Raw genomic sequence first — 57,106 nt, 5'->3', positions numbered from 1 at the left:
CTCGATGGACGGTGTGGCGGATGCCGTCGCGCAGGCGCGCACCGCGTGCGAGGAGCTGCGCTGGCACCGCGCGCTGCGCCGGCAGTGGCTCGTGGCGAGGACGGAGGCGGGCGTGCGGTGCGCGCACGCCGGCGCTGTCGTCGACGGCGTCCGGCTGCCGCTCGACGTGGTGCGTGACCTGGCCCGCGGGGCCGTCGGGACACCATCGGGGCCCGACGTCGTCGCGGTGCTCGCAGCACTCCGGGTGCAGGCCGAGGTCGAGCGGCTGATGGCGGCCCCCGGTGCGGTCCGGGCCACCGGCCCCGTCCCGTTCAACCAGCTGCTGGCTCGCCTGCACGTCGCCGCGACGGCGATCGGGGCGGCAGGCTCTCGCGCGGCAGCCCGCTCCGGCGGGACCGCCGGCTCCGGCGGGGCACCCGCATCGGATGACACGGCCGGGCGGCCGCGAGCCGACGGTGCGCCCCAGGACCTGCGCGGGCTGGGCGGCGCGCCGTCCGGCGCCGAGCTCGCTGCGCGGCTGACCCTGCTCGCCGACCTGATCGCCGAGCCGCTCCCGCCGCAGGTCCCTGCCCTGGTCCTGGCGGCCGTGGCGCACGGCGAGCTGCTCGCGCTCCGGCCGTTCGATCGCGGGAACGGTCCGGTCGCCAGGGCGGTGTTCCGACACCTGCTGACCGCGGGCGGCGTCGACCCGGTCGGCGTCGTCGTGCCGGAGGCGCGGTGGGCGGGGGAGCCGAACGTGTACCTCGCCGCCGCGGCCGGCTTCGCGACGGGCACCGCCGAGGGGCTGGCGCACTGGCTCCGGTACTGCGCCCAGTCGGTGGTCAGCGGAGCTGCCACGGGCCGGGCGGTGGCTGATGCGGTGCTCGCGGGCCGGCTGTCGGACGAGCCCCTGACGCACGACGGGCCCCTGACACACGACGAGCCCCTGACGCACGACGACGGCGCCCCGTGAGGGACGCCGTCATCGACAGGGCGGGTAGCGAGGTATCAGGCGCTTCACGAAATCTGCCGCAACGGGGCTAGCCCGGTCGGCAGGTCCTCTCGCGGACTGGTCGCGCGTGGGTTCTCGCTGCCCGCTGTGCTGTTGTTCTTCCTTTGTACGCCTCTGGGATCGGCAGGGGAAGAGACCCGCCGCACGTTGCCCTCTTTGTCCCGGCTCTGAGCGGGAATTCCACCCGGTGCATCCGGGACGTGGATCCTGCCGGCTCAGCCGGCGGACGCCCGGCCGCATCCGGCGGCGGTTCACGGCACGCGCGGCTCAGCTGCTGCGCGGCCGTCCGCGCCGGCGGACCAGGATGACGACGAGCGCTGCCGCGACGACGACGAGCGCCAGCACCGGCACCGTCCGCTGGGGTGGTGGGAACGCGGGGCGCAGAGCCACCGGTCGCACGAACCTCCGGGCGTCCCACCCGTGCTCCACCGCCAGGCGTCGCAGCGCACGGTCCGGGTTGACGACGGTGGCGTGGCCGACGGTCTCGAGCATCGGCAGGTCGGTGCCGGAGTCGGAGTACGCGTAGCTCTCCGCCAGGTCGTAGCCCTGCTGCTCGGCGAGCTCGCGGACAGCCGTCGCCTTGTTCTCGCCGTAGGCGTAGAAGGCGATCTCGCCGGTGTAGCGGCCGTCCACGATCTCCATCCTCGTCGCGATCACGTGGTCGGCGCCGAGCAGTGCGGCGATCGGCTCGACGACCTCGGCACCCGAGGCGGAGACGATCACGACGTCGCGCCCCGCTGCGTGGTGCTCGTCGATCAGGGCCACCGCCTCGGCATAGACCGAGGGCTCGATGTGCAGGTGCAGCGTCTCGGAGACGATGGAGGAGACCTGGGCGACGTCCCAGCCGGCGACCAGCGACGACAGGTGCGCGCGCAGACGCTCGGTCTGGTCGGCGTCCGCACCGCCCACCAGGAAGAGGAACTGCGCGTAGGCGGTCCGGAGCACGTCCCGGCGGGTGATCAGTCCGCCGGCGAAGAACGGCCGCGAGAACGCGGTGGCCGACGACGTCGCGATGATCGTCTTGTCCAGGTCGAAGAAGGCGGCAGCACGTGTCACCCCTGGCCCTCCTTCGTGGTCACCGCTGTGGCTCGTGCTGGGCGTGCTGGTCGTGCAGGACATGGCGCCGGCACGACGCACGTGTCCGAGGCTATCGAGCCGGGGTGCCCGATGGCGGTCGCGCGTCGTTCGCGTTCGTCGACGGGCTGCTGTGTCCTCGTCCACAGGCTCGGCCCGCGCGTCGTCCTCCACCTCTGGCGAGGCCCCCGGCCGGGCCGCCCAGGAGCACGGCGGAGAGTGGCGGGCAACCGCGAAGCCGTGGGTGAACCGGGAGGTTCGATGTCCGTAGTGACCCGTCGTGAGGCAGGTGCAGACGTGTGCGCCCAGGTGCGGGACGGGGCGTGGGACGGGGCGCGTGCCGGGGTGCGGGCCGTGGTGCACGTGGTGGTCGGCGCAGTCGGCGGCGCGGGTGCCTCGACCCTCGCGGCCCTGCTCGCCCGCGAGCTCGCGCTGGCGGGCGGGCGGGTGGCTCTCGTCGACCTCGACCACGGCGCCGGCGGGATCGAGGTCCTGCTCGGCATCGAGGACGTCCCCGGCGCACGGTGGTCCGATCTGCTTCAGGTGCGTGGCACGGTCGCGGTCGAGGACCTGGCCGGGCTGCTGCCGCGCTGGCGCGGCGTCGAGGTGCTCAGCGGGGACCGGTCGGGGGCGCCTCCGGGTACCCAGGCCCTGGACGCCGTCTGGGATGCTCTCGTCCGGGGTTGCGCGGCCGTCGTCGTCGACCTGCCGGGCCACTGCCCCGTGCTCCCCACCGTGGTCCAGCGGCTGTGCGGCCCGCGGTCGGAGGTGGTGCTCCTCACCGGCCAGGACGTGCTCGGCGTCGCCGGGGCGCTCACGGTGCGACCCGCCCTCGGTGACGGCGCGGTTCGGCTCGTGCTGCGGCGTCGGTCCCGGGCCCGGGTGTCTCCGTCGGAGGCAGCGGACCTGCTCGACCTCCCGCTCGGCACCCTGCTGCCGACCGACCGGCAGCTCGCCGACGGCGTGGACCGCGGGTTCGGCCCCGTGCCGGGCCGGTGGTCGCGGCTGGGTCGGGCGGTGCGCCGACTCGCCGAGGGGCCGGGCCCGGGGCCGGGCAGGGCGCACCGTGCCCGTGGCTGATCGACCGGTCGACCCGGTGCTCCTGGCGAAGGTGCGCCGACGCGCGGTCGCCGGCGGCGACCCGCTCGACGCCGCGGCCCTCGCCGTGATGGTCCGCGACCTCGGTGCGGTGCTCGGTCAGGAGGACCTGTCGGCACTGACCGCCGCGGTGCGGGCCGAGGTGCACGGTGCCGGGGTGCTGCAGGCCCTGCTGGACACGCCCGAGGTCAGCGACGTCCTGGTCAACGGACCTCGCTCGGTGTGGGTCGACCGGGGCGCCGGGCTGCAGCGGGTCGACGTCGACCTGGGCGGGGCCACGCAGGTCCGTGCGCTCGCGGTGCGGCTCGCCGCGGCCGGCGGCCAGCGTCTGGACGATGCGGCACCGGTCGCCGATGCCCGGCTGCCGGACGGAACCCGGCTGCACGCCGTCCTGCCGCCGGTCGCGGCGCGCGGCGCACTGATCAGCCTGCGGGTCCTGCGCCGGCGTGCCTTCAGCCTCGAGGAGCTGGTCGAGGCGGGCAGTGTCGCACCCGGCCTTGCTCCGGTGCTCCGCGCCCTGATCGCCCGGCGCGCGAACATCCTGGTCTCCGGTGCGACCGGCACGGGCAAGACGACGCTGCTCGCGTCCCTCCTCTCGCTCGTCCCGGCGACGGAGCGGATCGTGTGCATCGAGGAGGCCGGTGAGCTCGAGCCCGACCACCCGCACGTGGTGCGGCTCGTCACGCGCCACCGCAACGTCGAAGGCGCCGGTGAGGTGGATCTCGCCGACCTCGTGCGGCACGCGCTACGGATGCGGCCGGACCGGATCGTGCTCGGCGAGTGCCGGGGGGCTGAGGTCCGGGAGGTCCTGACCGCGTTGAACACCGGTCACGAGGGTGGTTGCGCGACGGTGCACGCCAACACCGTCGAGGACGTGCCCGCGCGACTCGAGGCGCTCGCTGCCCTGGCAGGGATGTCGCGCGACGCCGTCGCGGCGCAGGCGTCCAGCGCGTTGCACGCCGTGATCCACCTCCGTCGGGACGCGGGCCTGCGGTACGTGGCCCAGGTGGGCGTCGTCCTGCGCGACGCCCACGGCGGGCTCGCCGTCGAGGCCGCCGTCGAGCAAGGGCGCGACGGCGGGCTGCGGGTCGGACCGGGGTGGGAGCGGCTGGCGTCCCGGTGGGACCTCGCCCCGCCGTGGGGATCGTGACGCGCGCGGGCCGCATCGCCCAGGCCCGCGGTCCCGGGGGTCGCCCCGGAGGTGGTGGGTCTGCCGGAGCCCAGGTGCGGGCCCACCGGGGTGGCGCCGAGCGGGACCGCATCGCGGCAGGCCGTGTCGCGCTGCGTCGTGCGGCAGCGGCGCCGCCGACGAGCTTCGCGGCTGCGGTGACCACTGTCTCCGGGGCCTTGCGCAGCGGCGCGAGCCCGGCGGCGGCCTGGGAGCGTGGCCTCGGTGTGCGGACCGTGGCCGGCGTCCCGGTCTGGCCGGATCTCGTCGCGCACTGCCCGGACGACCCTGCCTCCGCCCGCGCCGTGCTCGCAGCCGCGCGCCTCGCCGTCGAGGTCGGCGCGGCTCCTGCCGAGGTGTTGGACCGGGTCGTCGGTTCCCTCGCGCGGGAGGCCGAGGCGGCTGCCCAGCGTCGGGCCGCCCTCGCCGGGCCACAGGCCACAGCGCGCGTCCTGGCCTGGTTGCCGGCGCTGGGTCTGGCCCTCGGCTTCCTGCTCGGCGCCAACCCGGCGCAGGTGCTCCTGGACGGAGGGCGAGGGACCGCGCTGCTGCTGCTCGGCACCGGTCTGACCGTGCTGGGCCGACGATGGACCGCGCGCCACGTCCGGGCAGCCGCAGCGGCCGGTCGAGAACGATGAGCGTGGTCGGCCGACGCCTGCCGCGGCTGCGGCAGGCGTGCGGCGCTCCGGTCCCGGTGCCCTCGGTCGAGGTCGAGCTCGAGGTCGACGTCGCGGTGGCTCTCGACCTGCTCGACGCCGCGTGCGCTGCCGGAGTGAGCGTGCCGCGCGCCCTGACGGCTGTCGGGCACGCCATCGGAGGCGAGCGTGGGGCGTCGCTCGTCGACGTGGCGGTGGCGCTCGGGCTCGGTGCTCCGTGGCCGGAGGCGTGGGAGGCCGGTCACCCTGCGCTCCGGGCCCTCGGGGAAGCGCTCCGGCCGAGCTGGGAGGACGGGGTGGCACCCGCGAGCGGGCTGCGCGCTGCCGCGGAGGCCGTCCGCCGTGACCGGCACGCCAGAGCGCTCGAGGCGGCCGGTCGGCTGGGGGTGCGCCTCGTCCTGCCGCTCGGCCTGTGCTACCTGCCGGCGTTCGTGCTCGTGGGGCTGGTGCCGGTCCTGCTGTCGATGGCAGCGGGAGCGCTCGGCGGATGACTGCCCGTCGGCACCGTCGGTCGTCGGTCGCTGGTCGTCCACAGCCTCAGTCGGTCGACTGACGTCCACCGGGTCGAGGGGCTCGAGCGGCGCCGGCGACGCGTCGCAGAGAGCGTTGCTCCACGACGGCACACCGGGTCGTCGTCCGCGGCCCGCGGCATGCAGGGCGATGACGAAGGGTGATCACGATGACGACCACGAACCAGCCGAGCGCTGCCGCCGCATGCCGGGCGACGGCGTTCCAGCGGGCCGAGCCGGCCATGCCCGAGCCGGCCATGCCCGAGCCGGTCATGCCCGAGCCGGTCATGCCCGAGCCGGTCATGCCCGAGCCGGTCATGCCCGAGCCGGCCATGCCCGAGCCGGTCGCCACCGAGCTGGCCTCGACCGGGTTGGCCACGGCCCAGCCCGCCACCACCCAGCCGCGGTCGGCCACCGCGTCCCGACCGGGCCACCGCGTCGCGGCCCCGGCGCCGGAAGTCCCCGGTACGGCTCCGAGGCGACCGGCTCCCGGCACGGTGACCCCGATCCGATCGGCGGGCAGGCGCCCACGTCTGCTCCACCTGGTCCGCGCAGAGCCCGACGCGGGGATGGCCACGGCGGAGTACGCCATAGCGACGGTGGCGGCGGCGGGGTTCGCAGGCCTGCTCCTGGTCATCCTGCGCAGTGACGAGGTGCGGGGCCTGCTGCTGGGCATCGTCCGAGGGGCGCTGTCCGTGTGAGGGCCGCTGTCCGTCCGAGGGGCGCTGTCCGTGTGAGGGCTGCTGTCCGTCCGAGGGGTGCTGACCGCGCGAGGGAAGCATCTCGCGTGCGGGGCACACCTCCTGCGGCCTGTGCGGCCCGGCCCCGCGACCACGGTGCTGTGACGGTCGAGCTCGCGCTGGCGCTGCCTGCGGTCGTGCTCGTCGTCGCCGTCCTGCTGGTGACGGCAACGGCGACAGCGGTCCAGCTGCGGTGCGCGGACGGGGCGCGGACCGGTGCCCGGGTCGCTGCACTCGGTCAGTCCGACGCGGAGGTGGCCGACGTCGTGCGTCGGATCGCCGGCGGTGCCTCGCGCGTCGAGGTCGTCCGCGATCCGCCCTGGGTCGAGGTCAGGGTCTCGGCAGCGGTCCCGGCGTCCTGGCTGACGACAGCCGATCTGGGTCTGACGGCGCACTCCACAGCCTGGCTGGAGCCGTGACGGTGCTGCGGGTCGCGAGTGTCGGGCGTCGTCGGTCGTCCCGGTGCGCGGCGGACGATCAGGGCTCCGGCTCCGTCCTCGCCATCGGGCTCCTGGCGGTCGTCCTCGTCCTGGCGGCCGCGCTGGGCGTCCTCGGTCGCGCCCAGTCGGCGCGGTCGGCTGCCCAGGCCGCTGCCGATCTGGCGGCCATCGCCGCGGCAAGCTCGATCGCTCTTCCGCCGGGGGTCGTCCTTGCGCCGGGAGCCGCGGATCGAGGCAGTCCGTGCGACCTCGCCGGGCAGGTGATCGAGCGCAACGGGGCGGTGGTGGTCCGGTGCGTGCTCCTGCCGGACGGTGTCGTCCAGGTCATCGCGTCCCGGTCGGCCGGCTTCGGCACGGCCACCGCGATCGCCCGGGCCGGGCCGGCCAGTGCCCGGGGCGCGGGTCGGTGATGGTGGGGGGCCGGTGGGCGTCGGTGACCGACCGGCGCGTCGGTGACCGACCGGCGCGTCGCGGCCCGCTCGGTGCCCGGCCAGGTCGGCAGGCGGTGGCGGGTGTGCTCGTCAGCCCTCGTGCGCCAGCACGGCGTCGAGCAGCCGGATCGCGCCGGCCTTGTCCAGCGGGTTGTTGCCGTTGCCGCACTTGGGCGACTGCACGCAGGCCGGGCAGCCCGCCGAGCAGCCGCAGCCCACGATGGCGTCCCGAGTCGCGCGCAGCCAGGTCGCACCGAGGTGGAAGCCGCGTTCCGCGAACCCTGCCCCACCCGGGTAGCCGTCGTAGACGAAGACCGTCGCGCACTCGGTGTCGACGTGCAGGGCGGTCGACACCCCACCCAGGTCCCAGCGGTCGCAGGTCGCCAGGAGCGGCAGGAGACCGATGGCGGCGTGCTCGGCCGCGTGCAGGGAGCCCGGGACGTCGCCGTCCTCGAGCCCCGCCTCGGCGAGCAGCGACATCGGCGCCGTCCACCACACGGCTGTGGTCGCCAGGGTCCTGGCGGGCAGGTCGAGGATCTCGCCACCGATGGCCGTCATCTCCGGGAGCCGGCGCTTCTGATAGCTGATCACCTGGGTCGTCACGTCCACCGACCCGAAGCCCCAGGTCACCGGCCCTGCCGTGCGTTCCTGGCGGACGCCGTCGATCTCGATCGAGGTGAGCCACCGGGACCAGGTGCCGTAGTCGACCGTCCGTGCCCGGACGATCGCCACCGAGCCCTCGAGGTCGAGGTCCTGGACGACGAACGTCGCGCCCTGGTGCACGTAGACGGCTCCGGGGTGGACCGTCGCGTCGGCGGCTGCGGCGTCGACGGTCCCCAGCATGCGGCCGGTACCTTCCTCGACCACCCGCACGGGCTGGCCGCCGGAGCCGCGCAGGTCCGTCATGCCCGCGGCCGACTCGGCGTGCGTCCAGTACCACCCGGAGCTCCGCCGGCGCAGGGCGCCCCGCTCGACGAGCACGTCCAGCAGCTGTGCCGTGCCCGGACCGAACAGGGCGACGTCGTCGGCCCGCAGGGGTACCTCGGAGGCGGCTGCGCACAGGTGGGGCCCGAGCACGTAGGGGTTCGTCGGGTCGAAGACGGTCGCCTCGACGGGGGCGTCGAAGATCGCCTCGGGGTGGTTGACCAGGTACGTGTCGAGCGGGTCTTCGCGCGCGATGAGCGCCACCAGCCCTTCGGTGCCCGCGCGGCCCGCGCGGCCCGCCTGCTGCCACAGCGACACCCGGGTGCCGGGCCAGCCCGCGATGAGGACCGCGTCGAGCCCGGAGATGTCGACACCGAGCTCCAGGGCGTTGGTCGTGGCGAGCGCCCGGAGGGCACCCTCGCGGATCCCTCGCTCGAGGGCCCGGCGCTCCTCGGGCAGGTAGCCACCGCGATAGGCGGCGACCGAGGCGCCGAGGCCGCGCCGCACCTCGTCGAGGTGGCCGCGGGTGGTCGCGGCAACCGACTCGGCAGCGCGACGCGAACGCGTGAAAGCCAGGGTCCGCGCCCCGGCGAGGGTCAGGTCGGTGAGCAGGTCGGCCATCTCGGCGGTGGCGGTCCGGTGCACGGGTGCGGTCGGCGCCACGTCGCGCGGGGGACCGTCCGGGCCGAGGTCGTCGTCCGGCGGCAGCCCGAGCAGTGGGTCGAGGCCGGGGATCACCGGTGGCTGCCACAGGGCGAAGGTCTTGCGCCCGCGCGGGGAGGTGTCCTCGGTGACAGCCACGACGTCGTCGGGCGTGATGCCCAGCAGACGGGCTGCGCTCTGGGCCGGGTCGGACGTCGTCGCGGACGCCAGGATGAAGGTCGGGTCGGCACCATGGTGGGCCGCGAGCCGACGCAGCCGACGCAGCACGGCGGCCACGTGCGCACCGAAGACCCCGCGGAAGGCGTGGCTCTCGTCGACGACGACGTAGCGTAGCGAGCGCAGCAGCCGGGCCCAGCGGCGGTGACCCGGCAGCAGGGCGAAGTGCAGGAAGTCGGGGTTCGTCAGGACGACGTCGGCGTACTCCTGCGCCCACCGGCGTTCGACGGCGTCGGAGTCCCCGTCGCAGGTCGCGGGCCGCAGGTCGGTCGCACCGGCCGCTGCCAGGAGGCGCGCGAGCCCGGCGAGCTGGTCGGCCGCGAGTGCCTTGGTCGGGCACAGGTAGAGGACCGAACCGCGCCGCTGCGTCGACTCGATGCGGCCCGGGTCGAGCAGCCCGGCGGCGGAGTCGGCGCGGACCGCGCTCAGGGCGGGCAGCCAGAAGGCCAGCGACTTGCCCGACCCGGTCGACGTGGCCAGCACGGTGTGCCGGCCGGACCATGCGGCATCGGCTGCCTCGACCTGGTGCGCCCAGGGCCGGTCGACGCCGAGCGCGCGGTAGCCCCGCACGAGCGCCGGGTCGGCCCACGACGGCCAGTCCGCGGTCCGCCCCGCCCGCGCAGGGATGTGCCGGACGTGGGTGAGCCGGTCCGCACGGCGTCCGCCGGCGAGCAGAACCTCGAGCAGCGCATCGGAGCCGGGCACCCGTCGATCCTCCCACCCGGCGATCCGCAGGGACTCGCGGGCGATCCGCAGACGATCGGCCCACGATCCGCGCGCCCCACGGTTGCGAGGACGAAGGTCCCTCGCCCAGTCCAGCGTCCGCGCCAAGATTGGCACATCTAGTAGCCGGATTGACCGGCAGATACTAGATGTAGTCCGCGCCCCACGCAGTAGCCGGCAGAGCAGCAACAGGCAGAGCAGCAACAGGCAGAGCAGCAACAGGCAGACCAGTAACCGACAGACCAGTAACCGACAGACCAGTAACCGACAGAGGAGAGCCATGCCCGACGACGTGCTGCCCGATCAGACGCTGCCACAGGCCGCACCGACCGGCGTCATCAAGCGGTCCGGCGCCACCGCAGCCTTCGACGTCGACCGGATCGTGGCCGCTGTCGCCCGGGCCGGTGCCGCGACCGGTGAGGTCGATGCCGCAGCGGCCGCGGCGCTCGGAGCGCGCGTGACGGCGCGGCTCGTCCAGGAGGAGGCCGACTACCCGCAGGTCGAGCACGTCCAGGACGCGGTCGAAGAGGCCCTGCTCGCGGGTGGCTGGACGACCACGGCCCGCGCCTACATCGCCTATCGCGAGCAGCACGCCCGGCTGCGCAGCGACGCCCGCACCGTCGTCGAGGTGGGCAGCTCGATCAACGAGTACCTGGACCGCAGTGACTGGCGGGTCAACGCCAACGCGAACCAGGGCTACTCGCTCGGCGGCCTGATCCTGAACACGTCGGGCAAGGTCACCGCCAACTACTGGCTCTCGCACGTCTACGACCCCGAGGTGGGGCGCGCGCACCGGGAGGGCGACCTGCACATCCACGACCTGGACATGCTCGCCGGCTACTGCGCCGGATGGTCGCTGCGCATGCTGCTGACCGAGGGTCTCAACGGCGTCCCGGGCAAGGTCGAGGCCGGGCCGCCCCGGCACCTCAGCTCGGCCGTCGGACAGATCGTCAACTTCCTCGGCACCATGCAGAACGAGTGGGCCGGAGCGCAGGCCTTCAGCTCGTTCGACACCTACATGGCACCCTTCGTCCGGGTCGACGGGCTCGGCTACGACCAGGTGCGGCAGGCCGTCCAGGAGCTCGTGTACAACCTCAACGTGCCGTCCCGATGGGGCACCCAGACACCCTTCACGAATCTGACGTTCGACTGGACCTGCCCGGCGGACCTGCGGGACCAGGTCCCGGTGATCGGCGGGGTCGAGCAGGCGTTCACCTACGGCGACCTGCAGACCGAGATGGACCTGGTCAACCGTGCCTACATCGACGTGATGACCGCCGGGGACGCCAGCGGACGCGTCTTCACCTTCCCGATCCCGACGTACAACATCACGAAGGACTTCGACTGGGAGAGCGCGAACAGCGAGCGGCTCTTCGAGATGACGGCCCGCTACGGGCTGCCGTACTTCCAGAACTTCATCAGCTCCGAGCTCGAGCCGAACCAGATCCGCTCGATGTGCTGCCGGCTGCAGCTGGACCTGCGGGAGCTGCTCAAGCGCGGCAACGGCCTGTTCGGCTCGGCCGAGCAGACCGGTTCGCTCGGCGTCGTCACCATCAACTGCGCCCGGCTGGGCTACCTGCACCCCCGCGCCGAGGCAGCCGGCGACACTGCCGGCGAGGCTGCTCTGCTGCGGGCGCTCGACCGGCTCCTCGAGCTGGCGAGGGACTCCCTCGAGGTCAAGCGGAAGGTCATCCAGCGGTACATCGACGAGGGGCTCTTCCCGTACACGAAGCGGTACCTCGGCACCCTGCGCAACCACTTCTCGACGATCGGCGTCAACGGCCTCAACGAGATGATCCGCAACCACACCGGCGACGAGCACGACATCAGCACCGCGTCGGGCCATGCCCTGGCCGTCCGGGTGCTCGACCACGTCCGCGCCCGGATGGTGGAGTTCCAGGAGGCGACGGGCCACCTGTACAACCTCGAGGCGACGCCGGCCGAGGGCACGACCTACCGGTTCGCCAAGGAGGACCGCAAGAGGTTCAGCGACATCCTGCAGGCGGGCACCGACACCAACCCGTACTACACCAACTCCTCCCAGCTGCCGGTCGGCTTCACGGACGATCCGTTCGAGGCCCTTGAGCGGCAGGACGAGCTGCAGACCAAGTACACCGGGGGCACCGTGCTGCACCTGTACATGTCGGAGCAGATGTCCAGCGCGCGCGCCTGCCGTGAGCTGGTCAGGCGGGCGCTGACGGCGTTCCGGCTGCCGTACATCACGATCACGCCGACCTTCTCGATCTGCCCGACGCACGGCTACCTCGCCGGCGAGCAGCCCACCTGCCCCGAGTGCGCGGCGGCCGATCCTTCGTCTGCGCCGGTCGCCTGCGAGGTGTGGACCCGCGTGATGGGCTACCACCGGCCGGTGACCTCCTTCAACGTCGGGAAGCTGGGTGAGCATGCCGAGCGGCGGCCCTTCCGTGAGGACGCGGTCCGCCCGGCCCTCGTGCCGGTGCCGAGCGCGGTCCAGGGACGGGGCCTGAGGATGGAGGGCTGACCATGGCCAGGCCTGCGGACACCCTGCAGATCGCCGGACTCACGCCGTTGTCGACCTGCGACTGGCCGGGTCGGCTGGTGGCGACGGTCTTCCTGCAGGGTTGCCCGTGGCGGTGCACCTACTGCCACAACCCGGACCTGATCGACCCGCGCACCGCGGGCGTCGTGGCCTGGTCGGCGATCCGAGGGCTGCTCGCCCGGCGCAGCGGTCTGCTCGACGGCGTCGTGTTCTCCGGTGGCGAGCCGACCCGCCAGGCCGGGCTCGCCGACGCGATGACGGAGGTCCGGACGGCGGGCTTCGCCGTCGGCCTGCACACCGGCGGCGCGTACCCCGGGCGGCTGGCCGCGATCCTGCCCCTGGTGGACTGGATCGGGTTCGACGTCAAGGCGCCCGCCGACCTGTACCGGGCGGTGACCGGCGTCGGCTCGAGCGCGCAGCGTGCGTCCGCCTCGCTGCGCCTCGTGCTGGACTCCGGCGTCGACGTCCAGGTGCGCACGACGGTGGACCCGACAGTCCTGGACGATGACGACGTCGCACGTCTGGGTGCGACGCTGCGTGACCTCGGGGTCCGCGACCACGTGCTCCAGGAGGTCCGGCCCGAGGGCACCCGATCGGACTACGCGGCTGCACTCACCGCACACCGGTCCGGTCCGGGCCCGGCGGCCCCGACGACCGCAGCGGGCCCAGCGGCCCCGACGGCCGCAGCCGGCCCAGCGACCCCGCCAGTTCCGCATGCTGGGATTGCCTGGCACGTCGATGAGACACCACGTCGATGAGACACCGCGTGGATGAGACACCGCGTGGATGAGACACCTGGGAGGGCCTCCGCAGGGACGTTGGTCCGCGGCGCGCGGCCTGACCCTCGTGACACTGGAGGAGCAGCCCGCGCTGCGCGCTGCCCGGCTCACGAGGGGACCCCCGGACCATGACCACGCCTCCGCTCCGTTCGATCTCGCCCGAGGTGCTCTGGTCGGCCGACCGTCTGCAGATCGCCGGCTGGACCGCGTCGTCGGTGGTCGACTGGCCCGGACGCACCGTCCTGACGGTGCTGCTCCAGGGCTGCCCCTGGGAGTGCACCTACTGCGAGACCCCGGAGCTGCGCAGCCCGATGCAGCCCGGCGTCATCCCGTGGCGGGACGTGCGCGCGGTCGTGATGCGCTCGCGCAGCGGGCTCGACGGCGTCGTGTTCTCCGGTGGCGAGCCGACCAGGCAGGACGGTCTCGCCGACGCGATGGAGCAGATGCGCGAGATCGGGCTCCCGGTCGCGCTGCACACCTCGGGCTCCTACCCGCAGCGACTCGCGGCGGTGCTCTCCCTCGCGGACCGGGTCGTGCTCGAGATCAAGGCCCCTGCGACTCTCTACAAGGCGATCACCGGCGTCGCATCCAGCGCGCACAAGGCCTTCGCCAGCCTGCGCCTCGCGCTGGACTCGGGCGTCGAGCTGCAGGTCCGCACGACCGTCGACCGCTCCGTGCTGACCGACGACGACATCACCCGCCTGCGGGAGAACCTGGCCATCATGGGCGTCCGTGACCACGTGGTGGTCGACGCCGTCGAGCCCACGGTGCCCGGATCCGCCTGACGCCACGCGGGTTGGTGTCCCGCAGGGCCTGCCCAGGTGCGATCATTCGTACGGGCGGGGCCGGGTGACGCACCGGGCACCGCGTGGTGGGGTTCAGGCGTGGTTGGTTTCAATGAGCGGGCTCTCGGAGCCCGAGACGACGAGGAGGCCGGTGTGGACGTGTCTGTCACGAGCCGCGCGAGCGGCGACCGGACCGTGGTCGACGTCACGGGTGAGATCGATGTGTACACGGCGCCGGCACTGCGCGAGGAGCTCGCGTCGCTGATCGACGGCGATCACACGGACCTCGTCGTGGACCTGACCCAGGTCAAGTTCATGGACTCGACCGGTCTCGGCGTCCTCGTCGGTGCGCTGAAGAAGGTGCGCACGCTCGGCGGTGACCTCCAGCTCGTGATCGACCAGGAGAAGATCCTCAAGGTCTTCCGGATCACCGCCCTGACCCAGGTCTTCTCCATCCACTCGACAGTGGACGAGGCGCTCGCGACCTGAGTCGCACGGGCCTCGCTCAGGGGCCGGTGACCAGGGGCGTCGGACCGACCTCAGGGGTCGGTGCCGCGGTCGGCGTCGCCTCGGGACCCGTGACGACGGGATCGGGCGCCCCGGGGATGACGAGCAGGGGGCTCCCGCCGTAGATGGCCCCGGTCCAGTCCAGGTTCGGCAGGTAGTACAGGTCCTGGAACACGGTGATCCCGTACGTCCCGGGGGGCAGCGGCGATCCGGCCGGCAGGTCCCCGATCGCGGTGCAGGTCACCGCAGGCACCGACACGGTCCGGGTGACGGAGTCGCCCTCGGTCCAGTCGGCGAGGGCGAAGGCGCCCGGCCGCGTGGTCGTCTTCGCGACGATGACCCCGTCCTTCATCACGACGAGGATCGGCTCGCCCACAGCGGCCTCGCGTGCGTAGCCGGCCGTGTTGTAGCCGGTCACGTCGGCGATCACCGACGAGCCGTCGTAGCGGGCGTGGGCCGAGATCCGGAAGAGGTCGAACGACGAGCTCTGCCCCCAGTACTCCGCACCGCATGCGGGGAGGGTGTCCAGCGTGGACCAGCCGAAGTCCGTCGGCCACGGGTCGCCGGTGGTCAGGGTCGGTGCGACGTACGGGTCGCCCACCACCAGCGGGAGCCGCCCGTAGGTCGTGACGACGGTCCCCTCGGCGGTGGTGATCTCCGTCTCGAGGTAGATGTCGTAGAAGCCGTCGTCGAGCGACGTCCGCTCCGGCTGCCCTGCGCACGACGCCAGGCGGACCTTCACGTCGACCGGCAAGCCGTCGACGTCGGTCTCGCCGCTGGCCTGACCCTGCGGTGCCGCGGAGACGACGCCGACGACGGGTCGTGCCCCGGTGGCCTTGTCGGTCTGCACGACGAAGCCGTTGACGACGCGCGCGTCGACGTGCTCGGACCAGCCGGACTTCAGGAGCGCGATCGTCCCGGTGGCCGGCCCACCGACAGCGGCCTCGGCTCCCTCGGCCGCCGGCCGCCAGTAGTAGTCGGACCGGTCCCACAGCAGCGGGGCGTCCTTCATGTCGACGCCGCACCGGTCCCATTCCAGCTGCCACGAGCCCGCTGCGGTGGAGGGTGTGGTGGAGGGCGTCGGGCTCGGGCCGGGCGTCGGCGTGGTCGTCGGCGTCGGTGTCACGGTGACCGTCGGCGTGGGCACGACGACCGGCTCGACCGGAGTCTGACGGTCGTGCTGCGCGAGAGCGAGGCCCCCGAAGGCCATGGCCGTCACGGCACCCGTCCCGACGACGCCGTAGGTGGTTCCGCGCACGACGCGCTGCCGGTGCACCCGGTGGAGCACGGTGTCGACAGCGACAGTCGCCGAGCGCACGTCCGGTGCGTCGCCGAGGTCGTGCAGACCCTGCTCGAGGTTGAAGCTCATGGTCGGCTCCTGGTCGTCGTGGTCGTGCCGGGGGTCGTGCGCTCGGGCGGCGCGGACGTCGGGGGCAGTGCAGGGGCCCGGGCGAGCACGGCAACCTCCACGTCGTCGGCCGGCGCCTCGACCGGGCCCAGGACCACCTCGAGCTTGTGCACGGCGTTGCTGAGATACCGCTTGATCGATCCGGCCGAGACCTGCATCTGCTCGGCGATCTCCGGGACGGTCAGGTCCTCGTAGAAGCGCAGCACGACGCTCGCCCTCTCCTGCGGGGCGAGCGTCGCCAGGGCGGCCCGCAGGTCGATGCGGTCCGCGACGGACGCCTCCGGGTCGGCGCCCAGATCCTCGGTGGCCACGAGGTGGCGGACCGAGGCCCAGCGCCGACGACGCCGGTAGCCGTCGACGAACAGGGTCAGGATGGTCCGCCGGACATACGCCTCCGCCACGCCCTGGCCGAGACCCGACCGGGATCGGACGAAGACCTTGACGAAGGCGTCCTGGACGAGGTCCTGTGCTGCGGCCACGTCCCCGGTGAGCAGGTAGGCGTAGCTCGTCAGAGCGGGCCCCCGATCACGTGCCAGGTCGGCCACTGTGCGATCGCGCTGGTGCTCCGGCATCGTCCGGCCCTTCGCGGCTCAGGCGCGGGGTCAGCTGTGGCTCCGCACCGACATCTCACTGACCTAACGCTCACCGACCCCGGATCGTTGTAGCGGTGCGGAGGCGCACGGGACTCATGGCACGTACTGCCCGACGATCTGCATGACGACGCCGTCCCGGACGTCGAACCAGTACAGGTCGTTGCCCTGCCAGACGGTCGGGTCGGGGTCGTCGCAGGTCTGCATGTCGACGCGGGTCGCCGTCGCCCACTGCGCGAAGTCGCGGCTGATGACGTCGAGCCCGTCGCTGAAGCACCAGTTGGCCACCGTCACGTCGGGGGACACCGGGATCTCGCGGACGCGCTCGACGTCGTTGACGATGAAGTAGCCGTTCGGGACGGTGCCACCCTCCGCCGCCCAGAACTCGGGCTCGTTCACCCGGACGTACTCGTCGGCCGCCTCGCCGCCGTAGAAGATCCCGATGTCGACCGAGACGGTCCGGGCAGCGGCGTCGGCCCCGTGCAGGAACCCGAAGTAGTCGCCGTCCGCCAGGGAGTCCTCGGAGTCCGGGATGGCGGAGACGATCGAGACGGCGCCGTCGAACCGCGTCGACGGGTCCTTGAGCGGCATGGTCGACGTCGTCGGGTCGGTGGCGGGTTCGGCATCCGGGCTCGGTGTCTCGGGTGTCTCGGGTGTGCCGGGTGTCGGATCGGGCGTCGTGCTGGGCTCGGGGGAGGGCGACGGGCTCTCGGTGACGACCGGCGGCAGCACCTCGACCGGGCCGAGGAGGGACGGGGCGACGAGCACGACGGCACCGATCACCGCCGCGCCGACGAGAGTCCCGCCGATCGCCCTGGCGGCCCGGCGACGTCGCCGGCGCGCGAGGATCGCCTCGGTCGGGGCGGGCCCGCCGGCGTCGCCTGCTGCGTCCTGGATGCCCGACAGGGCGTCGCGCAGATCGATCATCGGGTCACCGTCCTCTCGACAGTCGTCGTGCTCGTGCCCGCCGAAGCGTTCGGGTGCGGGTCGGCGATCGGGCCGAGCACTCCCTCGAGCCGCGTCATGCCGTCGCTCGTGTACCGCTTGACCGCCCCGACGCTCACGCCGAGCCGCTCGGCCGTCTCGGCGACCGAGAGGTCGTCCATGTGCCGCAGCACGACGCAGGCCCGTTCGCGGGGCGACAGCCCGGCCAGCGCGGCTCGCACATCGACCTGGTTCGCGGTGGCCAGGGCGGGGTCACGGCCGGTCCGGTCGCGGCCCTCGGCGGCGACGAGCGTCCGGACCCGCGCCCAGCGGACGCGTCTGCGGTACCCGTCGAGGAAGGTCGACATCACCGCCTGCCGCACGTAGGCCTCGACGGCCTGCACGTCCGTGCCGTCGCGGCCGCGGACGACGACCTTGACCAGTGCGTCCTGGACAAGGTCCTCCGCATCGCCGACGCTCCCGGTCAGCAGGTAGGCGTACCCCACCAGCGCCCCCCAGCGCTCGCGCGCGAGGGTTGCCACGACCTCGTCCCGCCTGTTCATGCTGCGCCTGCCCTGCTCACGGTGTCCCACCCTCGACCGTCGCCCCTGTGCACCATCCTCGCGGTGCACCTACTGCCTTGACGCTCGAACGGTGCGGGAGGTTGTGGGGCGTCGGCCTACGGGTCTGTGACGACCCACTGGCCCGTGACGGCCTACCGGCCCGTGACGGCTTCCTGGTCTGCGACGCCGTCGGGCGCTGTGAGCCTGATCAGCCGCACACGTCGCCTTCGTAGGCCGGGGAGTAGCCGAGCGGGTAGTCGGTCGGCAGGCCGTAGGGGTGGTCCGCCGCAAGGATCGCGACCGAGACGATCGTGCCGGGTGCCACGTCGGACTCGAACGCGTCGGTCAGCACCTCGAAGACCACAGTGCCGGAGGTGTCGGAGAAGCCCCACAGCTCCAGGGGCTCGCCCTCGGGGCCGGCCAGGAGCCGCGCCTCCGGGTCTGCCGCGAGCGGCTCGTCGAGCGTCGAGCCCACCCCGACACCGCCGCTGGTGCGCGGCCCGGGTGTGAGGAAGTCGACCCGCTCCACCCGGCCGGCGTCCTCCCAGACGGTCGGGAAGGGTCCGCCGACGGCGAGGTGGTTCGTCGTCGTCGGCCCGTTGCCGCCACCGGTCCGCCATCGCGCGTGCCCCCTTGCCGGCGGATCCGGTGCCCGCCTCCTGCAGTCAAGGACGACCGGTCACGGCCGAACGTTGTGCGCCTGCGCTCGGTGGGTCCTGCGTCACTCGATGGTGAAGGTGAAGACGTCGTTGGAGATGCCGTACATCGGCGGGTAGCCGTCGCTCCGCGGACTGGTGGGCAGCACGAAGGTCGCTGCCGAGTGGACCTCATACGTCCCGGCCGGCCACACCTCCCCGCCCATGAAGGTGCATGTCCAGGGCCCGACCGACATGTCGAGCTCCACCGTCGCGCCGGTGGGCCACTCCGCGACCGGGGTGGCCAGTAGCCCGGGTTCCGCCCAGGCGACGATGCGGCCGTCGCGGAGCACGTGGGCGATCGCGTACGTGAGGGTGCCGCCGGACTCCGCGAGCCCGTTGTTCGTCACCGCCGTCCGGAGGATCAGCTCGCCGTTCTCGATGAACGCGGTGCTCGTCGACGACAGCGGCATGCCGACGACCTCCCCAGGGTTCTCCTGGATGATGCCCGTCTCGGCGGCGCTCTTGCCGCACCAGGTGGCCTGCTCTGCCGCGGACAAGGACCGGCTGTTCCTGGTCATGTCCCAGCCGAAGCGCGTGGGCGTACCCACGGCGATGACCTCCGGGCCCGGCACCAGGGTCACCGGACCTGAGGGCTCTGGCTCCTCGACGGCGTCAGGCTCCCCGATCTCCCCGGCGGGGTACCTGACCATGACGACCTCGCCGTCGGCCTTGGTCACCTCGACGGTGACCAGCAGGGTGTACGCGTCGTCCGGCAGGGGCACGTCGAGCCAGCCGTCGCCACCCGCGAGCGGCGACGCCTCGCACGAGGTGATCCGCTCCTCGAACGGCTCGAGGGGCAGCCATGCGTCGTCGCCTCGGCTCGATGGGACCAGTCCCTGCGTCCTGCTGCTCAGAGCGTGCGCCGCGATGCCGACGACCTCGTAGCTGTAGGTGGCCTCGTCGAACCTGGCCGCCGCGACGTCGACGACCCGCGCCTCGACAGTCTCGTCCTGCGTGTTGCTCGACCCCAGGAGCAGCTCGGCTGGGAACGGCTCGCCGACCGCGGACGTGATCGGGTACGTGTCCGACCAGACGTACCAGGAGGTGTCGTCGTCGTCGACGACGTCGAACGAGTCATAGGTGAGGATCTCGCCGCACGCCTCCCACCCTGGCTGCCAGGCCGCCTCGGTCGGTGTGAGGGTGGGCGTGGGCGTGAGGGTCGGCGCCGCGGTCGGACCGGGCAGGCTGGTCTCGGTCGGGGTCGGCTGCGGCGCGACCGGGGGCTCCGGCCGGGCGTCGCGGTCGCGCAGGGCTGCGGCGCCGGCGATCCCACCGAAGACGACGGCGGCCGCTGCGCCTGCACCGACGGCCGAGTACGTCGCCGTGCGCCGCACGCGGGACCGGTGCGCCCGCTTCTGCAGCAGCACGATCGGCAGGTCGTCGAGGAACGGGCGCTCGCTCTGGCTGAGGTCGTGCAGGTCCCGCCGCAGGTCGTGGTTCACAGTCGCCCTCCTTCGGGGTCAGCGATGACGGAGACGCGCCGCGGCACGTCGACGACGATCGTGTCGTCGAGCTGCAGGTCCGGCATGGGGCCGAGCTGCGCCTCGAGCCTGTGGAGCGCGTTGCTCAGGTAGCGCTTGACCGAGCCGGGGGCGAGGCCCATCCGCTCGGCGATCTCAGGGACGGTCAGGTCCTCGTAGAACCGCAGCACGACGGTGGCGCGCTCCTGCGGGGCCAGGGTTCGCAGGGCCGCGCGCAGGTCGACCCGGTCGACGACCGATGCCTCGGGCGAGCCGTAGACGTGGTGCTCGGCGACGAGGTGCCGCACCCCGGCCCAGGTGCGCCGACGGCGGTACCCGTCGATGTAGAGGGTCAGCATCGTGCGCCGCACGTACGCCTCGGCGACATCGGGCACGAAGCCCGCGCGGGTGCGCCCGAACACCTTGACGATCGCATCCTGGACGAGGTCCTGGGCCGCGGCGCGGTCGCCGCAGAGCAGGTAGGCGTAGGCCGTCAGGTCCCGGCCCCGCGCGCTGACCAGCTCCGCGAGACCGTGGTCCCCGCTCTGTGCCATCCCGCCCCCAGTCTCCGACCTGCCCTGATCAGCTACCGCACTGATCATCTACCGCACTGACGGGCGACGGTGCCAGAACGTTGTAGCGGCGCGCGATGCCGTGCGGCCCGGGGAAGAGTCCCCGGAGCACGGGCCCAGGAGCACGGGCCCAGGAGCACGGGCCCAGGAGCACGGGCCCAGGAGCACAGGCCCGGGAGCACAGGCCCGGGACATGGACGTCACCGGGTCGTGATCAGGTAGTCCCCCAGGAAGCCGCCACCGGTCTCGTTGGAGACGTCGAGGGTCACCGTGTACCGCGGGCTGCTGAACGTTCCGAACGACCAGAAGGGCCGGTCGGCCGAGGTCTCCTCGCCGTCCACCGCGAACCCCGCATCGACGAGCGCCGCGCGGGCCCGGGCGTACCCGTCGCGGTCGTCGAACTCCACAGTGACCTGCCACGTCGCGTCGTCGACCGCCTCGATCCGGAGCAGGCGCTCGACCACGAGCGGGACCTCGACCGGGAGGTCGGCGAGGGTCGGGCCCGGCCCGGCGGTGACCTCGACAGTTGGTGCCGCGATGGGTGGTGCCGCGACGCTCGGCCCCTCGGACGGCGTCGCCGAGGGCACGTCAAGCCGCTGCTGCGACTGGGCGAGGTACGTGCGCTCCGTCCCGTCCGGGTCCTCGAACACGGCCTGCTGCGACCCGGCCAGCACGTAGTCACCGGCCTCGAGCGCCGTGCGGCCGTCGGCGGCTGCGCACGAGTACATCGGCGCCGCGGTGACGTGCGGGGTCGTGGCCGGCGGGACGAGCCCCTCGGCAGGCTCCTGCCCTGCCGGCGCGCCCAGGACACCGACGACGACGCCTCCGCCGGCCGACTGGATGACGAAGTCCGGCCGGGGAGCGACGAGTGTGAGCCGGGCGTCGGTCGCCGAGGACACCAGGACGGTTGTCACGGTGAGGTTCCCGGCGGCGTCCGACCGGGCGCCCCAGTCGGTGCCGTCGCCGGACGAGGTCGCCGCGAGGACGGCCGGTCCCTGCGCCTGCGAGCGCCAGCCGAGCTCGTCGAGCGACAGCCCGCAGGCCGAGTAGTCGACGTCCCACTGGTCGGCGACCCACGGGTCGGCGACCAGGCTGTCGTCGTGGCGCAGACCGGCGACGGCGACGCCAGCCAGCACCACACCGGTGGTGGTCAGCGTCGCCGCGACCGCGGTGGCCGTGCCGCGCACACGGCGGTTGCGTCGCGCGCGCCGGGCCATCGCCGCCGTCGGGAAGCCGCCGCCGGCCGCGTGGGCTGTGCCGGCATCTGCGGCGAGCTCGCGGAGCCCGTCGGCGACGTCGTCGCTCATCGCTTCGCCTCTCGTGTCGTGACGACGTCCTCGAGGGCCGCGTCGTCGGTCGCCAGCAGCGGCGCGAGCCGTGTGCGTGCGTCGGAGAGGTAGCGCTTGACGGCGCCCTCGCTGACGCTCAGCCGCGCGGCTATCTCCGGCACGGTCAGGTCCTCGACGTGCCGCAGGACGATGCAGGCGCGCTCGCGGGGTGACAGCCGGCTGAGCGCTGCCAGGACGTCGACCCGGTCCGTCGCGACGGTCTCGGGCGCCTCGGGGCGCCGCGAGTCGACGGCCAGGTGCCTGACGAGGGCCCAGCGACCGCGGGACCGGTGGGTGTTGAGGTACGCGTTGAGGATCGCGCGCCGCACGTACGCCTCGAGCGACACGACGTCCTGGCCCCGGTGGGTCCGCGAGAACGTGCGGACCATCGACTCCTGGACGAGGTCCTGCGCGGAGTGCAGGTCACGAGTCAGCAGGTAGGCGTACCCGACGAGGGCAGGGCCGCGCTCGCGAGCGAGCGTCTCGAGCCTGTCGTCGCCCGCCACCGGCGCCCCCGTCCGTCCGACCGGTCACATCCTTCACCCTCGAGACACCGCAGGACCCCGGAACGTTGGGGCGGTGACGTCAGCGAGCGAGCCTGAGCGACCGAGCGAGGCCCAGGCGCGCGCCGACCGGCAGGAGGGTCACGGTGCGGTCGGTGCGGTCACCGTGACGTCGAACGGCTCGCTCACGGCCCGCACCAGGTCGCTGCGCGACGTCGCCTCGCCGTCGGCGGTGGTGACCTCCTTGAGCATCACGTCCAGAACCGCGTGGGCCTGGTACGTCCCCGGCGGCAGAGCCGGGCCGGCGGTGTTGTCGGTCGGCTGGGTCAGGTGCCGGCTGCAGACGTCGAGGTGGCCGACCAGGGGCAGGGTCATCGGCGAGTCCGGGCCGACGTCGACCGGGGTGGAGTCCGCCGGGTCCCAGTAGGTCGCTCCGACGACGACGCCGTTGCGGGCCAGCACGAGACGCGCCACCCGACTGCCTGCGTTGCCGATCACGTGGGCGCCGTCGATCGTCGTCAGGTCGGCCTCGAGCTGGAGGAAGGCGCCGCCGACGGACGTGGTGGCGTCGCTGACGATCGTCAGGGCCAGCGGCGAGGCCGGGTCGGCTTCGACCGCCCAGCCGCAGCCGGGGGACTCGACGCCCCAGGTGGCTGCTTCGGCCAGGATCGCGTCGACCGCCTGCTGCGCCCGGAGCTGGTCCTGGGCGAGCATCGCCTCGACCGCCCGCTGCGCGGCGGCGGCCTCGGCCTCGGCGACGGCGTCCGGGTCCGCCTCGGTGATCGTGAACGGCCACGGGCCCCCGGTCACCTCGACGGGTGTCGTGCCGTCGGCGAGCAGGAGCGCCTGCTCGGCGACGAGCGTGTACTCACCGGCCGGCAGCGCGTCGCCTGCGGAGCCCGAACCGCACGCGATGAAGTCGTGGACGTCCCTCGAGATCACGTAGTCCTGAGGGTCGGATCCGGGCCGCTCGGCCGGGTCGTCCGGGTAGGCGGTCGTCGTCTGGGCGACGACGACCCCGTCCGCGACCACCATGAGCGTGAGCGAGACGGTCGTCGCCTCGCCCTGGGTCACGAGCCGGGACTCGCCGTCGACGAGCGTCGTCGAGACCTCGACCGCCGCGCCGGCGGGCACCGGCGACGAGAGCTCGCCGGTGAGGTGCCAGGTGGCGGAGGCCTCGGCGGTGACCGCCGGTGTGGTGGGTGCCGGCTCACCACAGAGCGACCGCACCGTGTCCACGTCGTCCACGTCGAACGGATCGGTGGTGGCTGCCGGGTCGGGCGTCCCGGTCCGTCCGGCGAGCTGGATCCCGCCGAAGGCCACTGCCGCTGCCGCGCCGATGCCCACGGCGCCCTGCGCCGCGTACCGCGTCGCCCGTCGCCGCCGGACCTGGCTCACCATGCGGTGCACCTGACCGGTCATCCGCGCGGTGGCGCCGTCGCCGACAGACCGGGCCAGCTCGGCCAGCGAGTCCTCCAGGTCGATGTTCATCGGGTCCTCCCTCCGGTCACGATCTCGACGACGTCGATACCGTCCGCGCCCTGTTCGGTTGCGGCGGCGTGGGCCTTCGGCATGGGTCCGAGCAGCCCTTCCATGCGGTGCACCCCGTCGGAGAGGTACCGCTTGACCGACCCCTGGCTCAGCGCGAGGGCCTCGGCGATCGCCGGGACGGTCAGGTCCTCGTAGAAGCGCAGCACGATGCAGGCCCGTTCCCGCGGGCTGAGCGCCGCGAGCGCGGACCGGACGTCGATCCGGTCGGCGGTGGACGCCTCCGGCCCGGGCCCGACGTCGTCCGGTGCCACGAGATGGCGCACGGCAGCCCAGCGCCGCCGTCGACGGAAGCCGTCGACGTAGGTGGTCAGCACGGCCCGCCGGACGTATCCCTCGACGCTGGCCGGCTCGAAGCCGCTCCGTCCGCGCGAGAAGGTCTTGACAAGGGCGTCCTGGACGAGGTCCTCGGCCTCACGCCGGTCACCGCAGAGCAGGTACGCGTACCCGACGAGGGCCGACCCGCGGGACCGGACCAGCTCGTCGAGGGAGCTCTCCCACGCCGCCATCGGTGTCCTCTCGACCGGCGGTCACGCGTCGACGCGTCACCGCTCCCCGCCCTCGATCATCATGACGTCCGGGGCCGCGGGAACGTTGGGGCACGACACCCGTAGACTGCGCCCGTCTGCGGCTCAGGGGGGTCGCATGCGGACGGCAGAGTCGCCGTCCGCACCTAGGTCAAGGAGGACGGATGCCCTCGCTCGGAACCTCGAGCCTCACCATCGTGAGCGTGATCGCCGCCATCGCGGTCGTCTCGCTCGTCTTCGCCCTGGTCCTGCGCCGACAGGTGCTCGCGGCAGGCGAGGGCACGCCACGCATGCAGGAGATCGCCCAGGCCGTCCAGGAGGGCGCGCACGCCTACCTGAACCGGATGTTCAAGACCCTCGTCCTGTTCGCCGTCCTGGTCTTCGCGCTCCTGTTCCTGCTGCCCGGTGATGCCGGCATCAAGGTGGGACGCTCGGTCTTCTTCCTGCTCGGTGCGGGCTTCTCCGCGGCGATCGGGTACCTCGGGATGTGGCTCGCGACCCGCGCGAACGTGCGGGTCGCCGCGGCTGCCTCGCTGCCGGGCGGGCGGGCCGAGGGCTCGCGCATCGCGTTCCGTACCGGTGGGGTCGTCGGCATGTCCGTCGTCGGGCTCGGCCTGCTCGGTGCCTCGTCCGTCGTCCTGATCTACAAGGGCGACGCACCCGTCGTGCTCGAGGGCTTCGGCTTCGGCGCGGCGCTCCTGGCGATGTTCATGCGCGTCGGTGGCGGCATCTTCACCAAGGCGGCGGACGTCGGTGCCGACCTGGTGGGCAAGGTCGAGCACAACATCCCGGAGGACGACCCCCGCAACGCCGCGACGATCGCCGACAACGTCGGTGACAACGTCGGTGACTGCGCCGGCATGGCTGCCGACCTCTTCGAGTCCTACGCGGTGACGCTCGTGGCAGCGCTCATCCTCGGCAAGGCCGCCTTCGGGGAGCGCGGGCTCGTCTTCCCGCTCATCGTCACGGCCGTCGGTGCCTTCGTCGCCGTGATGGGCGTGCTGATCACCCGGGTGCGCGGCTCGGAGAGCGGGCTGGCGGCGATCAACCGCGGCTTCTACACCTCTGCCCTGGTCGGAGCGGTGCTCGCCGCCACCGCTGCCTACGTCTACCTGCCGGCCACCTTCGCCGAGCTCGCCGGCGGCACCGCCGGGCTGGAGAGCCACCCCGGCGACCCGCGCCTGGTCGCGGCCGGGGCGGTCGCGATCGGTGTGGTCCTGGCCGGCATCATCCTGTGGGTCACCGGCTACTTCACGGGCACCACGTCCAAGCCGACCCTGCACGTCGCGCGGACCTCGCTGACCGGGGCGGCGACGGTCGTCCTCTCCGGGATCGGCGTCGGCCTCGAGTCGGCGGTCTACACCGCCGGCATCATCGCGGCGGCGATCTGCGGCGCGTTCCTGCTGGCCGGTGGCTCCGTGTGGCTGGCCCTGTTCCTCATCGCGCTCGCCGGCTGCGGACTGCTGACGACCGTCGGCGTGATCGTCGCCATGGACACCTTCGGCCCGGTCAGCGACAACGCGCAGGGGATCGCCGAGATGTCGGGCGACGTGACGGCGGAGGGTGCGCAGATCCTGACGGACCTGGACGCGGTCGGGAACACCACGAAGGCGATCACCAAGGGGATCGCGATCGCGACCGCCGTGCTCGCGGCGACGGCGCTGTTCGGCTCCTACGCGGACGCGGTCGGCAAGGCGCTCGCCGAGGTCGGGGACACGGCCGCGAACAGCGCGCTGGTCACGGCCATGCTCAACTACTCGATCATCTCCCCGATCACGCTCGTCGGCGTGATCCTCGGCGGGGCGACTGTCTTCCTGTTCTCCGGCCTGGCGATCGACGCGGTGACCCGGGCGGCCGGCGCGATCGTCTTCGAGGTGCGTCGCCAGTTCCGCGAGCACCCCGGGATCATGACCGGCGAGGTGCGGCCCGAGTACGGCAAGGTCGTCGACATCTGCACGCGCGACTCGTTGCGCGAGCTCGCGACACCCGGTCTGCTCGCGGCGTTCGCACCGATCGCCGTCGGCTTCGGCCTGGGCGTGGGCCCGCTCGCCGGGTTCCTCGCAGGTGCGATCGGCACCGGGGTCCTGATGGCGGTGTTCCTGGCCAATGCCGGTGGTGCCTGGGACAACGCGAAGAAGATCGTCGAGGACGGCAGGTACGGCGGCAAGAACTCCGAGGCGCATGCCGCAGTCGTCATCGGCGACACCGTGGGGGACCCGTTCAAGGACACCGCAGGTCCGGCGATCAACCCGCTGATCAAGGTGATGAACCTGGTCGCGCTGCTCATCGCCCCGGCGGTCGTGCAGATCAGCGTCGGCGACGGCGCCAACCACGGGCTGCGGGTCGCCATCGCGACCGGAGCAGCGCTGGTCGCGTTCGGAGCTGTCCTGGTCTCCCGGCTGCGGGCTGCGAAGGTCGACCGTGAGGGCCGGTTCGAGCACGAGGCGCACCTGGTGTGAGCGGTGCTCGCCGGGCTCTGAGGTTCAGTGGGTCAGCGGGTCAGCGGATCGGGCGGGTCAGCGGCGGTGCAGCACCTGGACGAACGACGAGACGTCCATGCCCTCGACCTGCGGGGTGATGCGCAGCTCGTCACCGTTGCAGGTGTACGTCGAGACCCCGCCCAGCTCGATCCCCAGGGACTCCGCGTCGCCCAGGCCGGGGACCTCCATCTCCTCGCCGTTGACGATCGAGGTGCTCGAGATCTCCAGGGCGGAGATGTCGACGTCGCTCACGGTGAGCGCGGTGTCGGTGGCGGTGTAGGAGGACGTCGAGACTCCGTTGTACGTCGTCCGGCTGAGGATCGTCTGCTCCTCGATGGTCATCGAGACCTCGGTCAGCTGGTCGCGGTACTCGGTGTTCATGGTCGAGGCGTCGATCTCGACCCAGGACTCCCCGCTGACGGTGATCTCCGCGCCGAGGCCGGCCATCTCGGGGCCGCCGAGGGTGTTCTCGCGCAGGGCGTCGATGTCGACCTCCCACGACCCGACCAGGCACGCGGGACCCTCCGAGGTGACGTCGGCGGCGTCGGTGTCCTCGTCCGCAGCCGCCTCCTTCGTCGGGTCGGCGGTCGCCGAGTCCTTGGTCTCCTCGACGGCCGAGGTGCGGTCGTCCTTCTCGCCCTCGTCGGTGGTCGTGCCGGAGGAGCAGGCGGTCAGCAGCAGCAGGCTGCCCAGCGCGAGCGGGGTGACCAGGGTTCGGTTCAGACGCATGGAGGTGCTCCGAGATGTCATCGGGTGTGGCCGGTGGGCACATCGTCCCACGTCACAGCCGTCACGACGAGGGCTCCGATCGTGGATCTCGCCGGGTGTTCCGGCGTCCGGGGTCGGCCGTGCGTGCGCACAATGGTCAGGTGCGGAGCTCTCTGCGGGTCATGACGTACAACGTCCGACAGCTCAAGGACGATCGAGCCGCTGTGCTCGCGGTCCTACGCGCCGCTGTGCCCGACGTCGTCGCGGTCCAGGAGCCCCCACGCGGACCGTTCGCCCGCACGCGTCTGCGAAGGCTCGCCGCCGACGCCGGTCTCGACGCGGTCGTGGTCGGCTCGGGCGCCAGGACGACGGCGCTGCTCGTGCGACAGGGTCTTCGGGTCACGGGCACCCGCGCCGTGCGACTCAGCTGGCGTCCTGGGCGGACCCGGCGCGGCCTGGCCGTCGCCGACGTGGCGGGTGTGCGGGTCGTCAGCGTCCACCTGAGCCTCGACCCGGCCGAGCGAGCACGGCACCTCGACCGGCTTCTGCTCGTCGTCCGATCGGGTGATGCGTGCGTCGTGGCCGGCGACCTGAACGAGAAGCCGGGGGGCCCGGCTCGTCGTCGGCTCGGCCTGCACCTGCACGACCTCACGGGTGGCGCAGGACCGACCTACCCGGCGAAGGCTCCGGTCCACCGGATCGATGCCGTCCTGGCCACGAGCGGGCTGACCGGCGACGGCGCGCACGTCGTCGTCGGCGAGACGGCCGCACGGGCGAGCGACCACTGTGCCGTCGTGGTCGAGCTCGGCCTGACGTGAGCCCCGCAGCCACGAACGGTCCAGTACCTGCGAGCATGGCGCCTGCGGGACCGGTACCTGCGGGACCGGTACCTGCGAGCCCAGCACCTGCGGGCCCAGCACCTGCGAGCCCAGCACCTGCGAGCCCAGCACCTGCGGGCCCAGCACCTGCGAGCATGGCGCCATGGGGGTCTACCGCACTCGTGGCCGCGTGATCCTGCGTCCGCTCATGGCAGACGACGAGGAGCAGGCGCTGGCTGCGCACGAGGAGCTCGAACGGGACCGGTACACGTTCCTGTCGGGCGTCCGTCGGGGCGAGGACTGGCGCACCTACCTCGAACGTCTCGCACAGGAGCAGGCGGGTGTCGGCCTGCACGAGGGTCGGGTCCCGTCCACCTACCTGGTCGGCGACGTCGACGGCGTCATCGTCGGGTGCGTGTCCGTCCGGCACCGGCTGAACGACTCCCTCGCGCAGGTCGGTGGCCACATCGGCTATGCGGTGCGACCGGCGTTCCGGAACCGGGGACATGCCACAGCCATGCTGCGCCAGGCCCTGGCGGTGGCCCGCACGTTGGGCCTTGCCGAGGCGTTGGTGACCTGCGACGACGACAACGTCGCGTCCGCCGCAGTCATCGAACGGTGTGGTGGCGTCCTGCAGGACGTCGTGCCGGCGCCTGGTTCGTGCGGGACCAAGCGGCGGTACTGGCTGAGCACGGCTGTCTGAGCGGCGCGACGCGGGCTGAGTGCCGCGACGCGGGCTGAGTGCCGCGACGCCATCGGCAGGGAAGGATGGGCGACGTGACGACGCCAGGTACCAGCCCTGCGGGTTCCGGCACTGCGGGTGTCGGCTCTTCGGGTGTCGGCTCTGCACGCGTCGGCGTCGGCGACGTCGGCCGGGGCCGCTGGGCTCCCGACCGCCAGGCCGTCGACGTCCTTCGCGCGGACCTCGTGCGGGCGGACCTCACGGTTGCGGCGATCGACGACCTGCTGGGACCGGTCGCGTCCGCCGCGCTGCACCGCGAGCAGTCCGTGCCTGCCGTCCGGGTTCTCGACCGAGCTCCCGCGACCTCGCTCTCGACGCTGTTCCGACTCCTCGTGCTCGGCCTGCCCGTGACCCGCTCCGCGCTCGACCGGGCGCTCCCCGGCACCCGGACCGACGGCGCCGTCCGGCTCGGGCTGGTCGCCGCGGCCGGGCACGGGCCCGACGGCGCCGTCCGGCCGCTCGTCGATCTGCGGCCGTACCGAGCCGTCGATGCAGCGGGCCCGGTCGACTGGTGGATCGCCTCGGACCTCGGTGAGACGGCGACCGGCGCCGCGCTGCGGACCGACCACGTGCTCGGCGTCGGCGGGGCGTCCATGACCCTGGTCCAGGTGACGGTCCGGACGCCGCGTGAGCGCACGCTCGACCTCGGGACCGGATGCGGGATCCAGGCGCTGCACGCTGCTCGGCACAGCCGGTCGGTCGTGGCCACCGACGTCTCCGAGCGGGCGCTGGGCTTCGCAGCGTTCAACGCCGCACTGGCGGGTGTCGAGCTCGACCTGCGCCGCGGGTCGATGCTCGAGCCGGTCAGGACAGTCAGGACAGTCAGGCCGGACAGGACAGTCAGGCCGGACAGCCCGGTCGAGCTGTTCGACCTGGTGGTGTCAAACCCGCCGTTCGTGATCACGCCACGGACGATGCCGCGGTACGAGTACCGGGACGGCGGGCGCGCGGGGGACGACCTCGTCCGCGACCTGATCGTGGAGGTCGGTGACGTCCTCGCACCGGGCGGCGTCGCGCAGATGCTCGGCAACTGGGAGCACCGCTCGGGACAGAGCTGGCGTGAGCGCGTCGGGGAGTGGGTCGAGCGCTCGGGTCTCGATGCCTGGATCGTGCAGCGCGAGGTCCAGGACCCGGCACAGTACGCCGAGACGTGGCTCCGGGACGGCGGGACGACGGCGGACCGCGATCCGGACGGCTGGCGCTCCGGCTACGTGGCCTGGCTCGACGACCTCGCGTCGCGGGACGTCGAGGCGGTGGGCTTCGGTCTCGTGGTCCTGCGCAAGCCGCTCGACGGTCGGCCGACGCTGCGGCGGATCGAGGAGCGGACCGGGCCGGTCCGGCAGCCGCTCGGTGCCCACCTCGCCGGCGCGCTCGCGGCCCACGACTGGCTCGCCGTGCGCGACGACGACGCGCTCGCCGCCGAACGCCTGGTCGTCGCCCCGGACGTGACCGAGGAACGCCACCTGACACCCGGCGCGATCGATCCGACCCTCGTGCTGCTGCGGCAGGGCGACGGCTTCGGACGCACCGTGCAGGCCGGGACGGCGCTCGCGGGCCTGGTCGGGGCGTGTGACGGGGAGCTGCGGATCGGGCAGATCGTGGGTGCGTTGGCCGACCTGCTCGAGGCTCCGGCCGATCGCCTGGGCGCCGAGCTGCTGCCGCAGGTCCGCGACCTCGTGGCGGACGGGTTCCTGCAGCTCGGCTGAGCGTCCGGTCCGAGCCGCGCGGGTCCTGGGCCCTCCTGGGCCCGCGCTCACAGTGCCCCCACAGCGTGCGCCTGCCTGCGGTCCAGGTCGTCGTCCTACGTTCGGCAACGGTCGAGCTCGCCCGTGACGTGAGGACGATGATGGTGCAGAGGGTCAGGCGGACGACGATCCGTGCCCGGGTGATCGCCGGGGCCGTGGTGGTTCTCGTCGCCGTCGCGGGCGGCACGTACTGGTTCGTCGTGCGGGACGCCGCGGTGGCCGACACCGGTCCGGCCGTGACCGGTCAGGTGGTGGCGGCGAGCCTCGCGACGCTCGAGCAGAGCGTGTCCGCGACCGGCACGCTGACGCCGACGGTCCAGGAGGAGATCAGCTTCGCGGCGAGCGGGACGGTGACGTCGGTCGACGTCGCCGTCGGTCAGACCGTCGTCGCGGGCCAGCAGCTCGCGACCATCGACACCCTCACCCTCAACGCCGAGCTGCTCGGCGCGAAGGCGACGCTGGCGAGTGCGGAGGCGCGGCTCGCCGACGACGAGGACGCCGACGACGGCTCGGATGCCGCCGAAGCGCAGATCGCGGCCGACGAGGCCCAGGTCGAGGTGGCGCAGGCTGGCGTGGACACCGCCACCGAGGCGATGTCCGGGGCGACGCTCATCTCGCCGGTGGGCGGACTGCTCACCGCGGTGGCTCTGACGGTCGGTCAGGTGGTCACCGGGTCGTCCGGGTCGTCTGTGACCGGCGGCGTGACCGACCAGGGCGGCTCCTCGGTGACCGGCGCCGCCACGACCACCGCGTCGGCGACGTCGTCCGCGCAGCTCGTCGTCGTCGGCACGGACAGCTGGGAGCTGGACGTCGCGGTCGACGACGGCGACGTCGCACTGATCGCCGTGGGAGACCAGGCAGAGATCACCGTCGAGGACGCGACGAGCACGATCTTCGGGGTCGTCACGGAGATCGGGCTGATCTCGACGAGCACGTCCGGCGTGGCGGCCTACCCGGTCGTCATCGCGGTGACCGGTCGGCCGGAGGGCGTCCACGACGGCGTCTCGGCGGATGTGGAGATCATCTACGAGCGGCGTTCCGACGCGCTGACCGTCCCGTCGGCCGCGGTGCGGACCGTCGACGGCGAGTCGGTGGTCACGCAGTCCGGGTCGGACGGCGAGGCCGTCTCGACCGTCGTCACCGTCGGCCAGACGATGGGTGACCTGACCGAGATCACCTCGGGCCTCGTCGAGGGGGACGAGGTCGTGGTGTCCGTCGTCGCGCAGACCGACCAGCAGGGGACGGGCACGGACGGCGAGACCACCGAGGAGGGCGGCACCGGACTCCCCGGCGGCGAGTTCGACCCGGGCCAGCTGCCCGAGGGTTTCGACCCGGAGCAGATGCCGACCGACGGGCAGATGCCGGGTGGGCCGACCGGTGGCTGAGCCGGTCATCGAGCTCCGCGGCGCAGGCAAGACGTACCGGACCGGGAGCATCGAGTACGAGGCGCTGCGCGGCATCGACCTGCGCATCGACGAGGGGGAGTACGTGGCCGTGATGGGTCCGTCCGGCTCCGGCAAGTCGACCTTGATGAACGTCATCGGCTGCCTCGACACGCTGACGGCCGGCAGCTACCACCTGGCCGGCGACGACGTCAGCGAGCTGGACGAGGTGGACCTCGCCGCGATCCGCAACCGCCGGATCGGGTTCGTCTTCCAGCAGTTCAACCTGTTGTCCTCGCTGTCTGCCTGGCGCAACGTCGAGCTGCCGCTGGTGTACGGACGGGTACCCGGCCACCGGCGCAAGGAGCGGGCGGAGGCGGCGCTGGCCCGGGTGGGTCTGGGCGACAAGCTCGCCAACCGGCCGGGGGAGCTGTCCGGTGGCCAGCAGCAGCGCGTGGCCGTGGCTCGGGCGCTGGTCGGCGAACCGGCGTTGATCCTGGCGGACGAGCCGACCGGCAACCTCGACTCCGGCTCGACCAGGGACGTGCTCTCGCTGCTCGACGAGCTGCACGGGCACGGGCGCACGATCGTGCTGATCACGCACGAGCACGACGTCGCGCAGCATGCCCGCCGGATCGTCCGGGTGCGCGACGGTCAGATCCACGCGGACGAGGTGAATGCTTCGTGAGCTGGACCGAGACCCTGCGCACCGGACTTGCCGCGGTGCGGTCGCACAGCCTGCGGTCGACCCTGACCGTCCTGGGGATCCTGATCGGCATCGCCGCGGTGATCCTGACCGTCGGGCTGGGCCTGGGGACCCAGAAGGACGTCAGCGAACAGATCAGCGCGCTCGGCAGCAACTTGCTCATCGTCACCCCCGGCAGCAGCACCGACGCCGAGGGGATGCGCGGCGGCTTCGGCTCGAGCGCGACCCTGACGAGGTCCGACGCCCAGGCGCTGGCCTCGGAGGTCAACGCACCCGACGTGGCCGGCGTGGCACCGGAGAAGTCGAGCTCCCTGTCGATCGCGAACAGCTCGACGAACTGGACGACGACAGTCGTCGGGACGACGCAGGACTGGCTCGACGTGCGGTCCCGGGAGATCGCCGCCGGGTCCTTCTTCACCGCCGAGGACGAGGTGGCTGGTGCGACAGTCGTCGTGCTCGGCGCCGAGACCGCGACCGAGCTGTTCGGGTCGACCGACGTCGTCGGTCAGATCGTCACGATCGCCGACACACCCTTCACGGTGGTCGGGGTGCTCACCACCGAGGGTGCCTCCTCGTCGACGAACCTCGACGACCTGGCGGTGATCCCGTTGTCGACCGCGGCGGACCAGGTGATCGGTGGGCGCGACCGCAATGCGGTCTCGACCGTCTACGTCCAGGCCGCATCGGCCGACCAGCTCTCGGCGGCCCACCAGGAGACCGAGACGCTCCTGCTCAACCTGCACGCGATCGGCAGTGTCGAGGACGCCGACTTCACGATCAACAGCCAGGACTCCCTGGTCAGCACGGCCACGGCGGTCTACCGGACGCTGACCGTGCTGCTCACCGGCATCGCGGGCCTCTCCCTGCTGGTCGGCGGGATCGGGGTGATGAACATCATGCTCGTCTCGGTCACCGAACGGACCCGCGAGATCGGCCTGCGCAAGGCCCTCGGCGCGCCGCCGTGGGCGATCCGTCGCCAGTTCCTCGTCGAGGCCACCGTGCTCGGTCTCGCCGGGGGCGTGCTCGGCGCGGGGTCGGGGATCGCCTCGGCCACGGTGCTGCCCGACCTGCTCGGCTCGTCCATCGTCGTCTCCGGCGCCGCGGTGGCCGGCTCGATCGTCGTCGCGATCGGCATCGGCCTCGTCTTCGGCGTCTACCCCGCGACCAGGGCTGCGCGACTGGCGCCCATCGATGCGCTGCGCAGCGAGTAGCGCCGTGCTGCCCCTGTGCCGTGCTGCCCGCTGTGCCGTGCTGTCCCCGTGCCGTGCTGCCCCCTGTGCCGTGCTGCCCGCTGTGCCGTGTCCCATGAGGAGGAACGATGCTCGCCAGCCTGACCCCGGGTCCGCACCTGGACCGCTGTCCGTACCTGGACCGCCGACACGTCCACAAGGTCGGACCGGCGGCTGCACTCGCGGCGGCCGTCTGCCTGCTGGTCGTCGGGTGTGCCGCCGACCCGGAGGCGGCCGGCGACGTCGCACAGACAGACGTCGCACAGACAGACGTTGCACAGGCAGACGTCGCACAGGCAGAGGAGAGCATCACCGGCGGCGCGGGACGCGGTGGTGTCTCCGGGCTGATCGCGTCGGTGGCCGACGGCGTCATGCAGGTGCAGTCGACCGACTCGCAGACCGCAGTGAGCTGGACGGACGAGACGGTGATCACCCGCATCGCCGGCGCGGGCCTCGACCAGGTCACGGTGGGCGCGTGTGTCGTCGCGGTCGCGATGGGGGACGTGGTCGGTTCGGACGGCGTGGACGAGGCTTCCGGGACTGACGGCTCCGTCGACGCATCCTCCGGTGCGGTGACGACCGTGGCGATCAGCGCGGCTGTGGATGGTGAGTGCTCGGCGAGCGGTCTCGGTGCCGGCGGGACGCGACCGGAGATGCCGGACGGCGGCACCGTGCCGTCGGACGCGGCGGGATCCTCCGACGATCTGCCATCCGGCGGGGCGCTGTCGTCCGTCGAGGAGCTGGAACCCACGGCGGACACGCCCGCCCAGCCCGACGTGACCGAGCTCGACGTGACCGAGCCCGACGTGACCGAGCTCGACGTGACCGAGCCCGGCGTGACCGAGCCTGGTGACGGCACGGCACCGGCCGGTCGCCAGGAGCGCGGCGGCTTCGGGCAGGTCACGTCCGGTCTGGTCACCGCCGTGTCGGCGACGGGCATCACCGTTCAGGTGACCGGCGCCGACGATGCCGTGACGACGACGACGGTCGAGGTCGACCCGGATACGACCTACACCGCGAGCGTTGCGACGGACGCCTCAGCGATCGTCGTCGGCCTGTGCGCCTCCGCGCGGGGCGAGACCGACGACCGCGGAGGGATGGCCTCGACGACGCTGACGCTCACCGAACCGGTCGCGGACGGCTGCACCGACGGCTTCGGCAGCGGGATGCCTGCACCGGGAGGTAGTGATGAGTGACAGGGCGACCGACCGGCACCGTGAGGCGGTCGACCCGCCTCGCGGTGGGTCCGGGCACTCGCGGCGCAGGCACAGCAGGTGGCCCGCCGTGGGCGCAGGTGCGCTGGTGGTCTGCCTGGTGGGCGGCGGCGTGGCGATCGCCTCGGGACGGGAGGCCGGGCCGCGCTACCGGACAGCGATCGCGAGCACCGGTCAGGTCGAGCAGACCATCGATGCGGTGGGCACGATCGCCTCGGCGACGTTGCGCGACGCCGCGTTCCCGGTGGCGGGCACGGTCGCGACCGTCGACGTCGCCGTCGGCGATGTCGTCGGGCCGGGTGACGTGCTGGCAACGCTCGACACGACCGCGCTCGAGGATGCCCTCGAGGAGGCCGAGGCCGCCCTGGCCGACGCGGAGCAGGAGCTCGAGGACGACCTGGAGTCGCAGACTGCGGTGAGCGAGACCTCGTCGGCGAGCGTGTCGGCTACGAGCGTGTCGGCTACGAGTGTGTCGGCCACGGCGCCCGGCACGCAGGCGACCGGCACGCAGGCGAGCGATCCAGCCGACCCTGCGGGCGTCGACGCGTCGTCGGACCCGATGCAGGATCCGGGTGTCGTGGCAGCGCTCGCGGCGGTGCGCCGGGCCCAGGACGACCTGATCGCTCAGTACGAGGTCGTCTCCGCCGCGCTCGAGCAGAGCGCGTCGAGCCTCGCGACCTCGGAGTCGGTGTGCAACGCATTCGTCACCGCGAGCGCGGCGACAGTCGAGACGAGCGATCCGGTGGACCCGGTGGACCCCGCGGACCCGGTGGACCCGGCGGACCCGGTGGACCCGGCGGACCCCGCAGACCCGGCCGATCCGGTGGACCCGGCGGACCCCGTGGACCCGGCCGACCCCGACCCGACCGTGCCTGTGGCCGATGCGTTGCTCGCTTGCCAGGCGGCGATCGGACAGGTCGCGACCGACCAGGAGGCCGTCGCCGCGGGCCAGACGGCGCTCCTCGACCTGGCCGTGGCGCTCGACCACGCCGTCACCGCGGCCCAGGAGGCCGTCCGGGTGGCGGTCGCCGCAGCGGCCACGTCGTCGGGCGGCTCGACCGAACCAGCCTCGACCGGACCAGCGGGGACGGGACCGGCCCCGTCCACCGTCATGACGCCGTCGACCTCAGCGACCGCACCGGTCGTCCCGGTCGCGAGCCAGGCCGGGGGCTCGGAGACGACACAGGTCGCGTCCGCGGCGGACATCCTGGCCGATCGGGCTGCGATCGACGTGGCCGAGGCGGAGGTCGCGATCGCGACGGCGGCGCTCGGCAGGGTCAGCCTGACCAGTCCCGTCGTCGGCACGGTCGCCGCGGTGTCGATGGCCGCCGGCGACACCGTGCCCGCGTCATCCACCAGCGCGGTGATCACCGTCATCGGCGTGGACGGCTACGTCGTGGAGACGACGATCGCGGTCTCCGACATCGACACGGTCGAGGTCGGGCAGTCGACGACCCTCACCGTGGCCAGCGCCGCAGGCGTGCTCACCGGAGTGGTCAGCAGCATCGGCATCCTCAACGCCTCGACCACGAGCTCGGACCCGTCGTACACCGTGGTCGTCGCGGTGGACAGCACGGATCAGCCGTTGTTCGACGGGGCCGCGGCGCAGCTGACCATCACGGTGGGAGCGAACGAGAGCGCCGTCACGGTGCCGACGTCCGCGGTGCACGTCGACGGCTCCGTCGCGACGGTCCAGGTCCTGGCTGACGACGTCGTCAGTGACGTGCAGGTGACGACCGGGGTGGTGGGTACGGAGCTCACCGAGATCGCTTCCGGGCTCACGGTCGGCGACGAGATCGTGCTCGCCGACCTGCTGGAGCCGCTGGCGGTCGACGACGACTCAGCCGAGAGCGGGCTGAGCGGCCTGAGCGGATCGACGTCGGGGCAGGTGCCGACCGGCGGCGTGCCTGCACGCGGCGGCGCGCCCGGGGCTGGGGTGCCGCGGCAGTCGGACGGCTGATGGTGCTCACCCCACAGCGGACGCACAGCCTGCACAGGGCAACCGTCCAGCCGGACCGGAGAGGGTGGCTCTGTTGGTGAGCAGCTGACCTTGGTCAGCAGATGAGCTCCTGAGCGCCGAGACCCCCTGATCGGCCCAGGATCCCGCCCCCGATCGCTTCGCGCTGGCGGTCGGGGGCCGGGTGCGTCTGAGCAGATCACGTGCGTCCGGGCGCAGCCACTGCCTCCGAGCACATCATCGCGCCCGAGCAGATCAGTCCGAGCAGATCATCCAGCCGGCGCGACCGGCAGGGTCACCGTGAACGTCGTGGCGCCTGCCTGCCCGTCGACCTCGATGCGTCCCCCGTGGGCCGCGACGACGGCGTCGACGATGGCGAGGCCGAGACCGGTCGACCCCGCGCCCCGCGAGCGACCCTCCTCACCCCGCGTGAACCGCTGGAACAGTCGTCCGCGCAGGGTGTCGGGGATGCCTGGGCCGTCGTCCTGCACCTGGACGGTGACGGTCTCGCCGTCGCACCGCACCGAGGTCACGACTGTCGTCCCCGGTGGCGTGTGCGCACGGGCGTTGGAGAGCAGGTTCGCCAGGACCTGACGGAGGCGGTGCTCGTCGCCGGCGACGACACAGGGCGCCGCGCCGGTCTCGTCGAGGTCCGCGTCCTCGCCGTCGGCTCCGTCCGTGGGGTGGGGTCCGTCCGTGGGGTCGCCGTCGGGCGGCAGGTCGAGCCGCCACACGTGGTCGGGGCCGGCGACGTGCGCATCGGCGACCGCGTCGATCGCCAGGGCCGTGAGGTCGACCTCGACGCGGTCCAGGGTGCGCCCGGCATCGAGCCGGGCGAGCAGCAGCAGGTCCTCGACCAGGGATGTCATCCGCTCGGCCTCGGACTCGACGCGTTCCATCGCGCGCAGCGCGTCATCCGGGAGCCCGGCCGGCAGGCGCCGGACGAGCTCGGCGTAGCCGCGGATCGAGGCGAGCGGGGTCCGCAGCTCGTGGCTCGCATCCGCGACGAACTGGCGCACCTGGGTCTCGCTCTCGTGCCGCGCGGTCAGGGCGGCCTCGATGTGGCCGAGCATCCGGTTGAGGGCCGCGCCGACCTGACCGACCTCCGTGCCGGGGTCGGTGTCGGCCTCCGGCACGCGCGTGAGGCTGACCTCGCCGCGGTCGAGGGGGAGCTCGGAGACCCGGGTGGCGGTCGCGGCGACCCGCTCGAGCGGCTCGAGCTCGCGGCGCACCAGTGCCGTGCCGGCCAGGGCGGCGATGACGATGCCGGCAGCGGCGACCAGAGCCTCGACCACGAGGTAGTCCTGCACGGTCGCGGTCGCGTCGGCGGTGGACAGGCCGGTGACCAGGAGGCCGCCGTCCGCCGTCGTGGTCGCGAGCACGCGGTACTCACCGAGCTCGGCCAGATGGACGGTCCGCGGCACATCGCTCGGGCTGACGGCCTCGAGCAGGGACTCCTGCTCGTCGGTCAGTGCCTGGAAGGCTCCGTTGTCGTCGATGTAGCCCGAGCGGACGGCGTCGCCCTGGACGGACAGGGTGACCGTGCCGGTGCCCTGCCCGGGGGCGTCGAGGGCTGGCGGCGGGCCGTCCGGGGCCGCCGCCAGGTCGTCGGTGTGATCGTCCGGCACCGGTCCGAAGCCACGCTCGGCCGCCGCGGCACGCTCGCTCGATGCGAACAGTCGGTCGTCGAGCTGTGCGACGAGAGAGCCGCGGAGTGCGAGGCTCGAGACCACACCCATCGCACCGGCCACACCGATGAGCAGGCCCAGGAGCACGGCGACGAGCCGACGACGCAGGGTCCGGTGCTGGGGCCCGCGTCCACCCGCCGGCCGGGCCGCGACCGGTGCCTGCGGGTCGCCGGCCTGCGGGTCGCCGGCCTGCGGCGTCCGAGATCGTCGTCGTGCTCCGAGGGCGAACCGCGGCATCAGCGCTCGTCGGGCCGGGGCTCGGCCGCCTTGAGCTGGTAGCCGACGCCACGCAGCGTGTGGATCATCGGCGTCCGACCGGCGTCGATCTTGCGGCGCAGGTAGGAGATGTAGAGCTCGACGATGTTCGCCTGCCCGCCGAAGTCGTACTGCCAGACGCGGTCGAGGATCTGGGCCTTGGACAGGACGCGTCGGGGGTTGCGCATGAGGTAGCGCAGCAGCTCGAACTCGGTCGCTGTGAGGTGGATGTCCGTACCGTCCCGGGTCACCTCGTGGCTGTCCTCGTCCATGGTCAGGTCGCCGACGACGAGCCGGGCGTCCTCGTGCACGGCGGTGGCTCCGGACCGGCGCAGCAGGGCACGCAGCCGGGCGACGACCTCCTCGAGGCTGAACGGCTTCGTGACGTAGTCGTCGCCACCGGCGGTCAGGCCCGCGATCCGGTCCTCGACGGCATCGCGTGCGGTGAGGAACAGGACGGGCACGTCCGACCGGGTGGCGCGAACCCGGCGCAGGACCTCGAGGCCGGACATGTCGGGGAGCATGACGTCGAGCAGGATCACGTCGGGCGCCATCGCCTTCGCCGCCTTGATGGCTGCGTGGCCGGTCAGCGCGGTCTCGACCTGCCACCCCTCATAGCGCAGGGCGGTGGCGAGCAGGTCGCCGAGGGAGGGCTCGTCGTCGACCACCAGGGCGCGGATCGGGCTGCCGTCGGGCCTGGTGAGGTGTTCGCGGGCAGCGCTGATCGAGCGGACGGTCGTCGGTGTGCTCATGGCATCCATCGTGCCCCTGGTGGCTGCGCACCACCTGGGTGAAACCTGTGAGGTGCCTGTGCAAAGGGGTGAGTCACCGGCTCGCCCGGCCATCTCACAGCCGGGCGGGGTGGGCCTCGCGCCGCGGCGTCACCTACCGTGGTCGGATGGTTGGTCCCCCGAGCTTCCCCCCGGCTGCCGCTCACGCGGTGCCGACGGACGCTGCGCCGACCCCGCCGCCCCCCCGACCCTGCGGGCCGGGCATCGCGGTCCGGCGCTCGTGGTGGCGGCGCTCGCAGGGGTCGGCGTCTGGGCCACCTGGTCGTACTTCGTGCTGAGCCGGACCGGCCGACTGCTCGAGCAGGCGGCGTTCGACGGAGCCGAGTTCGGTCAGAACCGGCTCTGGCAGATCGCTGAACCGGTCCTCGACGTGATCTCCGTGCCGTTCATCGCCGTCGTGCTGGTCGCGACGATGCTGCTCGCGGTCCTGCGCCGACGGACGCTGCTGGCCCTGCAGGTTGCCGTCCTCATGGGCGGCGCCAACCTGACCAGCCAGGTGCTCAAGCTGGGCGTGCTGGACCGGCCGGACCTCGGCATCGACGACCCGCTGCGCAACTCGCTGCCGAGCGGCCACACCACGGCTGCCGCGTCGGTCTCCGCGGCCCTCGTCTTCGTGGTGCCCCGTCGGCTCCGGCCGGCCGCCGCCGTCCTCGGTGCCGTCTACACCGCGGCGACCGGGGTGTCGACGCTGGTCGGCAAGTGGCACCGGCCGAGCGATGTCGTCGCCGCCCTGCTGGTCGTGCTGGCCTGGGGTGCGCTCGCGGGCGCGCTCGGCTCGCACGGCCCGGTGGTCCCAGGCGTCGAGCACCCGCGCGAGACGGCCGCCGTCGCTGCGCTGCTGCTGGTGGCGGGCCTGGTCAGCGGTGCCGGTGCTGCGCTCGCGCTGCAGCGCAGCCTCGCCGGGCTCGACGGCGGTCTCGACTCGAAGGCTGAGCTGCTCACCGCGTACGGCGGCGGTGCGCTGGCCGTCGTCGCGTTCTCGTGCGCCGCGTTCGGGGCGCTCCTGCTGCTCCGTCGGGCCGCCGAGCCGAGGCGTGGCTGAGCTCAGGAGGTGGCGTGGCCGAGCTCAGGAGGCGGACGCCCGGTGGGTCCGGCTTGACCAGAGGTCGTAGAGTGCCCGATCGACGGTGAACCGTCGCGCGGTCCGGACGTCCGGACCGGTGCAACCCAGGAAGCAGGTCCGCATGGCCGCAGGTCGCAAGCTCGTGATCGTGGAGTCGCCGGCGAAGGCGCGCACGATCGCCGGCTACCTCGGCGAGGGGTTCACCGTCGAGGCGTCCGTCGGGCACATCCGCGACCTGCCTCAGCCGTCCGAGCTGCCGGTGGAGATGAAGAAGGGCCCGTTCGGCAAGTTCGCGGTCGACGTCGACAACGGGTTCGAGCCCTACTACGTCGTCGACGCGGACAAGAAGAAGAAGGTCGCCGACCTCAAGCGGGCACTCAAGGGCGCCGACGAGCTCTACCTCGCAACAGACGAGGACCGCGAGGGCGAGGCCATCGCGTGGCACCTGCTCTCCGAGCTCAAGCCGACGGTCCCGGTCAAGCGGATGGTCTTCCACGAGATCACGCGTGAGGCGATCCAGCGAGCGCTGGAGAACACCCGCCCGCTCGACCAGTTCCTCGTCGACGCGCAGGAGACGCGGCGCATCCTCGACCGCCTCTACGGCTACGAGGTCTCCCCGGTGCTGTGGCGCAAGGTGCGGCAGGGCCTGTCCGCCGGACGCGTGCAGTCCGTCGCGACGAGGCTCGTCGTCGAGCGTGAGCGCGAGCGGATGGCGTTCCGCGCCGCCGACTACTGGGACGTCACGGGGACGTTCGCCCAGGCGGCACCGTCGGTCGAGGCCGAGCACGGGAGCTTCACCGCGCGGCTGGTCCAGGTCGATGGTCAGCGCGTGGCCAGCGGTCGGGACTTCGACGACCGGGGCATGCTCAAGAGCTCCCAGGTGGTGCACCTGGACGAGCAGCGCGCGATCGCACTGGCCGAGGGTCTGCGCTCGGCGCCGTTCGCCGTCGTGAGCCTGGAGACCAAGCCCTACACACGCCGTCCGGCGGCGCCGTTCACGACCTCGACGCTGCAGCAGGAGGCCTCGCGCAAGCTGCGGATGGGGTCGCGGCAGACCATGCGCACGGCGCAGGGCCTGTACGAGAACGGCTACATCACCTACATGCGTACCGACTCACCTGCGCTGTCGAGCCAGGCGATCGACGCCGCGCGTCGCCAGGCCGCCGAGCTCTACGGGCCGGAGTACGTGCCGGCGTCCGCCCGGGTCTACGCGTCCAAGAGCAAGGGCGCCCAGGAGGCGCACGAGGCCATCCGGCCCGCCGGTGACCACTTCCGGACTCCGGCACAGGTCGCGCGGGAGCTGTCCGGCGACCAGTTCAAGCTGTACGAGCTGATCTGGAAGCGCACTGTCGCGTCGCAGATGGCCGACGCGCGCGGCTCGACGGCGTCCGTCCGGCTCGGTGCGACGGCGACCGCTGCGGGGGTCGACGGCTCTGCGGCCGAGGCCGTGTTCGCGGCGTCCGGCACGGTCATCACGTTCCGCGGGTTCATGGCGGCGTACGAGGAGGGGCGCGACCTCGACCGGTACGCCGACGACGACGGTGCGGCGGCTGACGGTTCTTCGGCTGACGGTGCTGCCGGCGGCCCTGCCGGGGGAGCTGCCACCGGCGAGCGCTCGACGAAGGCCGGCGGGGCGGGCGCCGAGGCCCGGCTGCCGCAGATGGCCGAGGGTGACGCGATGGCAGGGTCGGACCTGGTGGCCGACGGGCACCACACGTCGCCGCCGCCGCGATTCACCGAGGCGAGCCTGATCAAGGCCCTCGAGGAGCGCGGCATCGGGCGGCCCTCGACGTACGCCGCGACGATCTCGGTCATCCAGGACCGCGGGTACGTGACAAACCGAGGTCAGGCCCTCGTGCCGAGCTGGCTGGCGTTCGCCGTCACGCGGCTGCTGGAGGAGAACTTCGACTGGTTGGTGGACTACGACTTCACCGCGGAGATGGAGCTGGACCTCGACGCCATCGCGGCCGGCGAGAAGGACCGCGTCGCTTGGCTGACCCGGTTCTACTTCGGTGACGGCACCGGTCGCACCGAGGGGGAGGGGTTGCGCGACCTCGTCGCGAACCTCGGCGAGATCGACGCGCGCGAGGTCAACTCGATCGACATCGGTGACGGCATCACGCTGCGCGTCGGCAGGTACGGGCCGTATCTCGAGGAGGCCGGGGTCGGCGGTGGCGCAGAGGCGACCGCAGCGACAGCCGACGGCGCAGCGACAGCCGACGGCGCGGGGGCCGTGCCGACGCCACCGCGGCGGGCGTCCGTGCCCGAAGACCTGGCGCCGGACGAGCTGACGGTCGCCAAGGCGCGCGAGCTGCTCGAGACGATGCCGGACGGCGACATCGTGCTGGGCCAGGACCCGAGCACCGGGACGACGATCGTCGCCAAGAACGGTCGCTACGGGCCGTACGTCACCGAGCTGCTGCCCGAGCCCGAGCTCGACGAGGGGCTCTCTGCGGCCGCGCGCAAGAAGGCGCTGGCAGCACTGCCGAAGCCGAGGACCGCGTCCCTGCTCAAGTCCATGGAGCTGTACGCCGTCACGCTCGACGACGCGTTGCGCCTGCTGTCGTTGCCGCGTGTGGTCGGCGTCGACCCGGAGACCGGCGTCGAGATCACCGCGCAGAACGGTCGGTACGGGCCCTACCTGAAGAAGGGGACCGACTCGCGGACCCTGCCGAGCGAGGAAGCGATGTTCGACGTCACCCTCGAGGAGGCGCTGGCGATCTACGAGCAGCCCAAGCGCGGACGCGGGACGTCGGCGACGGCGCCGCTGCGCGAGCTCGGCGTCGACCCCGTCTCCGGCAAGCCGGTGGTGGTCAAGGAGGGCCGGTTCGGTGCGTACGTGACGGACGGCGAGTCGAACGCGACGTTGCGCAAGGAGGACTCGGTGGAGACCGTGACCATCGAGCGTGCCGCGGAGCTGCTGGCCGAGAAGCGCGCGCGCGGCCCGGTCAAGCGCCGCACGACGACGCGGACGACCGTCAAGAAGGCTCCAGCGAAGAAGGCCGCGACGAGCAAGGCCGGCACCAAGAAGGCCTGAGCTGCTGGGTGATGCGGGTCTGGGCCATGTTGGTCCGAGCTAGCAGGGCTCCCCGGCCTGACCTGTGGAGCGCACGACGAGTATTGCCGGCATGTCGCCGGGGTGCCCGGGGCGCTCGAGGCGATTGAGGATCTCGAGCTCGTGCGGGACGACGGGGTGGGGCAGCGCGTCCAGCCGGAACCACCGCATGTCGGCGCACTTCTCCGGTTCAACGATGTGCGGGTCGCCCGACCAGTCGCGCACCTCGAAGAAGAAGTCCGCGCGCTGCTCTCGTTGCGGGCCGCCCACCTCGAAGCGGTGCAGCGTGGTCAGCGGATGCAGGTCCAGCTGGTCGACCCTCACCCCCGCCTCTTCCATCGCCTCGCGGGAGGCCGCCTCGGCGGCGGACTCGCCAGGATCGACGTGCCCGGCCAGGGTCGCCCAGTGGTCGTCGAGGTAGCCGGTACCTCGGCGGAGGTGGAGCAGCACCTCGTTCCCGCGCCTCAGGATGACGTAGGACGCGGCGACGAGCAGCGAGCGGTCGGGTAGTGAGAGTTCCGGGGTCACGGCGACACGGTAGGCCCGGCAGGTCCGACGACCCCGGTCGGCCCGGTCGGCCTTGACGGGCTCAGTCCCTCGAGAGCGGTCAGCTCGGTCGCGCGTGAACCGCATCGCGCAGGGTCGCGCAGGTAGCGATGCCCCGTCGGCGACTGCCACGTGGTGATGCCGATTGCCGGGTCGCGCGCCACTGCCCATCCGCCGTGGGTCTTGACCAGGTGGTGATGTCGGCACAGGGGATGGAGGTTGTCGGCCGTGGTCTGGTCGCCGGCTGGTCGGGCGGTGTCGAACGGTTCGATGTGGTCCAGGTCGCAGCGGACCGCGACGACGCGACACCCGGGGAAGGTGCACTCCCGGTCGCGATCGAGGATCGCGCCGGTGAGCTCGGCGCTCGGCCGGTAGGTCCGCGTCGCATGGGCGATCGGCTCGCCGGACCGCGCATCGATGAGCAACGGGCGCCACGTCGCGCGGTCGGCGATCGCGCGAGCCATCGGGGCGGGGATCGGACCGTAGCCGGCCAGCTCCGCCGGCTCGTTGTCCAGTCCGAGCAAGGAGGCGGCCGAGGCCGTGATGTCCAGGTGCGGGTAGCGGCGATGGCGCATCGGCAGGGGACCGTCCGGGCCGATGCCCGCATCGAGGTGCCGCGTCGCGAGATCGACCAGCGCGTCGGCCCGGCGGGCGCCCATGGACCGGTCGTCCGCCGGGTCGGCGGCATCTGCCAGTGCGGTGAGCGTCGTGTAGACGGCCACCGCATCCGGTGCGGGCAGCAGAGCGGTGAGCCAGGCCATGGCGTCCTGCGTGGGACTGATGCTGACGTAGCGATCTGCCCTGGCGCGCTCATGGCGGTCGTGTGCGCCTTCGGGGTCGCGACTGATCTCCAACCTGCGGAGCCTGGCCCGCAGCTGCGGCGCGGTCAACCCCTGCGCGTCGGGAAGGACCGCGTCGGTGGCGGTCGCGGCCACGTCGTCCGGCAGGTGCATGACCTCCTCGGTGACCACGACGGCCTTGCGGACGTCGAGGTCGCCACGGACGAGCGCGCCGGCCACGCCCGGCAGCCGTTCGAGGGCGATGGCGAGGCCGACCTTGCTCTCGCCGATCGCGCGGGTGGTGCCGAGCCGGGCTGAGAGCTCGTCGCCGAGAAAGCCGTCGCATCGCTGGGCCTCGCGTCGGCGGCGTAGCTCGGCGACGACGTGGGCCTGGCGGGCAGCGGCCCACGACATGACCCGCTCCCAGGCTGCGACAGCCTCAAGAAGCGCCGCATCGTCGATGTCTGCGGAGTCGAGGGATGCGACCAGCGCGGCCAGCTCGACGCCCGGCTCCTGACCTTCGAGGTGCGCGGCCAGCGGGTGGGTGTGGGCCCAGCCGCCCGGGCCGACAGTGCGCGGGCCGACAGTGCGCGGGCCGACAGCGCCGGGGCCGACAGCGCGCGGGCCGACAGCGCGCGGGCCGACAGTGCGCGGGCCGACAGTGCGCGGGCCGACAGCGCCGGGGCCGACAGCGCGCGGGTCCGGGCCGGTCGGTGCGCCAGGGTGATCGGACGGTTGATCGGTCGCCGGATCGGCCGGGCCTCCGGAGCTGCGGCCAGCAGGATGACCCGCCGGGCTGTCCGACACCCGATCGGAGGAGTCCGCGAGCACGCGGCCGGAGCTGTCCCCGATCGGCCGCCGGTCCGCCGCCTCTCGACCCGCCAGGAAGAGCTGCACGAGCCTGCCGAGCGTTGCCTCGAGGGGGCTCGGTCCGTCCGGGCCGACTGCCGACGACTCCGCGGCCGACGAGTCCGCGGCCGACGCCGCCACCGCGGTGGGTGCAGCTCTCAGAACCGCACCACCGCCCGGCGGCCGAGCGGGTCCCGAGGGGGACGATTCGAACATATGTATTGGGTATCTGCTTGAGTCAAGTGTGCAGGTCAGACGCTGTTTTCGGTGCCGCCGATGAGGCTAGTCAGGGGGTGGGGGTCGGTGGCGACGGCTTGTTGGAGCAGGCGGTAGAACAGCAGGCCGCGTGAGCGTGAGGAGCGACGGTTGAACCGGAAGGTGAACTCGTCGAGGTAGTAGTCCAGCTGGCGCTTGGAGATCCCGTGGTGCAGGGTCCCGGCGACCCAGCGTTTGAGCAGCGAGGCAACCAGGTGGACCCCGGGCAGGTACTCGTGGGCCGGCTCGACCGAGGAGATCAGGACCCGGTACTCGTGGGTGAAGCCCTGCTCGCCGAGCTGGCGCAGGTTGCGGGCGCCGTCGGTGCGGATGTGCGCGCCGGGGGCTATCACCCGGTGGGCGAAGTCCACGAGCTGGTTGGAGTTGCGTGCATCGGCCCTGGCCAGACGGATCCGGCCGATCTTGCGGCCCCCGGGGGTCTCGACCGCGACCATCACCGGGACCTTGGTGATCACCACGCTCGACGCCTTCTTCGCGCGCCCACCGACCATCGTCTCGTCCAGCTCGACGACCCCGGCCAGCAGCTCACGCTCGGGGCGGACCATCGCCCGGCGCAGCTTGTGCATCCACGCCCAGGCGGTCTCATAGGACCCGAACCCCAGGACCTGCTGCAACGTGCTGGCCGAGACCCCGTTCTTCGACGCGCAGACGAACCAGATCGCCGCGAACCACGTCGTCAACGGTGTGTGGGACCGGTGGAAGATCGTGCCCGCCGTGACCGACGTCTGACGCCCGCACCCCGAGCACATCCACATCCCCCGCCGGGCGGTGCGCCACGCCCGGTCCGACCCGCACCCCGGACACACGAACCCGCCCGGCCAGCGCAACCGGGCCAGGTACGCCAGGCAGTCCGCCTCCGTGGAGAACCACGCCACCAACTGCTGATGGGTGCGCGGGTAGTCCACCCCTGCCACCGGAATCCGCTCGTCCATACCCCAGAATCTACTGGACTCAAGCAGATACCCAATACGTATGTACACAGTAGGGGAGGGGTCCGACATCGGGGGGCGGGGGGCGAACGTCGCACCGACCCGGCGTCGGAATCGCGCCACTCCGGCCCCGGGCGTCGAACGGCCAGGGGTGTCGAACGGCCCGGGGCGTCGAGCGGCCCCGGGTGATGCGCGGTCAGACCCCGGTGAGCAGGCTCCGCAGTGCGCCTACCCGGGCGCGATCGGCCAGCCAACCGCGCGCACCGGGCGCCGCGCACGACGCCGACGCCACCTCGGCCGCGAACGCCAGGGCCGTCGGCCACCATGGAGCGGGATCCGGCAGGCCCCGCCCACCGCCACCCGCACCGCCATCCACAGCCCCGACACCGTGCACAGCGACCCACGCGCACAACGCACCGTGCAGGACGTCACCCGCGCCGAGAGTGTCCGCCACCCGCACCGCCGGGACCGCGATGGTCTCGATCGAGCCCGCTCGCAGGGCCTGGATCGGTCCGCCACCCTGCGACCGGGCCACGAACGACGGACCCGCGTCGGCCACGGCGAGCAGCGTCGCGAGCGCGTCAGCACGATCGAGGGCGCCCACGGGATCGAGCGCGCGCACGCCGCCGTCAGCCGCCGCGCCGCCGGGCGCGCCGTCAGCCACCGCACCGCCCGGCACCCCACCGCCCGGCACCCGGAAGTCCGCGGAGAGCACGGCCATGTTCACGACGCGGAGCAGCTGCTCGAGTCCTGGCTTCCACGACCCGCCGTCGAGCACGACGGGTACGCCGCGGTCACGCGCGGCCGAGGCGACCGCTACCGCGAGGTCAAGGTTGTGCCCGTCCACGAGCACCACGCCGACGTCGTCCAGCAGACGCTCGAGCTCCGCCCCGGACAGCCCAGCCCCAGCCCCAGCACCAGCCCCAACCCCAGCCCCAGCCCCAGCCCCAGCCCCAGCACCGAGCGTCGCATTGACCGACACGACCGCCCGCTGGCCCGTGGCCCGTGTCACCAGCACCGTCGACACCGCCGGCACTGCCGAGGCGCCCGCGCGGTCCGCGACCTCGACCCCGTGCTCGAGCAGGTCGGCGGCCACGGCACGCCCGAGCGCACCGCCGCCGATCCGGGTCACCAGCCGGGCGGGTGTCCCCAGCGCGACGCAGGTGACCGCGGCGTTGGCCGCCGGTCCGCCGGCACCGACCGACAGCCCGGTCGCGACGACCTTCTCGTCCGCCGACGGCACGTGCTCGACCGTCTGGACGACGTCCAGCGTGGTCAGTCCGCAGGCGAGCAGCAGGCCAGGGTGACGTGCCGGGACGACGTCGGGCATGCGGCGAGCCTAGGCGGGCGGCCGGCGCTACGGTGAACCTCATGACCTACGCCGAGGACCCGCGCACCGCCCCGTCGATCCGTTGGGGCATCCTCGGTCCAGGTGGCATCGCGGCCACCTTCGCCGAGGCCGTCAACCACCACACCCGGGCACAGCTCGTCGCCGTCGGCTCCCGCAGCCGCGACCGCGCGGAGCACTTCGCCGGGCACCACGGCATCCCGACGGTCCATGTCGGGTACGAGGCCCTGGTCGCCGACCCGCAGGTCGACGCCGTCTACGTGGCCTCTCCGCACTCCGAGCACCGCGCGCACGCCCTGCTGGCGATCGCGGCCGGCAAGCACGTGCTGGTCGAGAAGTCCTTCGCGCGCAACGCCGCCGAGGCCCAGGAGGTCGTCGACGCTGCCCGCGCGGCCGGGGTCTTCGTCATGGAGGCCATGTGGACGCGCTTCCTGCCGCACGTCCTGGCCCTGCGGTCCGTCATCGAACGGGGCGAGATCGGCGAGGTCGTCAGCCTCATCGCGGACCACGGCCAGTCCTTCGGGCACCTGCCGGCCACGCACCGTCTGCACAACCCCGAGCTGGCCGGCGGTGCGCTGCTCGACCTGGGCGTCTACCCGGTCTCGTTCGCGCACGACCTGCTGGGCGTCCCGGACACCGTGCACGCGACCGGCTCCCTGACGCCGACGGGTGTCGACGGGCAGATCAGCATGGTGCTGGGCTACGGCGAGCGCGTCCAGGCGTCGCTGCACACCACCCTGTGGTCGCACACGTCCACCACCGCGGTGATCGGCGGGACCGAGGGCCGGATCGAGGTCGCGTCCGACTTCTACCGGCCGACGACGTTCACCGTGATCCGCGACGACGGCTCGTGGTGGGGCTACGACCGCGAGATCGACGGCGGCTTCCAGTACCAGGCGGCCGAGGTCGCCCGGCGGGTCGCCGAGGGCGCGACCGAGAGCCCGCGGATGTCCTTGGACAACACCCTCGAGGTCATGCGCACGATGGACGAGGTCCGTCGGCAGGCCGGGGTGGTCTACCCCGGCGAGCAGCGGTAGGCGCCCGACGCCGGACCACCACGGCGACCACGTGTCGCCGGCGCCCGACCACCGCGGCGACCACGTGTCGCCCGGCCCGGCTAGCCTGACGCCGTGACCGAGTCGAGCCAGCCAGGTGTCTTCATCTCCTTCGAGGGTGGCGACGGCGTCGGCAAGTCGACCCAGCTGCGGCTGCTGGCCCAGTGGCTCTCGGCCGGTGGCCGGGAGGTCGTCACGACCCGCGAGCCGGGCGGCACCGTCCTCGGTTCCGCGCTGCGCGACGCCGTCCTGCACGGCGACCACGTGAGCGCGCGCACCGAGGCCCTGCTCTACGCGACCGACCGGGCGCACCACGTCGACACCGTGGTCCGGCCGGCCCTGGCGCGGGGCGCCGTCGTGCTCACCGATCGCTACCTCGACTCCTCCGTGGCCTACCAGGGCAACGGCCGGGACCTGGGTGCCGACGAGGTCGAGCGGCTCTCGTTGTGGGCGACCGAGGGTTTGCTGCCGCAGCTGACGGTGCTGCTCGACCTGGACCCGTCCGTCGGCCTGACCCGCCTGACCGGCGCGCCGGATCGTCTCGAGCGGGCCGGCTCCGACTTCCACGCCAGGACCCGGCAGGCCTTCCTCGACCGCGCAGCGACGGGCGGTCCGCGGTGGCTCGTGCTGGACGCATCAGGGACCGCCGAGGACCTCCAGGCGGCGATCCGCGGACGCGTCGCCGAGCTCCTCGACATCTCTGGGACCGCAGGGGGCACCGCATGAGCGTCTGGGACGACGTCGTCGGGCAGGCCGCCGCCGTGAACGTGCTCCGGGCCGCGACGCAGGACGTCGGGGCGATGACCCACGCGTGGCTGATCACCGGCCCGCCCGGCTCCGGCCGCTCCAACGCCGCCCGGGCGTTCGCCGCCGCGCTGCAGTGCGAGCAGGGCGGGTGCGGACACTGCCAGGCGTGCTCGACCGTGCTCGCCGGCACCCATGCCGACGTGACGGTCATCGCGACCGAGAAGGTCACGATCAGCATCGAGGAGGTGCGCGACCTGATCGGCCTCGCCCAGCGCTCGCCCTCCCAGGGCCGATGGCGCGTGATCGTGCTCGAGGATGCCGACCGGATGGTGGAGCGCACCTCGAACGTGCTGCTCAAGGCCATCGAGGAGCCGCCGCCCCGCACCGTCTGGCTGCTGTGCGCACCGAGCCCGCAGGACGTCGTCGTGACGATCCGCTCACGGTGCCGCGGCGTCGCGCTGCGCATCCCGCCGGTGGCCGACGTCGCGGCGCTGCTCGTCTCGCGGGACGGTGCGGACCCCGAGGTGGCCGACATCGCCGCCCGGGCCGCCCAGAGCCACATCGGCCTGGCACGCCGTCTGGCACGCGACCCGCAGGCGCGCGAGCGGCGGGCTCGGACGCTGCACCTGGCTGCCACGATCCGGGGCGTCGGCGACGCCGTGCTGGCCGCAGGCGACCTGGTCGAGGTCGCGTCGGCCGAGTCCAAGGCGGCGACCGAGGACCGTGACGCCGCCGAGAAGGCGGCGCTGCTGCACACCCTGGGCGCCGAGGCCGGCCAGACGCTGCCGCCGAGCCTGCGGGCGCAGGTCCGCCAGCTCGAGGACGACCAGAAGCGGCGCGCGACCCGTGCCCAGCGCGATGTGCTCGACCGCTCGCTGCTGGACCTGCTCTCGCTGTACCGCGACGTGCTCGTCGTGCAGCTCGGTGCCGAGGTGGACCTGGTCAACGCAGCCCAGGAGGACGACGTGCGCCGGCTGGCGGCCGACAGCTCGCCCGAGCAGACCATCCGCCGGATGGACGCGATCGGTGAGGCCCGCACGCGGCTGGCCGGCAACGTCGCGCCCCTGCTGGCGATCGAGGCCATGACTGTCGCCCTGCGGCCGCAGGGCTGAGGCTCGGCCTCGGAGCCGAGCCGACCGTAGGTGTCGCGATCCACACCCGATCCGCACACGTGTGGCACCGAGCACGGCGAGAGGTTCGTTACCGTTGCCCTGTGTCGAATGCCCGTAGGACCGCCCACCTCAGCACCGAGCCGTCGCGCACGCTAGCCCTGCGACTGGTCGCGATGAGTGCGCTCGTGGGCGTCGTGCTCGCGGGCTGTGTCGCCCCCAAGGAGCAGACCAAGCCCGATCGCACGTCGCCCGAGACGACCTCGGCCCCGGACGACCAGGCCGACGACCCGGTCGAGCAGGGTCCGGACCTCGCCGGCGCGGGGATCGACGCCTACTACGACCAGGCCATCGCGTGGAGCGACTGCGGCGACGGCTACGAGTGCGCGACCGTCCAGGCGCCCCTCGACTGGGACGTGCCGGAGACCGGTGCCATCGAGCTGGCCATCAAGAGGTCGGCCGCCACCGGCCCCGCCGGCGCGCGCGTCGGGTCGCTCCTGATCAACCCGGGTGGACCCGGTGGTTCCGGGATCGAGTTCCTCGACTCCGCGGTGAACGGGATGTTCGGGCAGAGCGTCCTCGACGCCTACGACATCGTGGCCTTCGACCCGCGCGGGGTCGGCGAGTCCTCCGCGGTCGACTGCGGGGACGACTCGGTCGTCGACGCGTTCTTCACCGCGGACCTCCCGATCGAGAGCCAGGCCGACGTCGAGGCCGCCCGCGAGGCGGTACGCGTCTTCGGTGAGGGGTGCCTCGCCGCCACCGGGCCGCTGCTCGGCGAGGTCGACACCGTCAGTGCGGCGCGGGACATGGACCTGCTCCGTGCGGTCCTCGGTGACGAGAAGCTCTACTACGCAGGCTTCTCCTACGGCACCTTCCTCGGTGCGACGTACGCCGGGCTGTACCCCGAGAACGTCGGACGGCTCCTCCTCGACGGGGCGCTCGACCCCTCGATGAGCAACGACGACCTCGTGATCGGCCAGGCCATCGGCTTCGAGAACGCGCTGCGTGCCTACGTCAAGGACTGCCAGGCCGGGGCCGACTGCCCGCTGACCGGTGGTGTCGACGCCGGCATGCAGCAGATCGCCGACCTCGTCGCGCGGATCGAGGCCAAGCCGATCGACGCCGGCGGCGACCTCAAGGTCAACGGGACGATGGCGTTCTACGGGATCGTCGTGACCCTGTACGACGACGGCTCGTGGACGTTCCTGACCCAGGCGCTCGACGAGGCGATCCGGGACAACATCGGCGAGATGTTGCTCTACCTCGCGAACTTCTACCTCGACCGCACGGACGACGGCGCGTACCTGTCGAACTCCATGATCGCGTTCAACTCGATCAACTGCCTCGACTACCCGATGCCCGTGCGTGACTACGACGAGCTCGCGGCGTTCGCTGCGGAGGTCGAGGCGGTTGCGCCGACCTTCGGCAAGGACTTCGGGCTCGCGATCGGCTGCGAGACCTGGCCCTTCCAGTCGACCGTCGAGCGTGAGCGGATCACGGCGCCGGGTGCCGAACCCATCCTGGTCGTCGGCACCACAGGTGACCCGGCGACGCCGTACGAATGGAGCGTCGCGCTCGCCGAACAGCTCGAGTCCGGGACCCTGCTGTCCTGGGAGGGCGAGGGCCACACCGCGTACGGGCGCGCCAACGACTGCCTCAACGACGCGGTCGACGCCTATCTCGTGCAGGGCGTGGTCCCGGCCGACGGCCTGGTCTGCTGACGCAGGCCAGGGCAGCCTGACGCAGGTCGGGGCCAAGACCCGCGCTCAGGCTCGGGCTCAGGTCGTCCCGACGACGCCGTCCTCGAGGGTCGCGTCGTCGAGGGCCGCGTCGGCGATGATCGCGAAGGTCTCGCCGGCCGGCCCACCGAGCACGGCGAGGCGTCCGTACTCCGAGTCCCACGGATCGGCGACGACGGTGCCGCCGTTCGCCGCAGCAGAGGCTGCGGCGTCGTCGGCATCAGCCACCTTGAAGTAGACCAGCCAACGCGGCTGGTCCCCGGCGGCACGCATGCTGTCCAGGGCGCCGAGGCCACCGGCCAGCTGGCCACCGACCGCGAAGGTCGCGTAGGAGAAGTCCGGCTCGGAGATGTCGTCGTAGGTCCAGCCGAAGACGGTCGCGTAGAAGCCCTTCGCCGCCTCGACGTCGTTCGTCAGCAGCTCGTTCCAGGCCATCGACCCGGGTTCGTCGGTCAGACCTGCCCCGGTGTGCTCGCCGGCCTGCCACAGGCAGAAGACGGCGCCGGTGGGGTCGAGCAGCCAGGCGAAGGAGCCCGTCGAGCCGACCGAGTCCGGCGGCACGAGGACCGTCGCGCCCGCGGCCACTGCGGCTGCCGTGGTGGCCTCGACGTCGTCGGTGGCCAGGTAGGTGGCCCATGCGGGTGCCGGACCCTCCTGCGGGGTGTCGTCGGCGCCGATACCGGCAGCGACGGCGCCGATGCCGGCCACGACGTGGCCGTCGCGCGTCGCCGACAGATACGTCAGGCCACCGGGCAGGGCCCGGGCCCCGGCCGGCGGGAACTCCCAGCCCAGGACGGCGCCGTAGAAGGTGGTGGCTGCCCCGAGGTCGGGAACCATCAGATCGACCCAGGTCGGCGTGCCGGTGGGGCGTGGCCCGGTGTGCACAGTCATCGCATGCTCCTCGGATGGTTCGCGGCCGGTTCGCGCGGTCAGCCCGAGTCTCATCGCGCGCGTCGGGAGCCGCAAGATGTCGTCGCTTTGGAGCCACGCCGGGCAATCGGTACAGTGGGCCCCGCTTGCCACGCGCCCGCCGGCGCGCGGCCGGCACCGCCGCCTTAGCTCAGTCGGTAGAGCGTCTCACTCGTAATGAGAAGGTCATCAGTTCGATTCTGATAGGCGGCTCCAGTAGGAAAAGGCCCTTGACCTGCATAAACGCGGGTCAGGGGCCCTTCTCGTTCGCTGGCCGGGCACGGTCCGTGGCATGCATGTGGGCAGCACGGAGGCCAGTGCCTGGCGCTTGGAGTCAGCCAGGTGGCGGAATCGTCGCGCATCCGATGTCGCCACACTCGGGGAGCGCCGACGTTCGTGTGTTCGCGAGGTAGGTGACGTAGTCGACGACGGTGCTCGTGGAGCCGAGGATCCACGGTCCGTGGAGGATGTTCTCCATTGCGAGGAGCTCGCCGGTCGCCCCAGCGGCGAGAGCGTGAGCCGGGCCCAAGCCCTCGCGGGCCAAGGGGTGAGCCCCTTGAGCTGAGCACCCCGGCTGTGATGGTCAGCACTGGGCAGAACTCAATGGCCCTTGACAACGGCTCTCGGCCGGCGCACCCCAGTGCTCGGTGGTGTCACGTCGGGCTCGTTCTGGACACGTGGTTGGTATGTCCTGGTCGGGGGTGAGTCAGCAGTGCGCCGGTGACGAGGTCGAGGACTTCTTGGTCGGTCATGTTGTCTGCTCTGGCTGCCGCGACGAGGTGCAGCGTCGCGGTGCCGACGTCGGGGTGGTGTGCCGGTCCGCGTTGGGCGATCACCGTCCCATGGCGTCGACGGGTGGTGAGCAGGCCGGCGACTTCCAGCTCGCGGTAGGCCCGGGCGATGGTGCCGGCCGCGATGCCGAGGTCGGCGGCCAGGACTCTGACGGTGGGCAGCCGGTCGCCGGGGCGCAGAGCCCCGGCGGCGAGGCCGGCCGTGATCTGCGCCCTGATCTGCTCGTAGTGCGGGATCGGACTGCTCAGGTCGATCCGCAGCGTGTGGCTCACGCGGCCATTTCCGTGTGCGCGCGCGCGAGGCCCGGCGCCCGGTGGGCGCGGAAGTCGCGGCCGGGGAGTGCCATGACGACGATGCCGCCGACGGCGGCCATCCAGGCGAGCACCAGGCAGGTGCCCGCGAGCAGGTCCGAGGGCGACGTGCCTCTGGCGATGGCTTGGTGGGCGACCCAGAGCACTCCGGACGTGGTCATTGCCAGCGGGGCTTGCCCGCCGCGCAGGACGCGGCGGGCGGATCGGCGGCGCAGGGCCATGTCCCAGTCGGCGGGGATGTCGGTCAGGGCGGGTCGCAACGTGATCAGCCGAAGCACCAACTCCGTGGAAAGCAGCATCGCGGCGGTCCCGATGAGCAGCGGCACGCCGTACCACCACCCTGGGAACGGCCCGACCTCATAGGCCCGCCCGGCTCCGACGAGGGCGCCCGCAGGCACCGTCGCGGCGATGGTTCGCGGGCCGTAGGCCATGGCGCCGAACGCGACCAGCGCGACCGTCAGCAGGCTGGCCCACGCCCAGGGCGCCGCGCGCAGCCAGCTGGGTGCGACGTCGCCGGTGTCTCGCACGGCGAGTCGAGCCACGCGAACCTCACCGCGTGGGCGCGGCCAGGTGAGCTCCCCGGCGGTGTGCACCGCGAGGAAGACGATGCCTGCGGCGCAGGGGATGAGCGCTATCGTCCGACCTCCCAGGTTGAGATTGCCCATCATCACCCCGATCGCACCCACCACGAGGCCCCCGATCAGGCTCGCCCACCCGACTGCTGCGGTGAGTGCCGCATGCCGGTTCGCGGCACCCGCGGAGGCGGCCGGCAAGGGCGTGCGTCGTCGGTCCCAGACCAGCACCGCCACGCCGAGCAGCGCCACGACGACAAGCGCGATCACAGTCGGCAGAACCATTGCGAGCCTCTCGGAGAGCATTGAGCATGTTCTATGTACAATGTACTCTCCCGGCCATCGCGGTCAACCCCCGCCCCGACGTGCCTTCGTGGCCACCGACCCGAGCCCGAACGCCACCATCGACTCAGCCGGTTCGTACCGAATCCCGGAAGACTGCTCCGAAAGTGGTCCGTTCACGATGGAACGTCGTGGTGGGGTGGTGCGTGTTAGGAGCGTGAATGTGTTCAGGTCGGAGCTGTCGACGAGCGAGCAGGGGACGCCCGTGGTCGGCGACGACGTCGAGATCGTCCTGGCGGATGGCGAGAGCTTCGAGCGGGAGTTCGTGGACTTCGTCCGGTCGGCGAAGGATCCGCTGTACCGCATGGCCTACCTGCTCAGTGGCGATCCGCATCGCGCAGAAGACCTCGTACAGCAGACCTTCGAACGGACCTGGCGCTCTTGGCGCTCGGCGCGACGCGGTGACCCACTGGCGTGGTCGCGGCGGATCCTGGCGAACCTGCGGATCGACAACTGGCGGCGCACCAGGCGGGAAGTGCTGACCGGCACGGACCCGCAGGTTCACGCCGCCAACAGCGGTGAGCGCGCCGTCGATGGGCGCGACCTGGTGGTGCGGGCCCTGCTGACGCTGCCGATCAAGCAGCGCCGGGTGGTGGTGCTACGTCACCTGCTCGACCTGAGCGA

The 57,106-nt window shown here is 72.7% G+C and carries 51 protein-coding genes and 1 tRNA gene (2 of these 52 cut by a window edge); 29 read left to right on the top strand and 23 right to left on the bottom strand.

The annotated features are described in order from the left end of the window. Positions 1-952: the 3' portion of a hypothetical protein gene (locus tag K415_RS0104180; protein WP_024285848.1), read on the top strand. Its footprint begins 29 nt before the window's first position; the window shows 952 of its 981 coding nt (coding positions 30-981); its start codon lies off the left edge, out of view; its stop codon occupies positions 950-952. Between the two features lie 306 nt (positions 953-1,258). Here K415_RS0104180 and K415_RS0104175 read toward each other — a convergent pair whose 3' ends face one another. Continuing rightward, positions 1,259-2,047 (bottom strand): HAD family phosphatase, encoded by a 789-nt coding sequence (locus K415_RS0104175; RefSeq protein WP_024285847.1) that lies wholly within the window; start codon positions 2,045-2,047, stop codon positions 1,259-1,261. Between the two features lie 279 nt (positions 2,048-2,326). Here K415_RS0104175 and K415_RS24540 point away from each other — a divergent pair, with 279 nt between their 5' ends. The 7 genes from K415_RS24540 to K415_RS0104140 all read left to right on the top strand — a co-directional run bounded on the left by K415_RS24540 (position 2,327) and on the right by K415_RS0104140 (position 7,086). After that, complete coding sequence (locus K415_RS24540; protein ID WP_155859355.1) at positions 2,327-3,145, top strand: pilus assembly protein FlpE; 819 nt, start codon at positions 2,327-2,329, stop codon at positions 3,143-3,145. After that, positions 3,138-4,313: a TadA family conjugal transfer-associated ATPase gene (locus K415_RS0104165; RefSeq protein WP_029663129.1), complete on the top strand. Its 1,176-nt coding sequence runs from the start codon at positions 3,138-3,140 to the stop codon at positions 4,311-4,313. Before K415_RS24540 ends, K415_RS0104165 begins: the two co-directional genes overlap by 8 nt. Positions 4,314-4,387: 74 nt before the next feature. Continuing rightward, complete coding sequence (locus tag K415_RS24175) at positions 4,388-4,969, top strand: type II secretion system F family protein (RefSeq protein WP_051480382.1); 582 nt, start codon at positions 4,388-4,390, stop codon at positions 4,967-4,969. Then, a complete protein-coding gene (locus K415_RS0104155) occupies positions 4,966-5,478 on the top strand; it encodes a type II secretion system F family protein (RefSeq protein ID WP_197024657.1) in 513 nt (170 codons plus the stop codon). The genes K415_RS24175 and K415_RS0104155 overlap by 4 nt, the downstream gene beginning before the upstream one ends. A 188-nt stretch (positions 5,479-5,666) precedes the next feature. Then, a complete protein-coding gene (locus tag K415_RS24535; RefSeq protein WP_231494818.1) occupies positions 5,667-6,197 on the top strand; it encodes a DUF4244 domain-containing protein in 531 nt (176 codons plus the stop codon). A 140-nt stretch (positions 6,198-6,337) separates the two neighbouring features. Beyond that, on the top strand, positions 6,338-6,655 hold the full coding sequence (locus K415_RS0104145; protein ID WP_024285843.1) for a TadE family type IV pilus minor pilin: 318 nt from the start codon (positions 6,338-6,340) through the stop codon (positions 6,653-6,655). After that, positions 6,652-7,086 carry an Rv3654c family TadE-like protein gene (locus K415_RS0104140; protein ID WP_024285842.1) on the top strand — a complete coding sequence of 145 codons (435 nt, stop codon included), beginning with the start codon at positions 6,652-6,654 and terminating at the stop codon, positions 7,084-7,086. The genes K415_RS0104145 and K415_RS0104140 overlap by 4 nt, the downstream gene beginning before the upstream one ends. Positions 7,087-7,197: 111 nt before the next feature. Here the strand turns inward: K415_RS0104140 and K415_RS0104135 are convergent, their stop codons facing one another. Further along, complete coding sequence (locus K415_RS0104135) at positions 7,198-9,615, bottom strand: DEAD/DEAH box helicase (protein ID WP_024285841.1); 2,418 nt, start codon at positions 9,613-9,615, stop codon at positions 7,198-7,200. 298 nt (positions 9,616-9,913) lie between these two features. Here K415_RS0104135 and K415_RS0104130 point away from each other — a divergent pair, with 298 nt between their 5' ends. The 4 genes from K415_RS0104130 (at position 9,914) to K415_RS0104115 (ending at position 14,204) form a co-directional block, all read left to right on the top strand. Continuing rightward, positions 9,914-12,133 carry a ribonucleoside triphosphate reductase gene (locus K415_RS0104130; RefSeq protein WP_081784864.1) on the top strand — a complete coding sequence of 740 codons (2,220 nt, stop codon included), beginning with the start codon at positions 9,914-9,916 and terminating at the stop codon, positions 12,131-12,133. A gap of 2 nt (positions 12,134-12,135) precedes the next feature. Beyond that, positions 12,136-12,909 (top strand): anaerobic ribonucleoside-triphosphate reductase activating protein, encoded by a 774-nt coding sequence (locus K415_RS0104125; protein ID WP_081784863.1) that lies wholly within the window; start codon positions 12,136-12,138, stop codon positions 12,907-12,909. 149 nt (positions 12,910-13,058) lie between these two features. Beyond that, on the top strand, positions 13,059-13,715 hold the full coding sequence (locus tag K415_RS0104120) for an anaerobic ribonucleoside-triphosphate reductase activating protein (RefSeq protein ID WP_029663120.1): 657 nt from the start codon (positions 13,059-13,061) through the stop codon (positions 13,713-13,715). 153 nt (positions 13,716-13,868) lie between these two features. Next, positions 13,869-14,204: an STAS domain-containing protein gene (locus tag K415_RS0104115; RefSeq protein ID WP_024285837.1), complete on the top strand. Its 336-nt coding sequence runs from the start codon at positions 13,869-13,871 to the stop codon at positions 14,202-14,204. A 16-nt stretch (positions 14,205-14,220) separates the two neighbouring features. Here the strand turns inward: K415_RS0104115 and K415_RS0104110 are convergent, their stop codons facing one another. The 11 genes from K415_RS0104110 to K415_RS0104060 form a co-directional block, all read right to left on the bottom strand. Beyond that, entirely contained in the window at positions 14,221-15,591 is a 1,371-nt protein-coding gene (locus tag K415_RS0104110) for a hypothetical protein (RefSeq protein ID WP_024285836.1), read from the bottom strand. Beyond that, on the bottom strand, positions 15,588-16,202 hold the full coding sequence (locus tag K415_RS0104105) for a sigma-70 family RNA polymerase sigma factor (protein WP_024285835.1): 615 nt from the start codon (positions 16,200-16,202) through the stop codon (positions 15,588-15,590). The genes K415_RS0104110 and K415_RS0104105 overlap by 4 nt, the downstream gene beginning before the upstream one ends. 114 nt (positions 16,203-16,316) lie before the next feature. Beyond that, positions 16,317-17,147: a hypothetical protein gene (locus tag K415_RS0104100; protein ID WP_024285834.1), complete on the bottom strand. Its 831-nt coding sequence runs from the start codon at positions 17,145-17,147 to the stop codon at positions 16,317-16,319. Next, positions 17,144-17,707 (bottom strand): sigma-70 family RNA polymerase sigma factor, encoded by a 564-nt coding sequence (locus tag K415_RS0104095; protein ID WP_024285833.1) that lies wholly within the window; start codon positions 17,705-17,707, stop codon positions 17,144-17,146. The genes K415_RS0104100 and K415_RS0104095 overlap by 4 nt, the downstream gene beginning before the upstream one ends. A gap of 208 nt (positions 17,708-17,915) precedes the next feature. Further along, entirely contained in the window at positions 17,916-18,236 is a 321-nt protein-coding gene (locus K415_RS0104090) for a hypothetical protein (RefSeq protein ID WP_024285832.1), read from the bottom strand. A gap of 192 nt (positions 18,237-18,428) precedes the next feature. Further along, a complete protein-coding gene (locus K415_RS0104085; RefSeq protein ID WP_024285831.1) occupies positions 18,429-19,847 on the bottom strand; it encodes a hypothetical protein in 1,419 nt (472 codons plus the stop codon). Then, positions 19,844-20,419, bottom strand: a complete 576-nt coding sequence (locus K415_RS0104080; protein WP_024285830.1) for a sigma-70 family RNA polymerase sigma factor — start codon at positions 20,417-20,419, stop codon at positions 19,844-19,846. The genes K415_RS0104085 and K415_RS0104080 overlap by 4 nt, the downstream gene beginning before the upstream one ends. Positions 20,420-20,637: 218 nt before the next feature. Continuing rightward, positions 20,638-21,744: a hypothetical protein gene (locus K415_RS0104075; protein ID WP_024285829.1), complete on the bottom strand. Its 1,107-nt coding sequence runs from the start codon at positions 21,742-21,744 to the stop codon at positions 20,638-20,640. Then, entirely contained in the window at positions 21,741-22,271 is a 531-nt protein-coding gene (locus tag K415_RS0104070) for an RNA polymerase sigma factor (RefSeq protein WP_024285828.1), read from the bottom strand. Before K415_RS0104070 ends, K415_RS0104075 begins: the two co-directional genes overlap by 4 nt. Positions 22,272-22,409: 138 nt before the next feature. Beyond that, on the bottom strand, positions 22,410-23,759 hold the full coding sequence (locus K415_RS0104065; RefSeq protein WP_024285827.1) for a hypothetical protein: 1,350 nt from the start codon (positions 23,757-23,759) through the stop codon (positions 22,410-22,412). Beyond that, complete coding sequence (locus tag K415_RS0104060; protein WP_024285826.1) at positions 23,756-24,325, bottom strand: sigma-70 family RNA polymerase sigma factor; 570 nt, start codon at positions 24,323-24,325, stop codon at positions 23,756-23,758. The genes K415_RS0104065 and K415_RS0104060 overlap by 4 nt, the downstream gene beginning before the upstream one ends. Positions 24,326-24,507: 182 nt before the next feature. Between K415_RS0104060 and K415_RS0104055 the strand changes: the two genes are divergently transcribed. Further along, the gene (locus K415_RS0104055; protein ID WP_024285825.1) at positions 24,508-26,802 is read left to right on the top strand and encodes a sodium-translocating pyrophosphatase; all 2,295 of its coding nucleotides are present in this window, start codon (positions 24,508-24,510) and stop codon (positions 26,800-26,802) included. A 57-nt stretch (positions 26,803-26,859) separates the two neighbouring features. Here the strand turns inward: K415_RS0104055 and K415_RS0104050 are convergent, their stop codons facing one another. Beyond that, positions 26,860-27,552: a hypothetical protein gene (locus K415_RS0104050; protein WP_024285824.1), complete on the bottom strand. Its 693-nt coding sequence runs from the start codon at positions 27,550-27,552 to the stop codon at positions 26,860-26,862. 140 nt (positions 27,553-27,692) lie between these two features. Between K415_RS0104050 and K415_RS0104045 the strand changes: the two genes are divergently transcribed. The 8 genes from K415_RS0104045 (at position 27,693) to K415_RS24990 (ending at position 37,327) form a co-directional block, all read left to right on the top strand. Further along, positions 27,693-28,349 carry an endonuclease/exonuclease/phosphatase family protein gene (locus K415_RS0104045; protein ID WP_197024656.1) on the top strand — a complete coding sequence of 219 codons (657 nt, stop codon included), beginning with the start codon at positions 27,693-27,695 and terminating at the stop codon, positions 28,347-28,349. A 163-nt stretch (positions 28,350-28,512) separates the two neighbouring features. After that, positions 28,513-29,052, top strand: a complete 540-nt coding sequence (locus tag K415_RS0104040; RefSeq protein ID WP_081784861.1) for a GNAT family N-acetyltransferase — start codon at positions 28,513-28,515, stop codon at positions 29,050-29,052. Between the two features lie 65 nt (positions 29,053-29,117). Beyond that, entirely contained in the window at positions 29,118-30,797 is a 1,680-nt protein-coding gene (locus K415_RS0104035; protein WP_024285821.1) for a methyltransferase, read from the top strand. Between the two features lie 137 nt (positions 30,798-30,934). Further along, positions 30,935-32,221: an efflux RND transporter periplasmic adaptor subunit gene (locus K415_RS0104030; protein ID WP_231494817.1), complete on the top strand. Its 1,287-nt coding sequence runs from the start codon at positions 30,935-30,937 to the stop codon at positions 32,219-32,221. Then, complete coding sequence (locus tag K415_RS0104025; protein WP_197024655.1) at positions 32,214-32,906, top strand: ABC transporter ATP-binding protein; 693 nt, start codon at positions 32,214-32,216, stop codon at positions 32,904-32,906. The genes K415_RS0104030 and K415_RS0104025 overlap by 8 nt, the downstream gene beginning before the upstream one ends. Continuing rightward, entirely contained in the window at positions 32,903-34,135 is a 1,233-nt protein-coding gene (locus K415_RS0104020; protein ID WP_024285818.1) for an ABC transporter permease, read from the top strand. Before K415_RS0104025 ends, K415_RS0104020 begins: the two co-directional genes overlap by 4 nt. Positions 34,136-34,242: 107 nt before the next feature. Continuing rightward, positions 34,243-35,349, top strand: coding sequence for a hypothetical protein (locus tag K415_RS0104015; RefSeq protein ID WP_024285817.1), 1,107 nt, complete (start codon positions 34,243-34,245; stop codon positions 35,347-35,349). An 88-nt stretch (positions 35,350-35,437) separates the two neighbouring features. Beyond that, complete coding sequence (locus tag K415_RS24990; protein ID WP_024285816.1) at positions 35,438-37,327, top strand: efflux RND transporter periplasmic adaptor subunit; 1,890 nt, start codon at positions 35,438-35,440, stop codon at positions 37,325-37,327. 266 nt (positions 37,328-37,593) lie between these two features. Here K415_RS24990 and K415_RS0104005 read toward each other — a convergent pair whose 3' ends face one another. Both K415_RS0104005 and K415_RS0104000 read right to left on the bottom strand, forming a co-directional pair. Beyond that, the gene (locus tag K415_RS0104005) at positions 37,594-39,249 is read right to left on the bottom strand and encodes a cell wall metabolism sensor histidine kinase WalK (RefSeq protein ID WP_024285815.1); all 1,656 of its coding nucleotides are present in this window, start codon (positions 39,247-39,249) and stop codon (positions 37,594-37,596) included. Then, on the bottom strand, positions 39,249-40,019 hold the full coding sequence (locus tag K415_RS0104000; protein WP_024285814.1) for a response regulator transcription factor: 771 nt from the start codon (positions 40,017-40,019) through the stop codon (positions 39,249-39,251). The genes K415_RS0104005 and K415_RS0104000 overlap by 1 nt, the downstream gene beginning before the upstream one ends. A 262-nt stretch (positions 40,020-40,281) precedes the next feature. Here K415_RS0104000 and K415_RS0103995 point away from each other — a divergent pair, with 262 nt between their 5' ends. Both K415_RS0103995 and topA read left to right on the top strand, forming a co-directional pair. Then, positions 40,282-41,100, top strand: coding sequence for a phosphatase PAP2 family protein (locus K415_RS0103995; RefSeq protein ID WP_034661949.1), 819 nt, complete (start codon positions 40,282-40,284; stop codon positions 41,098-41,100). Positions 41,101-41,242: 142 nt separating this feature from the next. Next, the gene (topA, locus tag K415_RS0103985) at positions 41,243-44,158 is read left to right on the top strand and encodes a type I DNA topoisomerase (protein WP_024285812.1); all 2,916 of its coding nucleotides are present in this window, start codon (positions 41,243-41,245) and stop codon (positions 44,156-44,158) included. Between the two features lie 39 nt (positions 44,159-44,197). Here the strand turns inward: topA and K415_RS0103980 are convergent, their stop codons facing one another. The 4 genes from K415_RS0103980 to K415_RS0103965 form a co-directional block, all read right to left on the bottom strand. Next, positions 44,198-44,704 carry an NUDIX domain-containing protein gene (locus K415_RS0103980; protein ID WP_024285811.1) on the bottom strand — a complete coding sequence of 169 codons (507 nt, stop codon included), beginning with the start codon at positions 44,702-44,704 and terminating at the stop codon, positions 44,198-44,200. Then, positions 44,701-46,491 carry an HNH endonuclease signature motif containing protein gene (locus K415_RS22465; protein ID WP_024285810.1) on the bottom strand — a complete coding sequence of 597 codons (1,791 nt, stop codon included), beginning with the start codon at positions 46,489-46,491 and terminating at the stop codon, positions 44,701-44,703. The genes K415_RS0103980 and K415_RS22465 overlap by 4 nt, the downstream gene beginning before the upstream one ends. Before the next feature lie 110 nt (positions 46,492-46,601). Then, positions 46,602-47,540 carry an IS1595 family transposase gene (locus K415_RS0103970; protein ID WP_024285365.1) on the bottom strand — a complete coding sequence of 313 codons (939 nt, stop codon included), beginning with the start codon at positions 47,538-47,540 and terminating at the stop codon, positions 46,602-46,604. 211 nt (positions 47,541-47,751) lie between these two features. Then, positions 47,752-48,885, bottom strand: a complete 1,134-nt coding sequence (locus K415_RS0103965) for a PfkB family carbohydrate kinase (RefSeq protein WP_024285809.1) — start codon at positions 48,883-48,885, stop codon at positions 47,752-47,754. A gap of 41 nt (positions 48,886-48,926) precedes the next feature. Here K415_RS0103965 and K415_RS0103960 point away from each other — a divergent pair, with 41 nt between their 5' ends. The 4 genes from K415_RS0103960 to K415_RS0103945 all read left to right on the top strand — a co-directional run bounded on the left by K415_RS0103960 (position 48,927) and on the right by K415_RS0103945 (position 53,538). Continuing rightward, complete coding sequence (locus tag K415_RS0103960; protein ID WP_024285808.1) at positions 48,927-49,940, top strand: Gfo/Idh/MocA family protein; 1,014 nt, start codon at positions 48,927-48,929, stop codon at positions 49,938-49,940. 93 nt (positions 49,941-50,033) lie between these two features. After that, positions 50,034-50,684: a dTMP kinase gene (gene tmk, locus K415_RS0103955; RefSeq protein ID WP_024285807.1), complete on the top strand. Its 651-nt coding sequence runs from the start codon at positions 50,034-50,036 to the stop codon at positions 50,682-50,684. Further along, entirely contained in the window at positions 50,681-51,817 is a 1,137-nt protein-coding gene (locus tag K415_RS0103950; protein ID WP_024285806.1) for a DNA polymerase III subunit delta', read from the top strand. The genes tmk and K415_RS0103950 overlap by 4 nt, the downstream gene beginning before the upstream one ends. A gap of 101 nt (positions 51,818-51,918) precedes the next feature. Continuing rightward, positions 51,919-53,538, top strand: coding sequence for an alpha/beta hydrolase (locus tag K415_RS0103945; RefSeq protein ID WP_231494816.1), 1,620 nt, complete (start codon positions 51,919-51,921; stop codon positions 53,536-53,538). A 57-nt stretch (positions 53,539-53,595) separates the two neighbouring features. Here the strand turns inward: K415_RS0103945 and K415_RS0103940 are convergent, their stop codons facing one another. Continuing rightward, a complete protein-coding gene (locus K415_RS0103940) occupies positions 53,596-54,447 on the bottom strand; it encodes a VOC family protein (RefSeq protein ID WP_024285804.1) in 852 nt (283 codons plus the stop codon). Positions 54,448-54,605: 158 nt separating this feature from the next. Between K415_RS0103940 and K415_RS0103935 the strand changes: the two genes are divergently transcribed. Beyond that, a tRNA-Thr gene (locus tag K415_RS0103935) sits at positions 54,606-54,681 on the top strand. 437 nt (positions 54,682-55,118) lie between these two features. Here K415_RS0103935 and K415_RS0103925 read toward each other — a convergent pair. Both K415_RS0103925 and K415_RS0103920 read right to left on the bottom strand, forming a co-directional pair. Further along, positions 55,119-55,529, bottom strand: a complete 411-nt coding sequence (locus K415_RS0103925; RefSeq protein WP_024285803.1) for a GntR family transcriptional regulator — start codon at positions 55,527-55,529, stop codon at positions 55,119-55,121. Continuing rightward, positions 55,526-56,425, bottom strand: coding sequence for a hypothetical protein (locus K415_RS0103920; protein ID WP_034661014.1), 900 nt, complete (start codon positions 56,423-56,425; stop codon positions 55,526-55,528). Before K415_RS0103920 ends, K415_RS0103925 begins: the two co-directional genes overlap by 4 nt. An 88-nt stretch (positions 56,426-56,513) precedes the next feature. On the opposite strand from K415_RS0103920, the gene K415_RS0103915 reads away from it, so the two are divergent. Then, positions 56,514-57,106, top strand: the 5' portion of a protein-coding gene (locus K415_RS0103915; RefSeq protein ID WP_231494815.1) for a SigE family RNA polymerase sigma factor. Its footprint extends 115 nt past the window's final position; 593 of the gene's 708 nt are visible here — the first part of the coding sequence; its start codon is at positions 56,514-56,516; the stop codon falls past the right edge of the window.

The organism is Cellulomonas sp. KRMCY2 (assembly GCF_000526515.1).
Lineage (GTDB): Bacteria > Actinomycetota > Actinomycetes > Actinomycetales > Cellulomonadaceae > Actinotalea.
This window is presented reverse-complemented; position numbering and strand designations above follow the sequence as displayed.

Excerpts from the sequence above, each read along its gene's own strand:
- K415_RS24540 (WP_155859355.1), top strand. The coding sequence starts at position 2,327 with ATGTCCGTAGTGACCCGTCGTGAGGCAGGTGCAGACGTGTGCGCCCAG.
- K415_RS0104155 (WP_197024657.1), top strand. The coding sequence starts at position 4,966 with ATGAGCGTGGTCGGCCGACGCCTGCCGCGGCTGCGGCAGGCGTGCGGC.
- K415_RS24535 (WP_231494818.1), top strand. The coding sequence starts at position 5,667 with ATGACGACCACGAACCAGCCGAGCGCTGCCGCCGCATGCCGGGCGACG.
- K415_RS0104130 (WP_081784864.1), top strand. The coding sequence starts at position 9,914 with ATGCCCGACGACGTGCTGCCCGATCAGACGCTGCCACAGGCCGCACCG.
- K415_RS0104125 (WP_081784863.1), top strand. The coding sequence starts at position 12,136 with ATGGCCAGGCCTGCGGACACCCTGCAGATCGCCGGACTCACGCCGTTG.
- K415_RS0104120 (WP_029663120.1), top strand. The coding sequence starts at position 13,059 with ATGACCACGCCTCCGCTCCGTTCGATCTCGCCCGAGGTGCTCTGGTCG.
- K415_RS0104110 (WP_024285836.1), bottom strand. The coding sequence starts at position 15,591 with ATGAGCTTCAACCTCGAGCAGGGTCTGCACGACCTCGGCGACGCACCG.
- K415_RS0104105 (WP_024285835.1), bottom strand. The coding sequence starts at position 16,202 with ATGCCGGAGCACCAGCGCGATCGCACAGTGGCCGACCTGGCACGTGAT.
- K415_RS0104100 (WP_024285834.1), bottom strand. The coding sequence starts at position 17,147 with ATGATCGATCTGCGCGACGCCCTGTCGGGCATCCAGGACGCAGCAGGC.
- K415_RS0104095 (WP_024285833.1), bottom strand. The coding sequence starts at position 17,707 with ATGAACAGGCGGGACGAGGTCGTGGCAACCCTCGCGCGCGAGCGCTGG.
- K415_RS0104080 (WP_024285830.1), bottom strand. The coding sequence starts at position 20,419 with ATGGCACAGAGCGGGGACCACGGTCTCGCGGAGCTGGTCAGCGCGCGG.
- K415_RS0104075 (WP_024285829.1), bottom strand. The coding sequence starts at position 21,744 with ATGAGCGACGACGTCGCCGACGGGCTCCGCGAGCTCGCCGCAGATGCC.
- K415_RS0104065 (WP_024285827.1), bottom strand. The coding sequence starts at position 23,759 with ATGAACATCGACCTGGAGGACTCGCTGGCCGAGCTGGCCCGGTCTGTC.
- K415_RS0104060 (WP_024285826.1), bottom strand. The coding sequence starts at position 24,325 with ATGGCGGCGTGGGAGAGCTCCCTCGACGAGCTGGTCCGGTCCCGCGGG.
- K415_RS0104055 (WP_024285825.1), top strand. The coding sequence starts at position 24,508 with ATGCCCTCGCTCGGAACCTCGAGCCTCACCATCGTGAGCGTGATCGCC.
- K415_RS0104050 (WP_024285824.1), bottom strand. The coding sequence starts at position 27,552 with ATGCGTCTGAACCGAACCCTGGTCACCCCGCTCGCGCTGGGCAGCCTG.
- K415_RS0104040 (WP_081784861.1), top strand. The coding sequence starts at position 28,513 with ATGGGGGTCTACCGCACTCGTGGCCGCGTGATCCTGCGTCCGCTCATG.
- K415_RS0104035 (WP_024285821.1), top strand. The coding sequence starts at position 29,118 with ATGGGCGACGTGACGACGCCAGGTACCAGCCCTGCGGGTTCCGGCACT.
- K415_RS0104030 (WP_231494817.1), top strand. The coding sequence starts at position 30,935 with ATGATGGTGCAGAGGGTCAGGCGGACGACGATCCGTGCCCGGGTGATC.
- K415_RS0104015 (WP_024285817.1), top strand. The coding sequence starts at position 34,243 with ATGCTCGCCAGCCTGACCCCGGGTCCGCACCTGGACCGCTGTCCGTAC.
- K415_RS0104005 (WP_024285815.1), bottom strand. The coding sequence starts at position 39,249 with ATGCCGCGGTTCGCCCTCGGAGCACGACGACGATCTCGGACGCCGCAG.
- K415_RS0104000 (WP_024285814.1), bottom strand. The coding sequence starts at position 40,019 with ATGAGCACACCGACGACCGTCCGCTCGATCAGCGCTGCCCGCGAACAC.
- topA (WP_024285812.1), top strand. The coding sequence starts at position 41,243 with ATGGCCGCAGGTCGCAAGCTCGTGATCGTGGAGTCGCCGGCGAAGGCG.
- K415_RS0103965 (WP_024285809.1), bottom strand. The coding sequence starts at position 48,885 with ATGCCCGACGTCGTCCCGGCACGTCACCCTGGCCTGCTGCTCGCCTGC.
- K415_RS0103960 (WP_024285808.1), top strand. The coding sequence starts at position 48,927 with ATGACCTACGCCGAGGACCCGCGCACCGCCCCGTCGATCCGTTGGGGC.
- K415_RS0103950 (WP_024285806.1), top strand. The coding sequence starts at position 50,681 with ATGAGCGTCTGGGACGACGTCGTCGGGCAGGCCGCCGCCGTGAACGTG.
- K415_RS0103940 (WP_024285804.1), bottom strand. The coding sequence starts at position 54,447 with ATGACTGTGCACACCGGGCCACGCCCCACCGGCACGCCGACCTGGGTC.
- K415_RS0103920 (WP_034661014.1), bottom strand. The coding sequence starts at position 56,425 with ATGGTTCTGCCGACTGTGATCGCGCTTGTCGTCGTGGCGCTGCTCGGC.